The sequence below is a fragment of the Pseudarthrobacter xylosi genome (assembly GCF_055412765.1).
The window spans coordinates 56,943-112,024 of record NZ_JBVAYT010000011.1; the positions used below are offsets into that span (position 1 = coordinate 56,943).

General features: G+C 66.1%; 59 protein-coding genes (1 of these 59 only partly in view). 25 read left to right on the forward strand and 34 right to left on the reverse strand.

Going from position 1 to position 55,082, the window contains the following annotated elements; all coding sequences use genetic code 11:
- The 3 genes from ACZY1F_RS19275 to ACZY1F_RS19285 form a co-directional block, all read right to left on the reverse strand.
- Positions 1–35, reverse strand: partial view of an alpha-ketoacid dehydrogenase subunit beta gene (locus ACZY1F_RS19275; protein WP_463944035.1) — the beginning only. Its footprint begins 946 nt before the window's first position; only the first 35 of its 981 coding nucleotides appear in the window; its start codon is at positions 33–35; its stop codon lies off the left edge, out of view.
- The gene (locus ACZY1F_RS19280) at positions 35–1,318 is read right to left on the reverse strand and encodes a thiamine pyrophosphate-dependent dehydrogenase E1 component subunit alpha (RefSeq protein WP_463944037.1); all 1,284 of its coding nucleotides are present in this window, start codon (positions 1,316–1,318) and stop codon (positions 35–37) included. The genes ACZY1F_RS19275 and ACZY1F_RS19280 overlap by 1 nt, the downstream gene beginning before the upstream one ends.
- A 149-nt stretch (positions 1,319–1,467) precedes the next feature.
- A complete protein-coding gene (locus ACZY1F_RS19285; RefSeq protein WP_463944039.1) occupies positions 1,468–2,586 on the reverse strand; it encodes a histidinol-phosphate transaminase in 1,119 nt (372 codons plus the stop codon).
- Positions 2,587–2,668: 82 nt separating this feature from the next.
- On the opposite strand from ACZY1F_RS19285, the gene ACZY1F_RS19290 reads away from it, so the two are divergent.
- Positions 2,669–3,097 carry a phage holin family protein gene (locus tag ACZY1F_RS19290; protein WP_463944041.1) on the forward strand — a complete coding sequence of 143 codons (429 nt, stop codon included), beginning with the start codon at positions 2,669–2,671 and terminating at the stop codon, positions 3,095–3,097.
- Between the two features lie 87 nt (positions 3,098–3,184).
- Here ACZY1F_RS19290 and ACZY1F_RS19295 read toward each other — a convergent pair whose 3' ends face one another.
- Both ACZY1F_RS19295 and ACZY1F_RS19300 read right to left on the reverse strand, forming a co-directional pair.
- The gene (locus ACZY1F_RS19295; protein ID WP_463944043.1) at positions 3,185–4,654 is read right to left on the reverse strand and encodes a hypothetical protein; all 1,470 of its coding nucleotides are present in this window, start codon (positions 4,652–4,654) and stop codon (positions 3,185–3,187) included.
- 29 nt (positions 4,655–4,683) lie between these two features.
- The gene (locus ACZY1F_RS19300; RefSeq protein WP_463944045.1) at positions 4,684–5,001 is read right to left on the reverse strand and encodes a hypothetical protein; all 318 of its coding nucleotides are present in this window, start codon (positions 4,999–5,001) and stop codon (positions 4,684–4,686) included.
- 165 nt (positions 5,002–5,166) lie between these two features.
- On the opposite strand from ACZY1F_RS19300, the gene purB reads away from it, so the two are divergent.
- From purB to ACZY1F_RS19325, 5 genes are all read left to right on the forward strand, one after another.
- Entirely contained in the window at positions 5,167–6,609 is a 1,443-nt protein-coding gene (purB, locus tag ACZY1F_RS19305; RefSeq protein ID WP_463944047.1) for an adenylosuccinate lyase, read from the forward strand.
- A gap of 124 nt (positions 6,610–6,733) precedes the next feature.
- A complete protein-coding gene (locus ACZY1F_RS19310) occupies positions 6,734–7,405 on the forward strand; it encodes a histidine phosphatase family protein (RefSeq protein ID WP_463944049.1) in 672 nt (223 codons plus the stop codon).
- Positions 7,406–7,502: 97 nt separating this feature from the next.
- The gene (locus ACZY1F_RS19315; protein WP_463944051.1) at positions 7,503–8,006 is read left to right on the forward strand and encodes a GNAT family N-acetyltransferase; all 504 of its coding nucleotides are present in this window, start codon (positions 7,503–7,505) and stop codon (positions 8,004–8,006) included.
- Positions 8,007–8,082: 76 nt separating this feature from the next.
- Positions 8,083–8,517, forward strand: coding sequence for an acyl-CoA thioesterase (locus ACZY1F_RS19320; RefSeq protein ID WP_463944053.1), 435 nt, complete (start codon positions 8,083–8,085; stop codon positions 8,515–8,517).
- A 111-nt stretch (positions 8,518–8,628) separates the two neighbouring features.
- Positions 8,629–9,255: a thymidine kinase gene (locus ACZY1F_RS19325; RefSeq protein ID WP_463944055.1), complete on the forward strand. Its 627-nt coding sequence runs from the start codon at positions 8,629–8,631 to the stop codon at positions 9,253–9,255.
- Between the two features lie 25 nt (positions 9,256–9,280).
- Here ACZY1F_RS19325 and ACZY1F_RS19330 read toward each other — a convergent pair whose 3' ends face one another.
- On the reverse strand, positions 9,281–10,333 hold the full coding sequence (locus tag ACZY1F_RS19330) for an FUSC family protein (RefSeq protein ID WP_463944057.1): 1,053 nt from the start codon (positions 10,331–10,333) through the stop codon (positions 9,281–9,283).
- Positions 10,334–10,481: 148 nt separating this feature from the next.
- Here ACZY1F_RS19330 and ACZY1F_RS19335 point away from each other — a divergent pair, with 148 nt between their 5' ends.
- From ACZY1F_RS19335 to ACZY1F_RS19360, 6 genes are all read left to right on the forward strand, one after another.
- The gene (locus ACZY1F_RS19335) at positions 10,482–11,321 is read left to right on the forward strand and encodes an ACT domain-containing protein (protein WP_463944059.1); all 840 of its coding nucleotides are present in this window, start codon (positions 10,482–10,484) and stop codon (positions 11,319–11,321) included.
- Positions 11,322–11,645: 324 nt separating this feature from the next.
- The gene (locus ACZY1F_RS19340) at positions 11,646–13,004 is read left to right on the forward strand and encodes an MFS transporter (protein ID WP_463944061.1); all 1,359 of its coding nucleotides are present in this window, start codon (positions 11,646–11,648) and stop codon (positions 13,002–13,004) included.
- Positions 13,005–13,113: 109 nt separating this feature from the next.
- Positions 13,114–13,797 carry a GntR family transcriptional regulator gene (locus tag ACZY1F_RS19345; RefSeq protein ID WP_463944062.1) on the forward strand — a complete coding sequence of 228 codons (684 nt, stop codon included), beginning with the start codon at positions 13,114–13,116 and terminating at the stop codon, positions 13,795–13,797.
- On the forward strand, positions 13,794–14,576 hold the full coding sequence (locus ACZY1F_RS19350) for an aspartate/glutamate racemase family protein (protein ID WP_463944064.1): 783 nt from the start codon (positions 13,794–13,796) through the stop codon (positions 14,574–14,576). Before ACZY1F_RS19345 ends, ACZY1F_RS19350 begins: the two co-directional genes overlap by 4 nt.
- Before the next feature lie 7 nt (positions 14,577–14,583).
- On the forward strand, positions 14,584–16,026 hold the full coding sequence (locus ACZY1F_RS19355) for an amidohydrolase family protein (RefSeq protein ID WP_463944065.1): 1,443 nt from the start codon (positions 14,584–14,586) through the stop codon (positions 16,024–16,026).
- 8 nt (positions 16,027–16,034) lie between these two features.
- On the forward strand, positions 16,035–16,763 hold the full coding sequence (locus tag ACZY1F_RS19360) for a maleate cis-trans isomerase family protein (RefSeq protein WP_463944067.1): 729 nt from the start codon (positions 16,035–16,037) through the stop codon (positions 16,761–16,763).
- Positions 16,764–16,898: 135 nt separating this feature from the next.
- Here ACZY1F_RS19360 and ACZY1F_RS19365 read toward each other — a convergent pair whose 3' ends face one another.
- From ACZY1F_RS19365 to ACZY1F_RS19445, 17 genes are all read right to left on the reverse strand, one after another.
- Positions 16,899–17,816: a diacylglycerol/lipid kinase family protein gene (locus ACZY1F_RS19365; RefSeq protein ID WP_463944069.1), complete on the reverse strand. Its 918-nt coding sequence runs from the start codon at positions 17,814–17,816 to the stop codon at positions 16,899–16,901.
- 65 nt (positions 17,817–17,881) lie between these two features.
- Positions 17,882–18,145, reverse strand: coding sequence for a hypothetical protein (locus ACZY1F_RS19370; RefSeq protein WP_463944071.1), 264 nt, complete (start codon positions 18,143–18,145; stop codon positions 17,882–17,884).
- 64 nt (positions 18,146–18,209) lie between these two features.
- A complete protein-coding gene (locus ACZY1F_RS19375) occupies positions 18,210–19,583 on the reverse strand; it encodes an NAD(P)(+) transhydrogenase (Re/Si-specific) subunit beta (protein WP_463944073.1) in 1,374 nt (457 codons plus the stop codon).
- Entirely contained in the window at positions 19,580–19,900 is a 321-nt protein-coding gene (locus tag ACZY1F_RS19380; protein WP_463944075.1) for an NAD(P) transhydrogenase subunit alpha part 2, read from the reverse strand. The genes ACZY1F_RS19375 and ACZY1F_RS19380 overlap by 4 nt, the downstream gene beginning before the upstream one ends.
- Positions 19,900–21,123 carry a Re/Si-specific NAD(P)(+) transhydrogenase subunit alpha gene (locus ACZY1F_RS19385; protein WP_463944077.1) on the reverse strand — a complete coding sequence of 408 codons (1,224 nt, stop codon included), beginning with the start codon at positions 21,121–21,123 and terminating at the stop codon, positions 19,900–19,902. Before ACZY1F_RS19385 ends, ACZY1F_RS19380 begins: the two co-directional genes overlap by 1 nt.
- 125 nt (positions 21,124–21,248) lie before the next feature.
- On the reverse strand, positions 21,249–22,061 hold the full coding sequence (locus ACZY1F_RS19390) for an IclR family transcriptional regulator domain-containing protein (RefSeq protein WP_463944079.1): 813 nt from the start codon (positions 22,059–22,061) through the stop codon (positions 21,249–21,251).
- 125 nt (positions 22,062–22,186) lie between these two features.
- Positions 22,187–22,867: a 3-oxoacid CoA-transferase subunit B gene (locus ACZY1F_RS19395; RefSeq protein ID WP_463944081.1), complete on the reverse strand. Its 681-nt coding sequence runs from the start codon at positions 22,865–22,867 to the stop codon at positions 22,187–22,189.
- Positions 22,868–22,869: 2 nt separating this feature from the next.
- On the reverse strand, positions 22,870–23,529 hold the full coding sequence (locus ACZY1F_RS19400; protein WP_463944082.1) for a 3-oxoacid CoA-transferase subunit A: 660 nt from the start codon (positions 23,527–23,529) through the stop codon (positions 22,870–22,872).
- Positions 23,530–23,532: 3 nt separating this feature from the next.
- On the reverse strand, positions 23,533–24,747 hold the full coding sequence (locus tag ACZY1F_RS19405) for a thiolase family protein (protein WP_463944083.1): 1,215 nt from the start codon (positions 24,745–24,747) through the stop codon (positions 23,533–23,535).
- On the reverse strand, positions 24,744–25,181 hold the full coding sequence (gene pcaC / locus ACZY1F_RS19410) for a 4-carboxymuconolactone decarboxylase (RefSeq protein ID WP_463944084.1): 438 nt from the start codon (positions 25,179–25,181) through the stop codon (positions 24,744–24,746). Before pcaC ends, ACZY1F_RS19405 begins: the two co-directional genes overlap by 4 nt.
- On the reverse strand, positions 25,178–25,996 hold the full coding sequence (locus ACZY1F_RS19415; protein WP_463944085.1) for an alpha/beta fold hydrolase: 819 nt from the start codon (positions 25,994–25,996) through the stop codon (positions 25,178–25,180). Before ACZY1F_RS19415 ends, pcaC begins: the two co-directional genes overlap by 4 nt.
- A complete protein-coding gene (locus tag ACZY1F_RS19420) occupies positions 25,989–27,506 on the reverse strand; it encodes a lyase family protein (protein ID WP_463944086.1) in 1,518 nt (505 codons plus the stop codon). Before ACZY1F_RS19420 ends, ACZY1F_RS19415 begins: the two co-directional genes overlap by 8 nt.
- Positions 27,503–28,081: a protocatechuate 3,4-dioxygenase subunit alpha gene (gene pcaG / locus ACZY1F_RS19425; protein WP_463944087.1), complete on the reverse strand. Its 579-nt coding sequence runs from the start codon at positions 28,079–28,081 to the stop codon at positions 27,503–27,505. Before pcaG ends, ACZY1F_RS19420 begins: the two co-directional genes overlap by 4 nt.
- Before the next feature lies 1 nt (position 28,082).
- Positions 28,083–28,976: a protocatechuate 3,4-dioxygenase subunit beta gene (pcaH, locus tag ACZY1F_RS19430; RefSeq protein WP_463944088.1), complete on the reverse strand. Its 894-nt coding sequence runs from the start codon at positions 28,974–28,976 to the stop codon at positions 28,083–28,085.
- Positions 28,942–30,864 (reverse strand): bifunctional sugar phosphate isomerase/epimerase/4-hydroxyphenylpyruvate dioxygenase family protein, encoded by a 1,923-nt coding sequence (locus tag ACZY1F_RS19435; RefSeq protein ID WP_463944089.1) that lies wholly within the window; start codon positions 30,862–30,864, stop codon positions 28,942–28,944. The genes pcaH and ACZY1F_RS19435 overlap by 35 nt, the downstream gene beginning before the upstream one ends.
- On the reverse strand, positions 30,864–31,745 hold the full coding sequence (locus ACZY1F_RS19440; protein ID WP_463944090.1) for a shikimate dehydrogenase: 882 nt from the start codon (positions 31,743–31,745) through the stop codon (positions 30,864–30,866). Before ACZY1F_RS19440 ends, ACZY1F_RS19435 begins: the two co-directional genes overlap by 1 nt.
- 139 nt (positions 31,746–31,884) lie before the next feature.
- On the reverse strand, positions 31,885–32,700 hold the full coding sequence (locus ACZY1F_RS19445; RefSeq protein ID WP_463944091.1) for an IclR family transcriptional regulator: 816 nt from the start codon (positions 32,698–32,700) through the stop codon (positions 31,885–31,887).
- A gap of 231 nt (positions 32,701–32,931) precedes the next feature.
- On the opposite strand from ACZY1F_RS19445, the gene ACZY1F_RS19450 reads away from it, so the two are divergent.
- Positions 32,932–34,251 carry an MFS transporter gene (locus ACZY1F_RS19450; RefSeq protein ID WP_463944092.1) on the forward strand — a complete coding sequence of 440 codons (1,320 nt, stop codon included), beginning with the start codon at positions 32,932–32,934 and terminating at the stop codon, positions 34,249–34,251.
- A gap of 136 nt (positions 34,252–34,387) precedes the next feature.
- Here ACZY1F_RS19450 and ACZY1F_RS19455 read toward each other — a convergent pair whose 3' ends face one another.
- Positions 34,388–35,476: an ATP-dependent DNA ligase gene (locus ACZY1F_RS19455; RefSeq protein WP_463944093.1), complete on the reverse strand. Its 1,089-nt coding sequence runs from the start codon at positions 35,474–35,476 to the stop codon at positions 34,388–34,390.
- A gap of 123 nt (positions 35,477–35,599) precedes the next feature.
- On the opposite strand from ACZY1F_RS19455, the gene ACZY1F_RS19460 reads away from it, so the two are divergent.
- Both ACZY1F_RS19460 and ACZY1F_RS19465 read left to right on the forward strand, forming a co-directional pair.
- Complete coding sequence (locus ACZY1F_RS19460; protein ID WP_463944094.1) at positions 35,600–36,826, forward strand: pyridoxal phosphate-dependent aminotransferase; 1,227 nt, start codon at positions 35,600–35,602, stop codon at positions 36,824–36,826.
- A gap of 149 nt (positions 36,827–36,975) precedes the next feature.
- Positions 36,976–37,212 carry a hypothetical protein gene (locus ACZY1F_RS19465; RefSeq protein ID WP_463919106.1) on the forward strand — a complete coding sequence of 79 codons (237 nt, stop codon included), beginning with the start codon at positions 36,976–36,978 and terminating at the stop codon, positions 37,210–37,212.
- 167 nt (positions 37,213–37,379) lie between these two features.
- Here the strand turns inward: ACZY1F_RS19465 and ACZY1F_RS19470 are convergent, their stop codons facing one another.
- The 3 genes from ACZY1F_RS19470 to ACZY1F_RS19480 all read right to left on the reverse strand — a co-directional run bounded on the left by ACZY1F_RS19470 (position 37,380) and on the right by ACZY1F_RS19480 (position 39,115).
- Positions 37,380–37,667: a MoaD/ThiS family protein gene (locus tag ACZY1F_RS19470; protein ID WP_463944095.1), complete on the reverse strand. Its 288-nt coding sequence runs from the start codon at positions 37,665–37,667 to the stop codon at positions 37,380–37,382.
- Complete coding sequence (locus ACZY1F_RS19475; protein WP_463944096.1) at positions 37,660–38,805, reverse strand: WD40/YVTN/BNR-like repeat-containing protein; 1,146 nt, start codon at positions 38,803–38,805, stop codon at positions 37,660–37,662. Before ACZY1F_RS19475 ends, ACZY1F_RS19470 begins: the two co-directional genes overlap by 8 nt.
- A gap of 109 nt (positions 38,806–38,914) precedes the next feature.
- A complete protein-coding gene (locus tag ACZY1F_RS19480; RefSeq protein WP_463919178.1) occupies positions 38,915–39,115 on the reverse strand; it encodes a hypothetical protein in 201 nt (66 codons plus the stop codon).
- A 275-nt stretch (positions 39,116–39,390) separates the two neighbouring features.
- On the opposite strand from ACZY1F_RS19480, the gene ACZY1F_RS19485 reads away from it, so the two are divergent.
- The 6 genes from ACZY1F_RS19485 (at position 39,391) to ACZY1F_RS19510 (ending at position 44,866) form a co-directional block, all read left to right on the forward strand.
- Positions 39,391–40,062, forward strand: coding sequence for a hypothetical protein (locus tag ACZY1F_RS19485; RefSeq protein WP_463944097.1), 672 nt, complete (start codon positions 39,391–39,393; stop codon positions 40,060–40,062).
- A 102-nt stretch (positions 40,063–40,164) separates the two neighbouring features.
- Entirely contained in the window at positions 40,165–40,908 is a 744-nt protein-coding gene (locus ACZY1F_RS19490; protein WP_463944098.1) for a class F sortase, read from the forward strand.
- A 65-nt stretch (positions 40,909–40,973) separates the two neighbouring features.
- A complete protein-coding gene (locus ACZY1F_RS19495; protein ID WP_463944099.1) occupies positions 40,974–41,492 on the forward strand; it encodes a universal stress protein in 519 nt (172 codons plus the stop codon).
- A 327-nt stretch (positions 41,493–41,819) separates the two neighbouring features.
- Positions 41,820–42,167 carry a metal-sensitive transcriptional regulator gene (locus tag ACZY1F_RS19500; protein ID WP_463944100.1) on the forward strand — a complete coding sequence of 116 codons (348 nt, stop codon included), beginning with the start codon at positions 41,820–41,822 and terminating at the stop codon, positions 42,165–42,167.
- Positions 42,168–42,230: 63 nt separating this feature from the next.
- Positions 42,231–42,461, forward strand: coding sequence for a heavy-metal-associated domain-containing protein (locus ACZY1F_RS19505; RefSeq protein WP_185261998.1), 231 nt, complete (start codon positions 42,231–42,233; stop codon positions 42,459–42,461).
- Between the two features lie 23 nt (positions 42,462–42,484).
- Positions 42,485–44,866 (forward strand): heavy metal translocating P-type ATPase, encoded by a 2,382-nt coding sequence (locus tag ACZY1F_RS19510; RefSeq protein WP_463944101.1) that lies wholly within the window; start codon positions 42,485–42,487, stop codon positions 44,864–44,866.
- Positions 44,867–44,886: 20 nt separating this feature from the next.
- Here the strand turns inward: ACZY1F_RS19510 and ACZY1F_RS19515 are convergent, their stop codons facing one another.
- Entirely contained in the window at positions 44,887–45,159 is a 273-nt protein-coding gene (locus tag ACZY1F_RS19515) for a DUF2277 domain-containing protein (RefSeq protein WP_463944102.1), read from the reverse strand.
- 289 nt (positions 45,160–45,448) lie between these two features.
- On the opposite strand from ACZY1F_RS19515, the gene ACZY1F_RS19520 reads away from it, so the two are divergent.
- Positions 45,449–45,712 carry a WXG100 family type VII secretion target gene (locus ACZY1F_RS19520; protein WP_111908407.1) on the forward strand — a complete coding sequence of 88 codons (264 nt, stop codon included), beginning with the start codon at positions 45,449–45,451 and terminating at the stop codon, positions 45,710–45,712.
- A 155-nt stretch (positions 45,713–45,867) separates the two neighbouring features.
- Here the strand turns inward: ACZY1F_RS19520 and ACZY1F_RS19525 are convergent, their stop codons facing one another.
- A complete protein-coding gene (locus ACZY1F_RS19525) occupies positions 45,868–46,872 on the reverse strand; it encodes an EamA family transporter (protein ID WP_463944103.1) in 1,005 nt (334 codons plus the stop codon).
- Between the two features lie 71 nt (positions 46,873–46,943).
- Here ACZY1F_RS19525 and ACZY1F_RS19530 point away from each other — a divergent pair, with 71 nt between their 5' ends.
- Entirely contained in the window at positions 46,944–47,489 is a 546-nt protein-coding gene (locus tag ACZY1F_RS19530; protein WP_463944104.1) for a CGNR zinc finger domain-containing protein, read from the forward strand.
- Between the two features lie 77 nt (positions 47,490–47,566).
- Here ACZY1F_RS19530 and ACZY1F_RS19535 read toward each other — a convergent pair whose 3' ends face one another.
- The 3 genes from ACZY1F_RS19535 to ACZY1F_RS19545 all read right to left on the reverse strand — a co-directional run bounded on the left by ACZY1F_RS19535 (position 47,567) and on the right by ACZY1F_RS19545 (position 50,009).
- A complete protein-coding gene (locus tag ACZY1F_RS19535; RefSeq protein ID WP_463944105.1) occupies positions 47,567–47,938 on the reverse strand; it encodes a hypothetical protein in 372 nt (123 codons plus the stop codon).
- A 105-nt stretch (positions 47,939–48,043) separates the two neighbouring features.
- On the reverse strand, positions 48,044–48,634 hold the full coding sequence (locus ACZY1F_RS19540; RefSeq protein ID WP_463944106.1) for a hypothetical protein: 591 nt from the start codon (positions 48,632–48,634) through the stop codon (positions 48,044–48,046).
- 25 nt (positions 48,635–48,659) lie between these two features.
- Positions 48,660–50,009 carry an MATE family efflux transporter gene (locus ACZY1F_RS19545; RefSeq protein ID WP_463944107.1) on the reverse strand — a complete coding sequence of 450 codons (1,350 nt, stop codon included), beginning with the start codon at positions 50,007–50,009 and terminating at the stop codon, positions 48,660–48,662.
- Between the two features lie 128 nt (positions 50,010–50,137).
- Here ACZY1F_RS19545 and ACZY1F_RS19550 point away from each other — a divergent pair, with 128 nt between their 5' ends.
- The gene (locus ACZY1F_RS19550; RefSeq protein WP_463944108.1) at positions 50,138–50,572 is read left to right on the forward strand and encodes a DoxX family protein; all 435 of its coding nucleotides are present in this window, start codon (positions 50,138–50,140) and stop codon (positions 50,570–50,572) included.
- Positions 50,573–50,662: 90 nt separating this feature from the next.
- On the opposite strand, the gene aztD is transcribed toward ACZY1F_RS19550, so the two are convergent.
- Positions 50,663–52,012, reverse strand: coding sequence for a zinc metallochaperone AztD (gene aztD, locus ACZY1F_RS19555; protein ID WP_463944109.1), 1,350 nt, complete (start codon positions 52,010–52,012; stop codon positions 50,663–50,665).
- 604 nt (positions 52,013–52,616) lie between these two features.
- Here aztD and ACZY1F_RS19560 point away from each other — a divergent pair.
- On the forward strand, positions 52,617–53,585 hold the full coding sequence (locus ACZY1F_RS19560) for an acyl-CoA thioesterase (protein ID WP_463944110.1): 969 nt from the start codon (positions 52,617–52,619) through the stop codon (positions 53,583–53,585).
- 59 nt (positions 53,586–53,644) lie between these two features.
- Here ACZY1F_RS19560 and dnaB read toward each other — a convergent pair whose 3' ends face one another.
- Positions 53,645–55,027, reverse strand: coding sequence for a replicative DNA helicase (gene dnaB, locus ACZY1F_RS19565; RefSeq protein ID WP_058930676.1), 1,383 nt, complete (start codon positions 55,025–55,027; stop codon positions 53,645–53,647).
- Positions 55,028–55,082 lie beyond the last annotated feature (55 nt).

Sequence of the window (55,082 nt, forward strand, 5' to 3'; positions counted from 1 at the left end):
TCGTTTATGGCCTTGGCTATGGTCATGGTGGTCATCAGCGGGCCACTCCTGTCGCTGCATCATCCGGGTCCGGGCTGCCAGGTTTGGCGCTGTTGTGCTCCGGCGTTTCAGCGAACCCTGCGCTGTATTCCTCAAACCAGGCGAGTTCCTCAGCCACCAGGGGGTGGGCCTCAACGTAGGTGTTGGCGAAGGCGGTCCTGATGTCCGGGGTCTCGAGGTCGTAGGTGGTCTTGCGGACGTAGGCGGCGAGTTCGTCGCCGTCGGCCTTGACCTTGTCAAAGAAGGCGTCATCTGCCAGCCCCTGGGCCCGCAGGTACTTTTCAAGTCGGTCAAGCGGATCCTTGGCCCGCCACAGGGTTTCCTCGGCGGATTCCCGGTACTTTGTGGGGTCATCAGCAGTGGTGTGCGCACCGACGCGGTAGGTGAAGGCCTCGATCAGCACTGGCCCCTTGCCCTCGCGGGCATGTTCGAGGGCCCACTCGGTCACCGCGTGGACGGCTATCGCATCGTTGCCGTCCACCCGGATGCCAGGGAAACCGTAACCCTTGGCGCGGTTGGACAGCGGAATGCGGGTCTGCACCGAGCTGGGAACGGAGATGGCCCAGTGGTTGTTCTGGCAGAAGAACACCACCGGAGCGTTGTAGGAGGCGGCGAACACCATGGATTCGTGGACGTCGCCCTCGGAACTGGCACCGTCACCGAAGTAGACCATCACCGCAGCTTTGGGCTCGGTCGGCCGGTCGGCCGCACCGTCCGACGCGACTGCAGCGGCCGCGATCTTCTGGTCCCGCTGGATCCCCATGGCGTAGCCGACGGCGTGCGGCGTCTGCGCGGCCAGGACCAGGGTGTAGAGATGGAAGTTGGTGTCCTTCGGGTTCCAACCGCCGTTCGAGACGCCGCGGAACTGGCGCAGGAGCTCAGCGAGGTCCACATTGCGGGTCAGCGCCACGCCGTGCTCGCGGTAGGTGGGGAAGATGTAGTCCTGCGGCTGGCTGGCCCGGCCGGAGCCGATCTGCGCGGCCTCCTGGCCGGTCAGCGGGACCCACAGGGCCAGCTGGCCTTGGCGCTGGAGTGCGGTTGCCTCCACGTCAAAGCGGCGGATCTTAGCCATGTCAGCGTAGAAGCCACGCAGCTTTTCACCGTCCAGTCGGTCCGCATACGCGGAGAAGACCGGGTCTGTCCCCAGGGTCCCGTCAGGCGCCAGCAGCTGCACCATAGGCTCGGCCGGGCTGCCCAGTTGGGCCTCGGCCTCAGCCTCGAGCTGGTCGTCTGCCGCTGTCTGATCGAACTCGGTGGAGGGCAGATGTGTGGCGCCCATACCGTCTCCTTGCTTGCCGCATGCGGATGCATTGCAATGTCGCTGGGATATATGCCGCTGGAGGAATGCATTCCGTTGATGGCATATATATTGGCTTACTGGTCCTTACTTTATCTTCAGTAGGTACCGCTCCTGACGCATGTTAAGCGCTAGGAACGTCGCGGCGCCTTTGTATAGTTTGCACAGAGCTCGAGGAACCGGCTGTTGGCCTCCACCTCGCCGATGCTGACCCGCACGCCTTCACTGCCGAACGCGCGCACCGAAAGCGCCTGCGTGCCCGCCAGTTCGGCAAATTCCGAGCTGTTCCCGCCCAGGTTCAACCAGATGAAGTTGCCCTCTGCCTCGGGCACAAACCAGCCGAGCTCACGCAGCCCGCGGGTTACGCGGGTTCGTTCGTCCACGATGCTTTGTACCCTCTCTACAACCAGCGGGTAATTCTGCAACGAGACGATGGCTGCTTTCTCAGCGATCTGTGACACAGCGAAGGGAGTGGCCGCCACACGCAGGTACTGCGTCAGCCCGGGGTTCGAGATGCTGTAGCCCACGCGCAGGCCCGCCAGTCCGTGTGCCTTGGAGAACGTCCGGAGCACCACAACATTCGGGTATTTTCGGTACATCGCGATGCCGTCCACGGCGTCCTTGTCGCGGACGAACTCCTGGTAAGCCTCATCGATAACCACCACAACGTCGGCCGGGACTGTCTGGATGAACCGCTCCGTTTCGGCGGTGCTCAGGATGGGGCCGGTGGGGTTGTTCGGGGTGCAGAGCAGGATGACCCTGGTGCGGACCGTGACGGCTGCAGCCATGGCGTCAAGGTCGTGGCGTCCGTCTGCCGTCAGCGGGATGCGGACGCTTTCAGCGCCCACCAGACCCACGCTGATGGGGTAGGCCTCGAAGGACCGCCACGCGTAGATTACTTCGTCCGCTTTGCCGTCTTCGTTCTGGCCCGCAAACGTGGACAGCAACTGGTTCAAGGCACCAAGGCTTCCGGCTCCGGTGACAATATCCTCGGCCGGCACCGCCAGGAACTCGGCGAGCGCAGCACGAAGCTTGCTGCTGAGGGGGTCGGGGTAGCGGTTGAAATCCGTCTGGTTGGAAATCGCCTCCAGCACCGCCGGAAGCGGGGGCAGGGGGTTCTCGTTGGAGGAGAGCTTGTAGCTGGCCAGCCCGTCAACGGCGACGGGCGGCTTTCCTGCGGCGTAGCGGGGAAGCCGGCCAACCACGGGGCGCGGCCGGATTTCGCCAGGCAGGATCTCTGATGAAGTCATGCAAACTAGCCTACTTCGCCTGAACGGCACGGGTTGGGCGGGCGCACAGGGGGGCTCAGGGGCAGTGTGACAGCATGGGCGTATGCGCTCTTTTATAGTTCGAGTCCTCATCAACGGGCTGGCCCTCTGGATTGCCAGCTGGATACTGCCGGGCCTGGATATCTCTACTTCGGCCACGACCGCGGCGGTGGCCAATACGGGCGTAACGCAGGGAACGGAGACCGTCGGCATCATTCTCGCGTACCTGTTCATCGGGTTGATCTTCGGTGTGGTGAATGCGTTTGTCCGCCCCTTGGTCAGCTTCCTGTCCTTGCCCATCACCATCCTCACGCTTGGGCTGTTCACCATCGTTATTAATGCCGCCATGCTGTACCTGACGTCCTGGCTCAGCGGCTACACGCCGGTGCATTTCACCATCGACTCGTTCTTCTGGACGGCAGTCCTCGCGGCCATCATCATCACGCTCATTTCTCTGGTTGCGGGCCGGGTGACAGGAGCCGGCAAGCGCTGACCGGCGATCCGTTCCGGCCGGATCGTCTCGCATAGTCACTTGGCGCCGTGTTGGTTGCGGCGACTAGCGCCGTGTTGGTTGCGGCGACTAGCGCTGTGTCGGCTGCGGCGACGGCCCCGGACTGTTATCTCGCACCGGCTGGGGCGAGGACTGTTGCGCTGTGGATTGCGGCGGCTGCGGTGACACCTGCGCCATAGGCGTCGGCACCGGCCCACGGCCCATCGCGGTCTCGGGAGGCTTCGAACGGGTCAGCGCGAAGCGGGTGGCCATTGCCGTGCCGCCTGCCCCCAGGACGCCGCTCAGGACGGCGGTTGAGGCCATCAGGGAGGGATCGTCGCTTGCCGCGACCAGCCGGGCGCCTTCCTGATAGTTACTGAGCTTGTGACCGGGGCCCAATCCAGGGTCCTCGCCCACTGGCGTCCACACTGGATTATTCAGCGTGACCGTAACCCTGTTCCGAACGTCGGGACCTGGTGCGCCGTCACTTCCCGGAACCCAGTCTTCGCGATGCTCCAGGTGAAGGCTGCTGACGCCCGCGTCCGGAGTGATCCCGCCAACCGGGGAACCAGCGGTCAGCACATATTTCATGTCGTATTTGGACTTAAAGAGTTCATCAGCAGCGAGATTCATGGCATGCACGCCACCCTGGCTATAGCCAACGGCAACCACAGGAGAGCCTTCTGGTGCTCCTGCAGCCTGAAGGCTCTGCAGGACGCCGGCACTGACTTCAGCCGAACCATAGCCGAGCCCCTCGGCGATCCCCGCAATATCAAATGGGTTATCGCCTCCAGTTTCAGCGCCCGCCTGTGTCCCGGGGATCACCACCACGTACGCCTTCCGACCGGCACTATCCACTTCGATTACTTCCACATAGCCGTCCCCTCTTTCGTCGACGATCCGCGCACGGTCCAGCAGGCCGGCAAGGGAAGCATCCAGCTGGATCGGCACGCTCTCACGCTGTTCAACAGTGAGGGGACGAGGTTTCAGCATCGGCCTGGATCCGTCGGCGAGACTTCGAATCAGGGGACCAACCGCCGATATGTGCCTGCCGGCCGCCATGTCAGCCGCTAATGCGACCGCCAGGTGGGCCGGCGAGAGACCCAACAGCGCACTCAGGGAGAGCGCCACGTTCCCGGTCAACAATTCCATGGCATTCCTGTTAGGCAGGCCAGTTATTTGTTGGTCCGTGCATGAGTACAAGAAGTCTTTGACGCTGGGGATGCCTAGTCCCCGCGCAACGCCAGCCGCCAGCTCAGCGAGTTCGTAGTCGTTTTTGCTGGCCCGCACCTGGCCGCTAATCCCCTGCAGGTCTGCGCGGACCGCCTGCACGCTTCGCTGGGCCTCGCCCAAGGAGATTTCGGCGTCCGTCCCGAAGGCCTGGGCCTGGGACAGACGCAAACAGCCCTGGATCCGGCTCACTTCGGCCTCTACCGCTGCCAGCTCGCTGGCTAGGTCATCGAGCTTTTCCGCCCCGCCCATGAGTTCCTCGAACTGGAAGGTGATGCCGCCAATTCCGCCCCTAATTTCCAGGCCACCATCGACAGCAGGTCCGCTCACCTGGATGGGCCCACCGCTGCCAGATGACCTCACCTCGGCCAACGGTACTGCCCAACCAGGCTGCCGCCGGAGGGCGGCCCCACTTCCTGCGCATGGCGGTTCACTGCCAGCCGTGCGTCTTCGAGCCGTGCGAGCGCTCTTCCGAGCGCGACCTCCTGCAGAGACACCGAGACCCGGTACGCCCGGCCGGCCGGTGACTGCCAGTCCAGCATCTGGATCTCCCTGAACCTGGCAAGAACCGTATCCACGCGTCCTTCGCACACGGCAACCCGCCCCGCCAGGTGCTCAACCTCGTTACCCCTAGCTATGAGCGCCGCCAAGTCTGGTGCTATCGAGTCGCTGCTCATTCCCTCTCCCCCTTGCCACCACACGTCACCTTCTGAACCCCGACGCTACGAAAGGCCACCCACCCAACGGAAGCACCGGCGTCCGCTATGTGGATAAGTCACGACGATGTCCACATAGGACGGCCCGCTTAAGCGGCAGTGAAGAGTTCATGAAACAATCAGCACATGCCTGAAACTGCCGCCAAAGCTGATACCCGCACGCCCTCTGGACGCCTGGCCCTGGCCGCGTCACCGGACCAGATCGCCCTGGGCCCGCTGGACGGCCGTTACCAGTCCGCCGTCGCACCCCTCGTTGACTACCTGTCCGAGGCAGCCCTGAACCGTGACCGTGTGGCCGTGGAAGTCGAGTGGCTCATCCACCTGACCAGCAAGAACGTCCTCCCCGGCGCAGGCCAGCTCACCCCGGAACAGCAGGAAAAGCTCCGCGCGATCGTCACGGAGTTCGACTCCTCGTCCGTCTCTGAGCTGGCCGACATCGAAGCGGTCACGGTCCACGACGTGAAGGCCGTGGAGTACTACATCGGCCGCCGCCTGCCCGCCGTCGGCATCGAGAACCTGACCGCCATGGTCCACTTCGGCTGCACGTCCGAGGACATCAACAACCTCTCCTACGCCCTGGGCGTCAAGGGTGCTGTGGAGGACGTGTGGCTGCCCGCCGCACGCGCCCTCGTGGCCCAGATCAGCAAGATGGCCGAGGACAACCGTGCGGTCCCCATGCTGTCCCGCACGCACGGCCAGCCCGCCACGCCCACCACGCTGGGCAAGGAACTGGCAGTCATCGCGCACCGCCTGAGCCGCCAGCTGGACCGGATCGCCAAGACTGAATACCTGGGCAAGATCAACGGCGCCACCGGAACCTACGCCGCCCACGTCGCGTCCGTTCCGGGCGCCGACTGGCAGCACGTCGCCAAGTCCTTCGTCGAGGGCCTGGGCCTGACCTGGAACCCGCTGACCACCCAGATCGAAAGCCACGACTGGCAGGCCGAGCTTTACGCCGACGTCGCCCGGTTCAACCGGATCCTGCACAACGTCTGCACGGACATGTGGAGCTATATCTCCATCGGCTACTTCGCCCAGATCCCGGTGGCCGGCGCCACCGGCTCTTCCACCATGCCGCACAAGGTCAACCCCATCCGGTTCGAGAACGCCGAGGCCAACCTGGAAATCTCCTCCGGCCTCCTGGACGTGCTGGGCTCCACGCTGGTGACCTCCCGCTGGCAGCGCGACCTCACCGACTCGTCCAGCCAGCGCAACATCGGTGTGGCATTCGGCCACTCCCTGCTGGCGATCTCCAACGTGGCCAAGGGCCTGGACCGCCTCGACGTTGCCGAAGACGTCCTCGCCGGTGACCTGGACACCAACTGGGAAGTCCTGGGTGAGGCGATCCAGATGGTCATGCGCGCCGAGGCGATTGCCGGCGTCGAAGGCATGGAAAACCCGTACGAGCGGCTCAAGGACCTCACCCGTGGCCAGCGTGTGGATGCGGCCCGGATGCAGGAATTCGTGCAGAGCCTGGGACTGTCCCCCGAGGCCGAGGCCCGGCTGCTCGCCCTTACGCCGGGCAAATACACCGGCATCGCGGACCAGTTGGTGGACCACCTCAAGTAAGCAGCCCGGTGGTTGAGTGTTCAGTAACCACCAGTCATAAACGTACGACGGCGGCGCCGGGTCCTTTGAGGGCCCGGCGCTTTCGTGTGGGTTGGGCTGCCGAAACGGATGCGAAACTGGAGTCATGAAGCTGATCCTCATCCGCCACGGACAGACCCCCGGCAACGTACTCGGCCAACTGGACACCGCGCACCCCGGGCCCGGGCTGACCGAACTGGGCGACCGCCAGGCAGAGGCCATGGCACGGTCCCTGGCCAACGAGCAGATAGGTGCCCTGTACGCATCAACGCTTCTGCGGACCCAGGTTACGGCCGCCCCGCTGTCCCGTCTCCACGGGCTTGAGGTTGAAGTCCTGGATGGCCTGCACGAAATCGAGGCAGGAGCACTGGAGAAACTGACCGACCATGAATCGCACATGCGGTACATGGGCACGGTGTTTGCGTGGGCAGCCGGTGACCTGGACCGCAGGATGCCTGCCGGCCCGAACGGCCACGACTTTTTCGAACGGTTCGACGCCGCCATCAACCACATTGCCGAGCGCGCTGCCAGCAATGGGGGCCCCGCCGTCGCGGCCGTAGTGAGTCATGGCGCGGCCATCCGCACGTGGACAGGGCTCCGCGCCGCGGGCGCCGACCATGAGTTCGCGGCCCGGCATGTCCTGTCCAACACCGGCATCGTGGCCCTGGAAGGCGACGCCAGCGCCGGCTGGAAGCTGATCCACTGGGATGGGAGCCCGGTGGGCGGCCTCGCTCTTACGGATCCGACCGCCGAGGACCCCACCGGTACCCAGAGGTAGCGGGCAAGTTCTCCAGCCCCTTACGCGCAGGAAACACGGCGTTAATGGTGGGCTCGTAGGCTTGATCTGCATCACCCTTCGGCGAAACGAGGCAGTCATGCAGACCAATCCGCGGCTCAACATCCGTTCGGTCACCTGGTCCAACCCCGTGGGCGCCGATCTGCGCAGGGCCCAGCAGGCGGAACTGGACGCCCGCTTCGGTACCCCTGACCACGAACCGGGGACCCCGCCGTCGGGCGCCGACTGTGCCGTGTTCCTCGTGGCGTACGACAAAGGCTCGGGACAGCCCGTGGGCTGCGGCGGACTCAGGCTCCTGGACAGTGCCACGGCCGAAATCAAGCGACTCTATGTGCTCCCCTATACGCGCGGTTCAGGCGTGGCTAGCTCCATCCTGGCGGCCCTCGAAGCGGAGGCGCACAAGCAGGGCATCACGCGCATCAAGGCCGAAGCAGGCTCGGCGCAGCCGGACGGCCGGAACTTTTACGAGAACTCCGGCTTCGAATCCGTCCCCAACTTTGGCGCTTACGTGGGCGTGGAGCATTCGTACTGCTACGCCAAGTCGATTGACTCGCACAGCGCCGCCCACACTGCCATGGCCTGAGCCAAATCCGGGCGGCGGCCCGTTACACAACAACCGACACGGCGTAACGTGCGCCGCGGCACGCTAACCTCGCCATATGGAATCCACTGACATCACCTTCCGCACCCGCAAATGGATCCGGCCGGAGGACCTGAACGCCAACGGAACCCTTTTCGGCGGAAGCCTGCTGAAATGGATCGACGAGGAAGCCGCGATCTACGCCATCCTCCAGCTTGGAAACGGCCGCGCCGTCACGAAGTACATCTCGGAGATCAACTTCGTGAGCTCCGCCGTGCAGGGCGACCTGGTGGAAATGGGCCTGACGGCAACGCGCTTCGGCCGCACGTCGCTGACCATGCGCGCAGAAGTCCGCAACATGATCACGCGGCAGAGCATCCTCACCATCGAAGAGATCGTCTTTGTGAACCTCAGCCCGGCCGGCCTGCCCGAGCCCCACGGCTACACAGAAATCACCTATGAGCGGGACCGGATTCCCACACATCACCTGACTGAAACGCTTATTCAGGACTGAGGACGGCGGGACGCGCCTTAAGCCGTCCGGCCGCGTTGCATGGGTCACCGCCATGGGTCCCCGGGGGCGTACGGCATAGGATCGATAGCCGAACCCCTTGAAAGGACTCTCTTGGCCAAGCTCTACTTCCGCTACGGCGCCATGAACTCCGGAAAGTCCACCGGGCTCCTGCAGGCCGCCTTCAACTACGAGGAGCGCGGACAGCGCGTCCTGCTGGCCAAGCCCGGCGTGGACACCAAAGGCGATACGGACATTGTGTCCCGGCTGGGCATGACACGGTCCGTGGACTTCCTGCTGGCCGCCACCACCCCCGTGCGCGAACTCTTCGCCGCCCATGCGGCCGGAGATGACCCGGATGCTCTGCTGGAGCACATGGACCAGAAGCCGGTGGCCTGCTTTCTGGTGGACGAGGCACAGTTCCTGACGCCGGACCAGGTGGATGACCTGTTCCGCATCGCCGTCCTGGACAACGTCCCGGTACTGGCCTACGGCATCAGGACCGACTTCCTGACCCATGCGTTCCCGGGATCACGCCGGCTTCTGGAGGTGGCCCACACGCTGGAAGAGCTCAAAACCATTTGCCGGTGCGGGCGCAAGGCCATCTTCAACACGAGGCGCGTTGGCAGCAAGGTGGTGTTCGACGGCGACCAGGTGGCCATCGACGGCCAGGACGTCTGGTACGAATCCCTCTGCGGTTCCTGCTACCTCGAGGAATCCGGCGGCCGCCTGGGCTCTTGAAACCTGTGGCACACCCGCCGGCGACTCACTCCCGCCGCGCCCGGCGCCAAAGGACCGGTGCCAGCACCACGGCAATCCCGACGGCGGCACCGATCACCGTCTCGACGATCCGGTCCCGGAGCAGGCTGGTGGGCGAGGCCGGCGCCACCAGAAGCGTGGAGATCAGGGCCAGCGGCGTCACGAAGACCTGCGCCAGCAAGTACTGGCGGGCAATGAACAACTCGGCGCCGAACTGACACAGGGCCATCACCAGGACGGTCTGCCAGGGTGCCAGGCCCAGCAACAGGATCCCCGCCAGCACCACGAGCCCAAGGACGGTGCCGATGATCCTCTGCACGCCGCGGCGGACGCGGTGCACAGTGGTGTGGCCTACCAGCGGCACCACCGCCGCCACCATGGCCCAGTAGTTGTGGCCAAAACCCAGGCGTTGCCCCACCAGAGTCGCCAACGAACCGGCCAGCCCGGCTGCCACGAAATAGCCCAGGCCCTCCAGCCAGGCTGCCCGCCGCTCATCCCGAGTCCGGCGGAGCGGGCGCGGCCACGCCCAGGGTGTGCGGTGGCTGGGCAGCACGCGCGAAGAGAAGCCGATCAGCAGGCAGAAAGCGGTGGTGAGGACGGCCACCAGCATCCCTTCCCAGAGCGGCGGCTGGTTGGGGATCGAGGCAATTGCCGCGAAAGCGAAGATGTGGAACAGGGACCCGGCAGGCCGCAGCCGAAGCCAGGAGATGGCCACGGAACAGCCGCCGGCCACCACGGTGGTCGCCAGGACCAGCAGCCACGTGGTGCTGGCCCCGTCCAGGCCCCATGCCCCGCCGGCGCGTGCCGCGAGAGAGGCCAGGAGAATGACCAACAGCATCAGCAGGCCGCCGCGGAGCTGAAGGAAGAAGCGTGAACCGTGCGGCTCGCCGCGGCCGTAGATCCCGGTGAATGCGCCGAACGAGGCGAAGATCGCCAGGTCCAGCCGGCCTGTCAGTACCAGGGTGAGGAGCGGAACAAACACTCCCACAGCACAGCGGAGGGCCGGGTGATGGTCCTTGTTTGCGGGAGCGATACTGAACATCTCAACGAGGATCTTCACGTGCTGATGGCGCCTTCCTGCAGTCCAACCTGTACATCACTGGCGGGCGGCCGCGCCGACGTCCACATCGATCCTACGCCGCAGCCTGTTCCCACGAACGGAACGGCAGGGCAACGCCACCGAAACACCGCCCTGTGATCCTTGACGCATGAAGCCCACTGCAAGGAACCCTGCCGCGGCTGATTTGAGCTGTGAAGTCTGCGGCCTCATGCCGGAACCCACCAAGACCCGCCTGACCGTGGCCAACGTGGCCGTTATGCTCCCGATCGAACTGCTGGTCCATGCCCTCGTGGTGGAAACGCACCTGCCATATTTTGCCAAGGTCCTGGTCCTCACTCTCACCGCCACCGTGCTGGTGATCTGGGTAGCGGAGCCCTCCGCCGCCCGGATCCTCCGCGGCTGGCTGCACGCGCCGGCGCTCCGGCACCACCGGAAGCTGGGCAGCGCACCGGCGTTGTGGCGGGCGCGCACGGTGCTCCAGGACCACCCGGGTTCCCTGCAGAAAATCACCCGGGCGCTGGCCCGCCTGGATACCAACATCCTCAGCATCCACGTCCACCCCACTGCCGGCGGCGTGTTGGATGAGTTTGTGCTCTCGGCGCCGGGGAACCTCAGTGAACGGCATCTGTTGGAGGCACTGCACGACGGCGGCGGCTCACGTTCACGGGTCTGGCCCACCACCGCGCTGGCCATGGCGGACGGCCAGACGAAGGCCCTGAGCCTGGCGGCCAGGATCGCCGATGCCCCGGACGAACTGCCGCTGGCAGTCGCCGAACTGCTTCATGCCCGCATCCTCACACCTGCGGAGGCGGTCCTGGAAAAGCACGACGCCGGCACCCGCCTGAAGATCCCCACCGCCTGGCACGGACCCATCACGTTCTCCCGTCCCGGCGAACCGTTCACACCCGCCGAGTCAGCCCGCGCGCACCGGCTCGCCGAGCTCGCCGAAATCCTGGCCCACCGGCCGGCCGCCAGCGGCCAGCACTAGCGCACGGCATGGGGCCGCCGTCGACCTGAACCGGCAAACGGAAGGCCAAACCAGACGCTCCATGCCGGGGCCCGGCCGGTCACAATCCGTATTTAGGCCCCGCACCGGCGCAATTGGCGAAAAGCCTTGACAGTGGCATGGGTCACTTCTATCTTTAATTTTGGGATCCCAAAACGGGATCCCAAAAATGCAGAATACTTTCCGGCGCTCCCCAACGCGCCATCCGAAGCCTCGCACTTCAATCCCCGCCCACCCCGCGGGCCTTATTTCCAATACCGGATCTCTCCATTCCCCCATCCGTAACTTCCCTGTGAAGGAGAAGCTGTGTCCATTCCGAACACCGAAACAGCACCCGCTGACGGCACCTTGAATCCCGCGACCAGCGACGAACAGCAGAAGGACGGCGTGCAACGGCGCACCAACGTCCGCTGGAAGCTGTTCCTGCTATTGCTGGTCCTCGTCGCCGTCAACTACATCGATCGCGGCTCCATCTCCGTGGCACTGCCCATCATTCAAAAGGAATTCAACCTGGCCCCGGAGCTCGTGGGACTCCTGCTATCCGCCTTTTTCTGGACCTACGCCCTGATGCAGATCCCGGTGGGCTGGCTCATCGACAAGTTCGGTCCGCGCAAGGTCATGACGGCATCGTGCATCGGCTGGGGCGCCGCAACCGCTGCCTCGGGCCTTGCCGGCAGCTTCCTGAGCATGTTCATCGCCCGCCTCGGCATCGGCGTCACGGAAGCTGGCGTTATGCCCGCCGGCGGCAAGCTCAACGCCATCTGGATGCATAAATCGGAGCGTGGCCGCGGCGCCACCATCCTGGACGCCGGAGCCCCGCTTGGCGCCGGCCTGGGCGGCATCCTTATCGCCGGGCTCATCGCGTCCACCGGCAGCTGGCGCACGGCGTTCATCATCGCCGGCGCCGCCACCGTGCTCATGGGCCTCGCAGTATGGTGGTACGTCCGCGACAATCCCCGCCAGCACCGCGGCGTCAACGCTGCCGAGGCCGAGTACATCGAAGCTTCCCATGCCGCCGAGGACGCCGAGGCCGAACTCGACGGCAGCAAGGGCAAACGTGCCCTGCTTCCGTACCTGAAATTCCGTTCCTTCTGGGCCATGTGCTTCGGCTGGCTGGGCTTCAACGGCGTGTTCTACGGCCTGCTCACCTGGGGCCCGCTCTACCTCGCCCAGGCCAAGGGCTTTGACCTGAAGACCATCGGCTGGTCCACGTTCGTGATCTTCGGCGCAGGTTTCGTCGGTGAAATCCTCGGTGGCAACATCGCCGACAAGTGGCGTAACTCCGGAGCCTCGGCCAACCTGGTCATGCGCACCCTGCTGGGCATCTCCAGCGCGGTGGTGATCGGCGGCCTGGTAGGCGTCACGGTGGTGGCCGATCCGACCACCGCGGTGGTCCTGCTCTCCGTGGTTATGTTCTTCCTCCGCTGGGTGGGTCTGTTCTGGAGCATCCCCTCCATCCTCGGCGGCCGGACCAACGCCGGCGTCCTGGGCGGGGCCATGAACTTCAGCGGCAACATTTCCGGCTTTGTCACGCCGATCGTCGTCGGCCTGATCGTCGGTGCGACGGGCTCCTACACGTGGGCACTGCTGTACTTCGTGGGATCCGCCATCATCATGGGCGTGTCCGTCCTGACCCTGGACTACAACAAGCGGCTCCCTGTCTAGGCCGACTGGTCAGGACAACCGTCCACGCCGGCCCGCCCTAAGCTAGGCCACAGCACCATCTCCCGGCCGCCGGGAGCGCAACGTCACCGAAGAATCCGAATGGAGCAGCATGCTTACCGCCGAAGAGACCCAGGACAAGGAACGCCCCCTCCGCGAGACTGTCCGGGACACACTCCGCACCAGGATCTTTGAAGGGCATTACGCTCCCGGCACACGGCTGGTGGAACGCGACCTGGCAGCCGAGTTCAATGTCTCCCGGCTGCCGGTCCGCGAGGCGCTCCGGATGCTGCGCCAGGAGGGCCTCCTCAGCGACCGGGGAGCCCGCGGAGCCGAGGTCAGCTCACTCAGCCCCAAGGACGTGGAGGATCTCTTCGACGTCCGCCAGTCGCTGGAGGTGCTGGCCTGCCGGCTTGCCGCAGTCCGCGCAACACCAGAGGACTTGGGTTACCTTGACGGCCTGCTGGCGGAGGCCGAACGCTGCCTCGCCAAGGGCGCCATCATGGAAGCCCACCGGGCAAACAGCGAATTCCACGACGCCATCACCCGAATCGCGGACAACGGCTTCCTCAAGTCCGCACTGGAACCGCTGCAGGGCCGCATGCACTGGCTGTTCCGGCACGTCAGTGACCTGCCCGAACTGATCCAGGAGCACCGGGAACTGTACGGCGCCATCGCCAGCGGCGATCCGGACCGTGCCGCGGCCCAGTCGGCGTCGCACATCGGCAAGTACCGCGAACAGTTCCCCGACGACTTCCAGAAAACAGAACCCGCTCTTCACCGGAAGAAAAAATGAAACTCCTTGTCATCAACCCCAACATCAGTGACGACGTTACGGCCCTGATTGAATCCGAAGCCCTCCGCTCGGCCGCGCCGGGCACCGATCTCGTAGTCCGCACGGCGGGGTACGGCGTCGAATACATCGAAACCCGCTTTGAGTCCCTGATCGCCGCCGGCGCAGTGGCAGAGGTCATCGCCGGACACACCCGGCCCGGCTCCGACCCCGTGGACGGCGTCGTCGTCGCGGCCTTCGGTGATCCGGGCATGCCTGCCCTGAAGGAACTCACGGATGTCCCCGTCATCGGCATCACGGAGGCGGCCCTGTGCGCCGCCGCCCTGCAGGGCCACCGCTTCTCCATCATCGCCATCTCGGACCGGATTAAACCCTGGTACCTGGACTGTGTGGAACGCTTCGGCCTCGGCGGCCGGCTGGCCTCCATCCGTTCCATCAACGAAAGCCTCAACGGCATCGGTTCCGTGCAGCAGGACTTCAAGGAAACGCTGCTGGCACTTAGCCGGCAGGCCGTCACAGAGGACGGGGCCGACGTCGTGATCCTCGCCGGGGCACCCCTCGCCGGGCTGGCCCGCGAACTTCGTGGTCAAATCCCGGTTCCGGTGGTGGACGGTATCTCAGCGGGCATCCGCATGGCGGAGGCCGTAGTCGGGCTTCAGTCCGGCCCGCACCGGGCCGGTGCCTTCGCGCCGCCGCCGGTCAAGGCCCGCAACGGCCTCTCCGCAAACCTCGACGCCGCACTGGCCGCCGCCCAGTCCGCACCCGCCGCTTCAAAGAACTAGGAGGACAATGATGTCCCGCCAGCCCGACCTTGTCATCGCCAACGCCACCGTAGTTAACAGCTTTGGCCGCCAAAACGCCCACATCGTGATCCAGGATGGCCTGATCACCCAACTCGTGGAGGCCTCGGAGGCTGTACCCGCAGCCAGCCGCACCATCGACGCAGCCGGCCACCTTGTGATCCCCGGCGGCGTGGACGGCCACTGCCATGTGGCCCAGGTGACCGGACGCTTCCGCACCCTCGACGACTACCGCACCACGTCGACCGCGGCGCTGTGGGGCGGCACCACCACGATCATCGACTTTGGCATCCCCCGGGACGCCCAGGAAACCCCGCTGGCCGCCGTCCGGCACAAGAAGGAACTCGCCGTTGAGTCCCGCTGCGACGTTGCCCTGCACGGTGCGGTGGTGAGCTGGGACGAAACAGTGCCGTGGCAGCTGGAGCAGCTCGCCGCCGAGGGCGTGCGCTCCGTCAAGATGTACACCACCAACCGCGGCTCCACCATGGCGGACGGGGACACCATCCTGAAGGTCATGCGCGAGATGGTCCGGCTGGACGGCCTCACCTACATCCACGCCGAACACGATCCGATCATCAGCGACTGCACACAGCAGCACGCCGACGACGGCCGGATCGGCATCGAACACCTGCACCGCACACGCCCGGAGCTCGCCGAGGAAATCTCGGTTATGGAAACGCTGGCCATGGCCGAATACACCCGGGCCCCCGTGTACTTCGTGCACCAGTCCACGCCGGGTGCCGTGGATCTGGTCACCGAGGCACGTGCCCGCGGCCAGGAAGCGTATTCCGAGACGTGCCCGCACTACCTCACGCTCGACGACACGGTGTATGGGTCAGCTTTCCCGGAGTGGTACGCCTGCTGCCCGCCCATGCGCAGCCCCGAAACTGTGGCCGCGCTCAACGAACGGCTGGCTGGCGGCGCCATCCACACCGTCTCCTCGGACCACTCCTGCTACGACCTGTCCCAGAAGCGCGAGCGCACGGACGACGTCCGCGCCATGCCGCACGGCCTGCCCGGCGTGGAAACCCGGATGCCCGTCACCTTCACGGCCATGGCTTCCGCCGGCAGCTCGGTGGAAGAATTCGTGGAGGTCTTCGCCGCCGGCCCGGCCCGCATCAACGCGGTCCCCGGCAAAGGCAGCATCGCCGAAGGCTTCGACGCCGACCTGGTGATCTTTGACCCCGCCGAGGAACGGATGGTGGACGGCGGGGCGCTGCACATGGGCACTGATTTCTCGCCGTTCGACGGCCGGACGCTCACGGGGTGGCCTGCCGTCGTCGTGTCCGCCGGGCGTGTGGTGCTCGACGGCGGCGGCTTCCACGATCCCGGCGCCGTGGGCCGTTTCGTGGCCCGCAACGGCTTCCACGAACACCTCTCGTCCGGCGCGGCGCCCGTCACCACCCCCGCAACCCTTTCTGCAGCAAAGTAGGAGCAGCCATGCCATCCGCAGCACGCAAGACCCGCATCGGCATGATCGTGCCGTCCTCCAATACCTGCCTGGAGCCGCAGAGCTACCGTATCCTGGGCGACCGGGACGACGTTACTATCCACTTCACCCGGATCCCCGTCACCCGGATCGCCCTGGACGACTCCTCGGACAAGCAGTTTGATCCCGCGGTCATGCGCACCGCCGCCGAGCTGCTGGCAACGGCCGACGTGGACGTCATCGCCTGGAACGGCACGTCGGGCTCGTGGCTCGGCGCGGCCCACGACCGGGAACTGGTCCGCGAAATCACGGATGCGACGGGCATCCCGGCCACCACGTCCACGCTCGCCTATCTGGAGGCTTTCGGGTCCTTCGGTACGGAGCGGATAGGGCTTTTCACACCATACACGGAGGACGTCAACCGCGCGATCATGGAGTCCTACCAGCGGGACGGCATCAAAACCATCGGCCACCGCGCCCTGGGGCTGAGCGACAACGAGTCGTTCGCCCGGGTCACGGAGAACGAGATGCGGCCGGGGTCGCTGGAGTTGGCCGCTGCCCGTCCGGATGCCCTGGTCTACCTCTGCACCAACCTGTACGGCGCCAACATCGCGACGGAGGTGGAGGCAGAAACCGGCGTTCCGGTGCTGGACTCCGTGGCCGTGACGCTGTGGCACTGCCTCAAACTTGCCGGGTCCCCTTTGCTCGCACCGAGGTGGGGCAGGCTGCTGGCCGGCTAACGCCAGCAGCAGGTCAGTGGCCTGCAGTTCCAGCAGCCCAGGTAAGAACCGACGGCGGCCCGCCCACTGGGAGCGGGCCGCCGTCGAACCCCTAACGTATGCGCTCACGCTGCCGAAGTTCCAGCAGCCGTTGGGCTACATGCGGATGGTCAGCGCGCCGGGCTCGACGGTCATCAGGACGTGTTTGCCGTCGCCCTCGTGGTCGCCGTCAAGCTGGTAGTCATCGTTGTGCTCGAGCGTGATTTCCACGGACTTGCCCTGGTAGTACTCCACGGACGTGTCCTTGCCCTTCCCCTTGCCGATCATGCCGGCGATCACGGAGAACCAGCCCAGCTTCCCCCTCGGGGCCAGCACCGCCACGTCCAGCAGGCCGTCGTCCATCTTGGCGTCCGGGAAGATCTCGAGTCCACCCTGGACCTTGCCGCAGTTGCCCACCATCACGCTGCGGACGCCGCGGTGCACCACATCCTTGCCGTCGATCACAATGGTGGCCTTCACCGGTTTGCCCGGCAGGTTCCGGATCCCGGCATCCACGTAGGCCAGCCAGCCCACCTTGTCCTTGAGGCCCTCATTGGTGTCGGCCATGATGGTGGCGTCGTAGCCCACGCCCGCCATCACCAGGAAGACCTGCTCCTTGTCCGGGCTGTTGCGGACGGCCCGGATCACGTCGATCTTCCGCTCCGTGCCAGCCAGGGCCCCGGCCATGGCCCCGTCAAAGTCCGTGACGTCCATGCCCATGTTTCGGGCCAGGAGGTTTCCCGTGCCGAACGGAAGCAACCCCATGGGCACGTCCCCGCCGGAAAGGACCTCGGCCACGCACCGCACGGTACCGTCGCCGCCGGCCGCAATAACGACGTCGGCCCCTTGCTTGAGTGCCTCCTTGGCCTGGCCGACGCCGGGGTCCTCCTTGGTGGTCTCCAGCCAGATGGGCTCGCCCCAGCCGTTCTCCGAGCAGTGCTTGGCTGCCAGGGCACGCACGTCGATGTCCACCGGCTTGGCGGGATTGATGATGATGGCCGGACGCTTGAGATCGTCAGAGCTATTGGCAGTCATGATGTCCTTCGGGTAAATGTGCCTATGAAGAAAAGGGTACTTGCCATTTCCGCTGTGGCAACGGATCAGCCTCGCGGACGGCTTGGGATTTCCTGCGCCCGGGCTTCCTGGCTCCGGGCGTTGATCCGGGCCGACCGGACGATGGTGAAGACGCCGAGGGTATCAACCACTGCGATGACGGCGATCATCCAGTACAGGCCCTGCCCTGCCACGAGGACCATGCCAATCACGCCGGTGGCAACGGTCATGATGACCGGCAACAGCCAGACCGGACGTGCCGGCCGGGGAGCTGTTGCGGATGCGTCGGGCGGCGTCTGCGGGTTGCTCAAGGGTATGCCTCCTCGTGAATATTTCAGGGCGTGAAGCGTCTGGGTTGATCCTACGGCCCGCACGTTACAGCGCCTTCACTGCGCCCAGCACCTTGGCCAGGGAATCCTTGGCATCGCCGAACAGGAGGGAAGTCTGGGGCTCGTACAGGAGCTCGTTCTCGATTCCGGCGAATCCTGGCCGCATGGAGCGCTTCAGGAAGACCACCTGGCGGGCGTCCGCCACTTCCAGGATGGGCATGCCGTAGATCGGCGAGCCAGAGGACGTCTTCGCGGCGGGGTTCACGACGTCGTTGGCGCCCACCACCAGAGCGACGTCGGCCATCCGGAACTCGGAATTGATCTCGCCCATCTCCTTGAGTGATTCGTACGGCACGTTCGCCTCGGCCAGCAGCACATTCATGTGCCCCGGCATCCGGCCGGCCACGGGATGGATGGCGAAGTCCACCTCGATCCCGCGGGCTTCGAGGGCCAGGGCCAGCTCTGCCGCTGTGTGCTGGCCCTGCGCCACCGCCAGGCCGTAGCCGGGGACAATGATCACCCGCTGTGCGTAGCCCAGGAGCACGGCGACGTCCTCCGGGCTGGAGGACCTGACGGGACGTTCGCTCACGGCGGTGGATCCCGCCGTCGAGCCTCCCTTGAACGCGCCGAACAGGATGCCGGCCACGCTGCGGCCCATCGCGGCGGCCATGGCCCGGGTGAGGATGGTACCGGAGGCGCCCACCAGCGTGCCGGCCACCACCAGCAGCACGTTGCCCAGCACCACGCCCGACGCCGCCACAGCCAGGCCGGTGAACGCGTTCAGGAGCGAGATGACGATGGGCACGTCCGCGCCGCCCACCGGCAGCACCAGCAGCGCGCCGGCTGCCAGGCCCATCACCATCAGCAGCACCGCAAGCGCCAGGGAACCGGTCAGGACGACGGCGACGGCGGTGCCCACCGCTGCGAGCAGCACCGCGGCCATCACCACGGGGAGGCCTGGGAAAACGACCGGGCGGGTGGTCATCAGCTCCTGAAGTTTGGCGAAGGTGACCCCGGAGCCCGCGAAGGAGACAGCCCCCACCAGCAGGGTAAACACGATGGCGAGGCGCACCCAGGGGTCTGTTGTGTGGCTCAGTTCCAGCAGGGCCACCAGGGCTGCGGCGCCGCCGCCAACGCCATTGAACAGCGCGACGAGCTGGGGCATCTGGGTCATCTGCACGCGCCGGGCCACCGGTGCGGCCACAGCGGTCCCCACCGCGATGGCACCGATGATCCACGGGATGTTGTCCAGCCGGGCGGAAAGGAAGACCGTGACGACGGCGAGCAGCGCACCGAAGGCACCGATCAGGTTGCCACGCCGGGCAGTCCGGGGCGAGCTGAGGCCGCGCAGGGCAAGGATGAAGAACACGGCGGCTACGAGGTAGAGGAGCGAGGTCCAGACGGGATCGAGGAGGGTCACTTTGCGTCCTCCTTGCCGGTGGCTTCCTGGCGGACGGCGTCCTTCCGGGCACGGAACATGTGCAGCATCCGGTCCGTTACTACAAAGCCGCCCACCAGGTTAGCGGTGGCCAGCACCACGGCGAGCAGCGCCACGGCCAGGATCCACGGGTCCGCGGCCTGGCCGGCCACGATGATGGCGCCCACCAGGATGATGCCGTGGATCGCGTTTGCTCCGGACATCAGCGGGGTGTGCAGGGTGCTGGAGACCTTCGAAACCACTTCGAAGCCCACAAACACCGCCAGCACGGTGACCGTCAGCAGGCTCATGCCGTCCATCAGATTCCCCCCTCGTTCTGGACACTGTCCTTACGGATCCCGTCGTTTTGGACCCGGGGCTCATAGTCGGGCAGGGCAGGCACAAGTGCCGCCAGAGCCTCGGCCGTGGGCGGATGCCGCACCGCGCCGTCGTGCGTGAGGCACGCCCCCGCGATCACCTCGTCGTCAAAATCGAGGGCAACGGCGCCGTCCCGGACCATCAGGGCAAGCAGGTTGGCCACGTTCTTGGCATACAGACGGGACGCGTCCTGCGCCATCGCGGACGGCGCGTCCTTCAGCCCCACCAGCGTGACGTGGCCCTGGCCGTCGGCGGTGGGCACCAGGATATCCTCGCCGGGAACGGCGCCCTCCACGTTGCCGCCGGACTCTGCGGCGAGGTCGACGACGACAGAACCGGGGCGCATGCCCTGCACCATTTGGCGGCTGACGAGGAGCGGTGCGCGCCTTCCGGGGACGGCCGCCGTCGTAATCAGGACATCCGCAGCGGCGACGTGCGGGGCGAGGAGCTCACGCTGGAGGGCGCCACGGTCGGCGCTGAGTTCGCGTGCGTAACCGCCCGAGGCCTCAGCGGTTTCCAGATCCAGTTTGATGAAGGTGCCGCCCATCGATGCGACCTCGTCGGCGGAGGCGGGCCGGATGTCGTTGGCGGAGACGCGGGCGCCAAGCCGTTTCGCGGTGCCGATGGCCTGCAGCCCGGCAACGCCTGCGCCGAGTACCAGCACCCGCGCGGGCGGGACGGTGCCGGCGGCGGTCATGTAGAGCGGGAAGAAGCGCGGCAGCCGGATGGCGGCTTCCAGCACGCACCGGTAGCCAGCCACCAAGGCCTGGGAGCTGAGCGCATCCATGGACTGGGCCCTGGAGATGCGGGGCACCAGTTCCAGGGCGAAGGCGGTCACGCCGGCCTCCACCAGCGCCTGTACGGTGGCGAGTTCGGACGACGGCGAGGTCAGGCCAACGGTGACGGCGCCCCTTTTCAGGGCGGCCGCCGTCGGAGGTTCCAGCGGGCGGACGTGGACCAGGACGTCCAGGTCGCCGGGGTCCAGGTCCTGGACGATGCGGGCGCCCGCCTCGGCGTAGTCGTGGTTCGAGTGGCCGGCGGCGGTCCCTGCTCCTGCTTCGATCAGGACGTCCAGGCCCAGCCCTGCCAGCTGCTTGGCCGTTTCCGGCGTGGCGGCCACACGCTGCTCACCCTCATGACGTTCCCGCGGTATGCCCAGTTTCAAACCGCCAACTCCCTTACGGACGTAGTTGGCTCGAGTCTATGGCGCCTTGCGCGAACTGGCAGCTAATTCACTCAGATTCGCGTTTTGGGGGCATGTGCTGCCTGGTCGCGGCCATGCTGCCGTGGTCAGCGCCGCGCGGTCAAGTCCGCTGAAACAAGCTTCGCTGTCGACACGATTTCGCGGGCCACGGCAGAGAGATACGCTTCCGGGTCCGGTTGGGCCGCCACCGACTGGGCCTGGAGGGACACGTTCACCGCGGCCACCACCTTGGTTGGCCCGTCGTACACGGGAGCGGCAACGGACATCAGCCCGAGTTCAAGCTCCTGGTCCAGCAGGCACCAGCCCTGGGCGCGGACCGTGTCCAGCTCCGCCAGCAGCTCGGGGACCGTGTCCAGCCCGCGCGGCGTCAGCGGTTTGATGTCCGCCGCCGCCAGGTAGTCCTTAAGCCCGCCGGGCGACAGGGCGGCGAGCAGCACCCTGCCCATGGACGTGGCGTAAGCCGGGAAGCGGGTGCCCACCGTGATGCCCACGTTCATGATGCGGCGGGTGGTCACCCGGGCGATGTAGGCGATGTCCGTGCCGTCCAGCACCGCCGCGGACGTGGACTCGCCCAGCTTGAGAGACAGCTCCTCCAGGTGGGGTTGGGCCAGCTGCGGCAGGGACAGACCGCTGAGGTAGGCGTAGCCGAGCTGCAGCACCTTGGCCGTGAGGGCAAACGTTTTGCCGTCGGTCCGGACGTAGTCCAGCTCAACGAGGGTGTGGAGGAAGCGCCGGGCTGTGGCCCTGGTCAGGTCCGTCCGGGCGGCCACCTCGGTGAGGGTCATGACCGGGTGGTCGGTATCAAAGGCGCGGATCACGGCCAGCCCGCGCGCCAGCGACTGCACGTACTGGTCACTCGCCTGCGGGGCGGCCCGTGAGTCTGCTGCTGCGTTGGTCATGGTTACCAATCCTATTTGGCGCGAACGTACACTTGTGGACCTTCCCAGACGCGCGAACGTACACTTGTGGCCCCAAAACCGCGGCTCGCAGGGGCCCCAAGTGTACGTTCGCGCAGAAGAAGGGTTTAGGGGGCGACGGCGACGGCGGCCTTGAGCGGGACCGGCACCAGTTCCTGGAGCTCCTCCAGGGTGCAGCCGAACGTCTCGCGGACTGTGACGCCGTGGGGCCCGGTGAGGAAGACGGCCTTGTCCGTGTACACGCGCGTCACACAGCCCACGCCGGTGAGCGGGTACGTGCACGCATCCACGATCTTCGACGCTCCCTCGCGGGTCAGGAGCGTCATCATCACAAACACGTCCTTCGCGCCGGTGGCCAGGTCCATCGCGCCGCCCACGGCCGGGATGGCGTCAGGGGCGCCAGTGTGCCAATTGGCGAGGTCTCCCGTGGCCGAGACCTGGAACGCGCCGAGCACGCAGATGTCCAGGTGTCCCCCGCGCATGATCGCGAACGAGTCCGCGTGGTGGAAGTAGGACGCCCCGGGCAATTCCGTGACCGGGATCTTGCCGGCATTGATGAGGTCGCCGTCGATGTCGTCCCCTTCAGCCGCGGGGCCCATGCCCAGCATGCCGTTCTCCGTGTGGAGCGTGATGTTCTGCTCCGCCTTGAGGTAGTTGGAGACCAGGGTGGGCTGGCCGATGCCGAGGTTCACGAACGAGCCCGGCGCGATGTCCCGGGCCACAAGTTCAGCGAGGTCGTCGCGGCCCAGGGCCTTGTCGGACGTCTGAATGCTGGTTGCGGTGCTCATTCTCAGGCCACCTTCACGATGCTGTTGACGTAGATTCCCGGGGTGACCACGTTCTCCGGGTCCAGCCCGCCGGTGGGGACAATCTCGGACACCTGGACCACCGTGTGCTTCGCGGCGGCGGCCATAATGGGACCGAAGTTCCGTGCGGTCTTGCGGTACACAAGGTTCCCCACGCCGTCGGCCTTCAGGGCCTTGATCAGCGCCACGTCGGCGTGGATGGGGGTCTCGAACACCTGGCCACGGCCGTCGATGATGCGGGTTTCCTTGCCCTCGGCCAGCATCGTGCCGTAGCCGGTAGGCGTGAAGAACCCGCCGATCCCGGCACCGGCCGCGCGGATCCGCTCGGCCAGGTTACCCTGCGGCACCAGCTCCAGCTCGATCTCCCCGGCGTGGAACTTGGCGTCGAAGTGCCACGAATCGGACTGCCGCGGGAAGGAGCAGATCATCTTCTTGACCCGGCCCTCCTTGATCAGCAGCGCGAGGCCCTGGTCGCCCTGGCCGGCGTTGTTGTTCACCACGGTCAGGTCCTTGGCGCCGCAGTCCATCAGCGCGTCGATCAGTTCGAATGGCTGCCCGGCATTGCCGAACCCGCCGATCATCACGGTGGAGCCGTCCTTGATGCCGGCAACGGCGTCGGCAACGGTATCTACAAAAGTCAGCATGTCTTAGCCCTTCACTGGGTGTGCCGACGGGGCGGCGGTGACGTTTTCGAGCACCACGGCCAGGCCTTGGCCCACGCCGATGCAGATCGCGGCGACGCCCCAGCGTTCACCCGAGGCCTGCAGGGACCGGGCAAGGGTGCCCAGGATCCGGGTGCCGGACGCGCCCAAAGGGTGGCCCATGGCAAGCGCGCCGCCGTGCCGGTTCACGATCGAGGGGTCGATGCCCCAAGCGCTGATGCACGCCAGGGACTGCGCGGCGAACGCTTCGTTAAGTTCGACGGCGCCCACCTGGTCCCAGCCGATGCCCGCCTTCGCGAGTGCCTTGTTCGCCGCCTCCACGGGGGCGTAGCCGAAGAACTGCGGGTCGTTGCCGTGTGCGCCGCGGCCGGCGATGCGGGCCAGCGGCTCGAGCCCCAGCAGCCCGGCGGCCGCTTCGGATCCGATCCAGGCTGCGGAGGCGCCGTCGGACAACGGAGATGCGTTCCCGGCAGTGACGGTGCCGTTCTCCGTGCGGAATACGGTCTTCAGCCCGGCGAGCTTCTCGGCTGAGGAGCCGGCGCGGATCCCTTCGTCGCGGACCAGGTCCGTGCCCGGAACCGGGGCCACGAGGTTGTCGTAGAAGCCCTCGTCCCAGGCAGCGGCGGAGAGGTTGTGCGAGTTCGCGGCGAACTCGTCCTGGGCCTCGCGGGTCACGCCGTACTTCTCGCGCAGCCGCTCGGTGGCCTCGCCCAGGGAGATGGTCCACTCCTGCGGCATGGCCTTGTTCACCAGGCGCCAGCCCAGCGTGGTGGAGGCCAGGGTCATGTCCCCGGCCGGGTAGGGCTTCTCCGTCTTGGGCAGGACCCAGGGGGCGCGGGACATCGATTCGGCGCCGCCCACAAGCATCAGCTCGGCGTCTCCGGCGTTGATCTGGCGCGAGGCGATGATCGCCGCATCCAGGGAAGAGCCACAGAGCCGGTTCACCGTCGTTCCCGGGATCGACACCGGCAGGCCCGCGAGCAGCGTGCCCATCCGGGCGATGTTGCGGTTTTCCTCGCCGGCGCCGTTGGCGTTGCCTAAGACGACCTCATCGATGCGCTCGGGGTCCAGCGCGGGTGCGCGCTTCACGGATTCCTTGATCACGTGCGCCGCCAAGTCATCCGGGCGGACTCCCGCGAGGCCCGAGCCGAACTTACCGAACGGCGTACGAACGGCGTCGTACACAAAAGCCTGGTTCATGGGGTTATATCCATCTCTCTGAAGACCTGCTGGGCGGTCTTGAAGGCCGTGTTGGCGGAGGGAACTCCGCAGTAGATCGCGGTCTGGAGCAGGATTTCCTTGATTTCGTCCCTGCTCAGGCCGTTGGTGATGGCCGCGCGGATATGCATGGCCAGCTCCTCCCAGTGCCCGTGCGCCACCATGGCGGTGATGGTCACGGCAGAGCGCATCTGCCGGGTGAGGCCGGGGCGGGTCCAGATGCCACCCCACGCGATCCGCGTGATCATGTCCTGGAAATCCTCGGTGAACTCGTCCTTGTTGGCGTTAGCTCGGTCCACATGCGCGGCCCCCAGCACTTCGCGGCGGACCACCATGCCGCCGTCGTAAATCTCCTGGCTGGTGGCCGTCGGCTGGACGACGCCGTTCCGTGCACTTGGAAGCTCAGTGCCGCTCATTTGGCTGCCCCCTGGGATTCGGTCCACGAGATGAGGTTCCGGAGCAGGTCGGCCACGTGCCCGGGCGCTTCGAACGGGGCCAGATGGGCCACGCCGCCCAGCGTTACAGCGTTGGCGGTGCCCCCGCCGGCGGTGATCCCGGCTGCCACTTCCTCCGCGAACGACGGCGGGGCAACAGTATCCTCCGCACCAGCCAGCGCCTGCGTGGGGACGCTGATGCGGCCGAGGTCCCCGCGGACATCAAAGGATGCCAGGGCCTCGCAGCAGAAGGCGTAGCTGAAGCGGTCGGCGTCGCGGAGGGCGTGCAGGAGGCGGCTGCTCCGCGCCGGTTCCCGGTCCATAAAGCCCGGCGCAAACCAGCGCTGCGCCGAGCCCTGGATCATCACGGGGGTGCCCTTGCTGCGGACGGTTTCGGCCCGTTCCAGCCAACTCTCCGGGGTGCCGAGCTTGGCGCCGCTGCACTGGACGGACAGGCTCTTGAGCCGTTCGCCGTGCTTGATCCCCAGCTGCAGGCCGGTGGCGCCGCCAAGGGAAACGCCCGCGTAGTGGAAGCCGGCGCCGGGCGCGATGGTGTCCACGAGGTCCACTACGGCGTCCGCGAGGTCGGCCACGTCAAAGCTTTCGGTGGCTGCCGGTGAGACGCCGTGGCCGGGCAGGTCCCAGGCCACCACGTCGTAGTCGGTGCCGAGCAGTGTTGCCGCCTCGGTCCACAGAAGGGTGGACGTGCCGAGGGACGGTCCGGCTACGAGCAGGGGCCGGTCCCCCAGCGGGCGCTGGGGCGACAGCAGCACTGCCTTCAGGGTCGGTTTAGCCACGGTTGGCTCCGTTCGCGTCGTTGTGTGCTGAATTGGTGACTGCCGAAGAATCCGATGCGGCCAGCGCAAAGTCCGGAAACGCGGCGAGGATGCGGCGGGAAATCTCGGCGGCCTGGCCCAGGTAACTGGCCGGGTCAAGGAGTTCCGCCAGTTGCCCATCGGAAAGCGTCTGCATCGGGACGGCTTCGCGGAGCAGCCGGCGGTAAGTGGCGCCCTGTTCAACGGAGGGCGCCTGGAGGGTCCGATCCACCACGTCCTGGAGCTGCTCCTTGCCGGTGCGGCCGTCCAGTTCGGACAGCAGCGGGGCGACGGCGGCGCCCACCCCCTCGGCCAGGAGCAGAGGTCCGGCACGGTCCAGGTTGCGGCGCATGGCGTCGGGGAAAACCTGCAGACCTTCGGCGAGCTCCCGAAGGTGCCCGGCCGCGCCGAGTGCCAGGCGGAGGAGCTGGCGCAGGGCCGGCCATTCCGTGTGCCAGGCGGCATCGGGGCGTTCATCGTTGAAGTTGGCAGCGGCCAGGTGGAGCTGGGCCACCAGCTGCGGCGCCTGCAGCGCGGCGCTACGGATGAGGACCGAGAGCACCGGGTTCTGCTTCTGCGGCATCGCAGAGGAGACGCCGCGGCCGGCGGCCCGCGGTTCGGCGAGTTCGGCCACCTCGGGACGGCTGAGGAACAGGACGTCTGCGGCGATCTTGCCGTGCGCATCCAGCACGCAGGCCAGCGCGCTGCCCAAGGCTGTGACGGCGAGCCGGTTCGTGTGCCACGGTGCGGGCGCCGCGGCCAGGCCCAGCTGGGCGGCCAGCGAATCCGCCAGGTCAAACGGGTTGGTCGCCGAGGTGGCGGTGAGCACGGTCCCGGCGGCCTGCGTTCCGGCCGCCCCGCCGAACTGCACCGGGAACTGCACATTGCCCAGCTGCCGACCTGCGGCGGCCAGCCCATGGAACCACTGCGCCGCCCGCAGCCCAAAGGTAAAGGGGAGGGAGTGCTGGGTCAGGCTCCTGCCCACGCCCAGCGTGTCCGCATGCTGTTCCACCAAGGCAGCGAGCGCCGCCGTCGTGCATTTCAGATCCGCCAGCAACGCTTCGACGGTGTTCCGCGCGAGCAGCATCAGGGCCGTGTCCAGCACGTCCTGGCTGGTCAGCGAGGTGTGGACCGCCTGCACGGCGCCGATGCGGGCGCCGTCCAGCTCGGCGACATGCTTCCGCAGGTCTGCCAGCAGCGGGATGACGGGGTTGCCGCCGCCCTGGGCCCGGAGCGCGATGTCTGCTGCGTCGTAGCGTCCCGCCTCGGCGGCGGAGGTCACGACGGCGGCGGCACCGGCAGGCGCCAGGTCCGCCTTCTCCAGCACGGCGGCCCAGCCGGACTCGACGGCGAGGATGGCCGCCAGCACGGCGCGGTCACCGGTCAGCGCTGTCACCAGGGGCGACGCCGAGACAGGGCTCAGCAGGCCGACGTCGCCGTCGGCCGCGCTTCCGAAACGGACGGTACCTCCCGTGCCGGGGATCTCCGTCACTGGAAATCCAGGAAGACTGTTTCGCCCTCGCCCTGCAGGCGGATGTCCCACGTGAGTCCGCCGTCGGGATCGCGGCGGGCAATGAGCGTCTTGCGGCGCTGCGGGTCCAGGGAGCTGAGCAGCGGGTCCTTGGCGAGGGCTTCCTCGTTCTCCGGCAGGTACAGGCGGGTGAACAGGCGGTTCATGAGGCCGCGGGCAAACACAGCCACGGAAATGAAGGGTACGGCCGCAGGTTTTCCGGGCACCTGCTCCGTGGGGCCCGGGTTTACGGTGGTGAAGGTGTACACGCCGGAGTGGCCGACGGCGGCGCGGCCCCAGCCAGTGAAGGTGTAGCCGTCGCGGACCAGGGAACCGGTCTGCTGCACGATCCTGCCGTCGGCGTCGGGCTGCCAGATCTCCAGGATGGCGTCCGGGATGGTTTCCCCGGCGCCGTCGTACACGGTGCCCTGGAGGCGGATGGAGCCGGGCGAGCCGGGCGCCAGGAGTTCGTTGTCCTTCTCGAACGGCAGCGCGTAACCGTAGAACGGGCCGACGGTCTGCGCGGGGGTGGGAACAAGCTTGGCGGTTGTGCTCACGTTATTCCTCGTCTCCTGCTGCGCCGAGCGCTTCGTTTTCGGTCCAGGTCCGCTTGGAGCCGGTCAGGACAATGTCCCAGTTGTAGCCCAGCGCCCACTCGGGCTCGGTGAGATCGTGGTCGTAGCTGGCCACCAGCCGGTCGCGGGCGTCCTGGTCCACGATGGACTGGTAGATCGGGTCCAGCGGGAATAGCTGGTCACCCGGGAAATACATCTGGGTGACGATCCGCTGGGTGAACTCCGTGCCGAACATGGAGAAGTGGATGTGGGCCGGGCGCCAGGCGTTGACGTGGTTCTTCCACGGGTAGGCGCCGGGCTTGATGGTGGTGAACCGATACGAGCCGTCGGGGCCGGTGATACAGCGGCCCACACCGGTGAAGTTGGGGTCCAGCGGCGCGGGGTGCTGGTCACGCTTATGGATGTAGCGGCCGGACGCGTTGGCCTGCCAGATTTCCACGAGCTGCCCGGCCACGGGGCGGCCGTCACCGTCCAGGACCTTGCCGGCCACAATGATGCGCTCACCCTGGGGTTCGCCGTTGTGCTGGATGGTCAGGTCCGCTTCCAGCGCGTGCACGTCCTGGTGACCGAACGCCGGCGAGTACAGCTCGATGGTTTCCGGGTCTGCGTGGTGCAGGCTTTTCGTGGGGTGCCGCAGGATGCTGCTGCGGTAGGGCGCATAGTCCAGCCGGGGCTGGGTTTCGGCCGGGGCGCCGTCATTGAGCGCCCGGTCATAGGCATCGCCCATGGCGTTGATCTCTGCACTGAGATCCTGCTGTGTCTCCACTGCGGCCTCCTTTTCTCTGGTTGTTGCAGCTGGGTGGTTGTTGCAGCTGGGTGGTGTGCGTGCTGGTTGTGCTGTCTTACCGGTGCTGCAGGTGGTCGTACTGGACTGCATGCCGCACGGGGGCGTTGGGGGCGCCGTAGCCGTCGTAGGCGCCGCGGCGTTCCACCATTTCGAAGAACACACTGCCCACGGTGGCCGTATAGAAGTGGAGGAATTCGCCGTCGGCGTCCCGGTCATACAGGAGATTCAGGTCCTGCAGCGTGGCCAGGAAGTCAGGTGCCAGGCCGAAGCGTGCGTCCAGGTCCTCGTAGTAGTTCGCCGGGATCTGCAGGAACTCCAGGCCGCGGTCCCTGCAGTCCCTCGCGGTGGCCACCAGGTCATCCACCGCGAAGGCGATGTGTTCCTGATAGGTCTTGCGCTGCTGGTTGAGCGGCGCCAGATTCAGCACGAGCCGTACGGTGCGGTCCCCGGTGGCCATGACCTGCGAGCGGACCAGGCCCGTGGGGCTGGGAACCTCCGCGAACGGCTGGGGCTCCAGGGCGAGGGCGCTGGTGTAGAAGAGGACGGCCTCGTCAAAATGCTGCCAAGGCTGGGCCAGGTTGACGTGGTCAATCACGGCGGTGGGGCCGGCGGCGGGCTTTTGGAGCCCCTCGCCGAATTCACTGGTCCAGGCCGCGGTGCCGTCCGATGTGCCCTGGCACAGGAAGATCTCGGTGGAGTCCGGGGCGGCGAAGCCCTGGAATACCTCCTCGTTGGCCTGACTCTTGCGCGGGACCGCGGGGGCCTTGAGCTGCTGGGCCCGGGCGGAGGCAATGACCGGGGAGTCGACGTCGAAGCCAAGGGCAGCAATGGCAGGAGCGATGGCGGGCGACGCATCCCCCGCTGACGCGTCTCCCTCAACGTGTGCAGCCTCGTTGATGATCACCCGGGCGTGGCCCATGCTCCAGAGCTGCACGTCCTTGGTGCGGTGCCGGCCGTTGAACTCGAAGCCGAGCTGGCCTAGGACCGTTTCCAGGCCCTTGGTGTCCGCGGCCCTGACCTCGGCGAAGTTGTATCCTGCCGGTTCGGCTACCTGCGGGAGCGTGGCCAGTTCCATCGGATAACGACGGCGGCGAGGGTCCGCAGGACCACCAGCAACAGTGCCACCAGCACCACCGCCGACGCCACTGTCGGAAGCAGCCTCCAGCCACTTGGCGCTCTGTTCCTCGAGCCAGATGAGCGAGCGCATGGCGTCAACCGCTGTGCGCTCCACGTCCGACTGGCGGAAGACGTCGTTGAAGATTTCCAACGACACCGGGCCGCTATACCCCGCCCGGACCACGTGGCCCATGAACTTGGCGAGCTCGAACTGGCCCTCGCCCGGGAAGACCCGGTAGTGACGGCTCCAGGAGAGGACGTCCATGGAGAGCTTGGGGGCGTCTGCCACCTGGACGAAGAAGATCTTTTCCGGGTTGAAGGCCTCGATGGGGGCGGTGTCCCAGTTGCGGGACAGGATGTGGAAGGAGTCCAGGCAGGTGCCCAGGTGGGGGTGGTCCACGGCTTCCACCAGCTTGTGGGCGTGCTCGTAGTCGCTGACGTACTTGCCCCAGGCCAGGGCCTCGTAGGCGACCTTGACGCCGTGGTCCCCCGCCAGCGCAGCCAGCTTGCCGAGCTGTTCCACCCGTAGGTCGTCGCTGTCGATGCTGGCGGTGGCCACGTTGGAGCAGACCAAAATGGTGTCCATGCCCAGCCGCGCCATGAGTTTGAACTTGGCGTCGGCGCGCCGGAGGTTGGCGGCCAGGAGGTCTTCGGACACGCTGTCGAAGTCGCGGAACGGCTGGTAAAGGTCCAGCGTGAGGCCAAGGTCGGCCGCCATCTTGCGGACGTCCTCGGGCGTGTGCGGTGACGTGACCAGGTCCTGCTCGAAGATTTCGATCCCGTCAAAGCCGGCGATGGCGCAGGCCTGCATCTTTTCGTTCAGGGTGCCGGAGAGGCAGACCGTGGCGATTCCGGTGCGCATCAGGCAGCCACCTCTTCCTTGGCCACGAGTTCCAGGAAATGGCTGCGCATGCGTTCCGCGTCGGCTTCCAGCCCGGTGAAGATCCGGAAGGAATCCGCCGCCTGCCCTACGGCCATGCGGCCACCGTCCAGGACCTCGCAGCCTTGGGCGCGGGCGCCGCGGACCAGTTCGGTATCGATCGGGCGGTAGACGATGTCCGCCACCCAGTGCCGCGTTTCCAGCAGATCCAGGTCCAGCGGGACGCCCGGGTGGGCCGCCATGCCTACGGGGGTGCAGTGCACCAGACCGTCGGCCAGCGGCATCAGCTGCGGCAGCTCCGCCGTCGTACGCGCCGTGACGGTGCTGCCTGGGAAAAAACCGGCCAGCTCTGAGGCGCGTGCCGCGCAGCGGACGGGGTCCACGTCCACCAGGTCCAGGGCCTTCACGCCAGCGGTGAGCAGGGCGTAGGCGACGGCGGAACCGGCCCCTCCCGCGCCCAGCTGGACAACGCGGTCCAGCCGCGCGCCCGGAAGGCCGGAGGCAAGCGCGGCGGCGAAGCCGGAGAAGTCGGTGTTGTGGCCAATGAAGCGGCCGTCGTCGATGACCACGGTGTTGACGGCGCCGAGCCTGAGGGCATCCGGTGAGACCTCGTCCAGGTGCGCCAGCACAAGCTGCTTGCACGGATGGGTGATGTTCAGGCCGTTGAAGCCCAGGCTGCGGGCACTCTTAAGCAGATCCCCCACGGAATCGCCGGAAAGTCCGAGGTCCAGCAGGTCGATGGGGCGGTAGAGGTAGCGCAGGCCCAGCACATCGCCTTCGCGTTCGTGCATGGGGGGAGTGAGTGACGGCATAACGCCGTCGCCGACCAGTCCCACAAGGTAGGACTCAGTTCGATTGCTCATCCGGGCAGCTCCTTTGATACGGCACCCGGCGGGCGGCGGCGCTCGGGGCGTCCGCGGCGGGTCGGGTGATTGGGATTACAGTACAACACTTGTTCACTTCTCGCACGCTTGTTCTACATACGAACAATCGCGGAGTGGTTTACCTCTGGGGCAACCGCGCAGCCAGCTCTGCTGCGGCATCCTGCAGCAGGGGCACATGGGCCTGCAGGGCTTCCATGCTGAGGCGGAAGACGGGAACGGCGGTGGCCAGCGAGGCGAAGGCATGGCCCTGGGAATTGAACAGCGGCACGGCCACGGCGCGCATGCCGTTCTCGTTCTCCTCGTCCATGACGGCATATCCCTGCCGGCGCACCTTCTCGATCTCGGCACGGAAGGCGCCCCGGTCCGTGATGGTGTGCTCGGTGAGGGGTTCCAGATCGAGCTCCTCGAGCAGCGCTTCACGCTCCGCATCCTCGGCAAAAGCCACCAGCGCTTTGCCCACGGCCGTAGCGTGCAGGGCGCCCAGATGCCCGGGATCACTGGTGACGCGGAAGGTCTGCGGGCCGTCCACCTTGTTGACCGTCAGGTGGTGGTGGCCGTCGCGGACGCTGAGGATGGTGGCCTCCCCGGTCTGCTCGGTCACGCGGCGAAGGACCGGCAGTGCCGTGCCGGCAAATCCGTGATGGTTGGAGACCCGCTGCCCCAACTGGAAGATCCGCAGGCCCAGGTGGTAGCGGCGGCCGTCCGGCTCGTAGTCCACAAATCCGTCCCGCGTCAGGGATCCCAGCAGGCGGTAGGTGGTGCTGAAGGGGAGATCGGCGCGGCGCGAGATCTCCGCGGCGCTGGCCCCACGCGGTTCGTCGCCCAGGAGGACCAGCAGGCCCAGGGCCTTGCCCACCATGTCCGTACGGTCACCCTTGGGCGTCTTTGGCTCAGCGGCGACATCATCGGGCGCTGTGGTTTGATTCACACTCATACGTCGATGTTGCCACATCGTGGAAACTATTTCTAGATGGTGATTATTTTCTTGACAAGTGACTGCGCTCACAGCCATCATTGCTGTATCGCACAAGTAGCTCCCACCATGTGGCTACTGGTCCGGGTCTTTCCACGGACTCCAGCCGCACCGCACCAGCTCCACTCAGGCCGCTGCGGCTGCGACCCTCCAGATCCATCCGCGACAACGTCGTCACATCTAAGGAACTCCATGAGCCAGACACTTCCGTCCGCCGGGCAGGGCACCGTTGCCTCAGCCGGGACGCCAAAGAAGGCAGCCCTTGCCAGCTTCCTGGGCAGCGCCGTCGAATACTACGACTTTTTCATCTTCGGTTCCGCTGCCGCCCTGATCTTCCCCACTGTGTTCTTCCCGGACGCCGGAGCAAACGCTGCAATCATGTCCTTCGCCACCTTCGGTTTCGCCTATGTGGCCCGGCCGGTGGGCGCCGTCATCCTGGGCCACTTCGGTGACCGCGTAGGGCGGCGGAAGGTCCTGATGTTCACGCTGCTGCTGATGGGGGCTTCAACGTTCCTGATCGGCTGCCTGCCCGACTTCAACACCGTGGGCTGGTGGGCTCCGGCCCTGCTGGTGCTGGCTCGGCTTTGCCAGGGCCTCTCCGCCGCCGGCGAGCAGGCCGGCGCATCATCCATGACGCTGGAACACGCACCGGACAACCGCCGCTCCTTCTTCACCTCCTGGACCCTCACCGGCACCCAGGGCGGCCAGATCCTCGCCGCCCTGGTCTTCATCCCCGTCCTGGCTCTTCCGGACGAGATCAAGTACGGCATCGGCTGGCGTATCCCGTTCTGGCTCAGCGCCGTCGTAGTGATTGTTGCGTTCTTTATCCGGCGCACACTGCACGAGCCCCCGGCGTTCGAGGAAGCCCAGAAGTCCGCCCAGATCTCCAAGCTGCCTGTCGCTGACCTCCTCAAGGACCACTGGCGCGACGTGCTTCGCGTGGTCTGCTGTGCCTTCATCGCCGCCGTCTCCACCGTGTTCGGCACGCTCGCCATCAGCTACGCCAAGACCGTCGCCGGCGTTGACGGCACCACCACACTCTGGCTGGTGGTCGGCGCCAACCTGGTCGCTTTGGGCACCCAGCCGCTGTTCGGCAAGCTCGCGGACCGGATCGGCCGCAAGCCGGTCTTCATCTACGGCGCCGTGGCCAGCGCCATCCTGACGCCGGTGTTCCTGCTCAGCCTGGAATCCGGCAGCATCCCGCTGATGTTCCTCGCGGCCATCGGCTTCTTCTCCTTCGGCTACGCGGCCTCCAACGCGGTCTGGCCGTCCTTCTACGCCGAGATGTTCAGCACCAAGGTCCGCTTCTCTGGCCTGGCGATCGGCACCCAGCTGGGCTTCCTGATGGCAGGTTTCGCCCCGGCCATCGTGGCGGCGATGGGTGGCATCAGGCCCGGCGGCTGGGTCCAGATCAGCATCTTCACCGCCGTCATCTGCGTCATCGCGGCCATCTCCGCACTGACGGCCAAGGAAACCTTCAAGATCCCCACGAAGCAGCTCGGCCTGAAGTAACGCCCTGGCCCATTTTTGAGACCGGAAGGCCCGCCATTCCTCGGAGTGGCGGGCTTTCCCCGTCGAAAAATGGGCCATTCGGGCAGCGAAAGTACGACGGCGCGCGCCAGCTTGGTGCCTACGGTTAGCCGGGCGCCTACGGCCGGCCGGCGTCCAGCACCGAGGCAAGGTCGAAGCTGACCGGTTCCTCCAGCTGTTCGTACGTGCAGGATTCGGGGTCCCGGTCGGGCCGCCAGCGGTTGAACTGCGCGGTATGCCGGAAGCGATCACCTTCCATGTGGTCGTACCTGACCTCCACCACCAGCTCGGGCCGGAGCGGCACAAAGGACAGGTCCTTGCCGGCGCTCCACCGGCTGCCTTCCGCGTTGCGCGGGGTCCGTTCGCCTTCCCCCTGCTTGGCCCAGGCCCAGGGGTGTCCGTCGAAGTCGGTGACCAGCGCCTGGAGTTCCGCGAACAGCTCCTGCCGGCGCTTCATGGGGAAGGCGCCGATCACGCCCACGCTGGCCAGACCGCCGTCGTCCTTGTACAGGCCCAGCAGCAGCGAGCCGATCGCGTCCGGTCCGCTCTTGTGCACGCGGTAGCCGGCCACCACACAATCAGCTGTGCGTTCGTGTTTGACCTTGAACATCACGCGCTTGTCCAGCTGGTAGCTGCCGTCCAGCGGCTTGGCCACAATCCCGTCAAGGCCCGCGCCTTCGAACCGCTGGAACCACTGTTCAGCGACGGTTTTGTCTTGGGTCGCAGCGGTGACGTGGACGGGAGCCTTGCTGCCTTCGAGAGCCTTTTCCAGCGCTGCCCGACGCTCGGCGAAGGGCCGGCCGGTGTAGTCGTCGTCGCCCAGGGCCAGCAGGTCAAAGGCCACGAACTTGGCCGGGGTCTGTTCTGCGAGAAGCTTCACGCGGCTGGCGGCGGGATGGATGCGCTGCTGCAGGGCGTCAAAATCCAGCCGGTCACCGGCTGCCCCCACCAGGACAATCTCACCATCCAGCACACAGCGGGGCGGCAGATTCTCCTTGAGGGCCTCCACAAGCTCAGGAAAATACCTGGTCATGGGCTTTTCGTTGCGGCTGCCGATCTCCAGTTCATCGCCGTCGCGGAAAATAATGGACCGGAACCCGTCCCACTTGGGCTCATAGCTCAAGGCACCCCTTTCCGGGATACCACCAATCCCGCTGACGGCTTTGGCGAGCATGGGCGGGACGGGAGGCATCACGGGAAGTTGCATAGTGCCCATTCTTGCCCGGCAGCAGCGCAGGCGGTAGGCCTGAACGCGTATAGCCCCAGCTAGGAGCCGACTTCACACTGGACCATCCGTGCGGTGAACCATCCTGCTGTGAAATGATCAACCATGCGCGCCATGCAACACTCCAGCAAACTCCAGAACGTCCGGTATGAGCTCCGCGGGCCCATCCTCCAGGCCGCCAAGAACATGGAGGCGGAGGGGCACCGCATCCTCAAGATGAATCTGGGGGACACCGCCCCCTTCGGACTGGAGACGCCGGAGTCCGTGGTTGTGGACATGATCCACCACCTGAGGGGTGCCCAGGGCTACAGCGATTCCAAGGGGATCTTCTCCGCCCGGACGGCCATCTCGCAGTACTACCAGACCCGCGGCCTGATGCAGATCGGTGTGGAGGATGTCTTCATCGGCAACGGCGTCAGCGAGCTCATCTCCATGTGTCTGCAGGCCTTTATGGAAAACGGCGACGAAATCCTGGTCCCGGCGCCTGACTATCCCCTGTGGACGGCGGCCGTCACCCTGACCGGCGGCAAACCAGTGCACTACCTCTGCGACGAAGCCGAGGAATGGTGGCCGGACATGGCCGACGTCGAAGCCAAGATCACCCGCCGCACCAAAGGCATCGTGATCATCAACCCGAACAACCCCACAGGTGCCGTGTACCCCCGGCATATCCTGGAGCAGTTCGCGGCCCTGGCCCGGAAACACAACCTGGTCCTGTTCTCCGACGAGATCTACGAAAAAGTGCTCTACGAGGAAGCCCAGCACATCCACACGGCCTCCGTGGCAGAAGACGTGTGCTGCCTGACTTTCAGCGGCCTGTCCAAGGCCTACCGCATGCCCGGGTACCGGTCGGGCTGGGTGGCCATCACCGGGCCGCTGGCCGCCACCGCCGGCTACCGGGAGGGACTGGAACTGCTCGCCTCCCTGCGCCTGTGCCCCAACGTGCCCGCCCAACACGCGATCCAGACCTGCCTGGGCGGCTATCAGAGCATCGAGGCCCTGGTGAAGCCCGGCGGCAGGCTGCGCGAGCAGCGCGACCTCGCATGCAGGCTCCTGACGGCGATTCCCGGCGTAACGTGTGTGCCCGCCGCCGGGGCCATGTACCTGTTCCCCCGCCTGGACCCGGAACTTTACCCGATCACGAGCGACGAACAGTTTGTCCTGGACCTCCTTCAGGACCAGAAGATCCTGGTCTCCCACGGCACCGCCTTCAACTGGCCGGCACCGGATCATTTCCGTTTTGTGATCCTTCCATCGGTCCTGGACATCGAAGAAGCCGTGCGCAGGATCGCTGCGTTCCTGGCCACGTACCGCAGCAGTGTTGCGGCCTGACCTTCCGGCGGGGTATTGCCGGCACCGGAAACGAATCGATCGCGGAGAACTAACCGGCTCCTAACGTTGAGGAAACGCCGGCGCAACATTGCCCCGCCACACTGGAAGTGCCGGCATTCGCAGGCACCAGCTCCAGCCAGGAGGCCCCCATGTTGAAGGAAGCCAAAGCCCATGTAACAAGAATCCGCGCCCTGGACCAGCTCCACCGCGGTGATGAAATCGAAGCCCGCCTTTCCGTAGGCCCCAGCTACGACGACGTGGTCATCCGCCGCGGCCTTGTCCAGGAGACAGCACCGGGAATCGGCGTTGTCTGGATCATGGACCATCACACCGGCTCGCGGAAAGCGATCAATACGGACGAATGCAGCGTCTGGCGGATTGCCTGACCCGGATCCGGGCCTCTGAGGGAGTACCTCCTTGCGGTACCTGCCCCAGGAACCTTGCACGGCCGAGCTTGCACCGCGGAATCTTGCACCGCGGCGCGGGCGCAGTCAGTCAGGACTGCCCGCCGCGCGGCTCAGCCGGACCGGATCGCTCACGAGACGCTTCGGCCTTAACCTCCGGCCACCGACTGGATGATCAGCACCTCTTGCCCGGGCGACACCTCGGTTTGCAGGCCCTGGAGCCGGCGCACTTCGTCGCCGGAAACGTAAATATTCACGTACCGGCGAAGCGCTCCCGTTTCGTCCCGCAGCCTTCTGGCCAGCACCGGGTAACCCCCAGTCACCGTATCCAGCAGGCTTCCCACAGTCACCGTCGCGTCGGCGGGCGCAGTCAGGATGGACTGCCCGCCGGCCAGCGGCTGGAGAATGCTAGGTAGTACCACGCTGATGTCAGGCACCGCGGGCCTCCACCGTGTCCGGAACCGCCAGTCCAGCCCCGGCGACCACGGCGGCGCGGACACACAGGACATCGGGGAGATGACTGACAACTTCAGCAAACGTCTCTCCTTCATCCGCACTGGCGTACACCGTGCCGCCGCGGGTGCCAAAGTAGAGGCCGGCCGGCTCGGATGAATCCACGCCCGCGGCGTCACGGAGCACGCTGTTGTACTCGCCCTCGGGCAGGCCTGTATCTAGGCGCTTCCAGCTGGCCCCGGCATCGTCCGTTCGGTGCACGGCAAGCTTTCCATCCGGCGGGATCCGCTCGCCGTCGGCTTTGAGCGGCACAACCCAGGCGGTGCCCTCCCGCCGGGGGTGCGTCAGCATCACAAACCCGAAGTCGGCCGGAAGGCCGTCGGCGATGGAGTCCCAGTTTTCGCCGTTGTCATCCGTGCGGTAGACGCCATGATGGTTCTGCGCGTACAGCCGTCCTTCCACAGCAGCGTCCGCCGCGATCTTGTGGACGCACTGGCCGAATTCAGGATTGGGGTCCGGCATGAAGTAGGCCGAAATACCCTTGTTGCGGGGCTCCCACGACGCACCGCCGTCGAGCGAGCGGTACACACCGCCGGTGCTCATGGCGACGTGGACGTTGTCCCCCGCCTGATTCACCACGATGGAGTGCGCGGCGGCGCCGCCGTAACCCGCACCCCAGTCGCTGCGATGCGGGTGATCCCAGAGCCCGCGGTTGAGCTCGAAATGCTCGCCGCCATCAGTGGATTTCCAGACCGAGATCGGTTCGGCACCTGCCCACACCACCCCTGGCCGCGACTCTGCGTCCGGGTAGATCTGCCAGATGCGCTCCACTGCCGCGCCGGTGTCCTCGGGAAACGTGATGGCGCCCTGTTCGGGTTCGGTCCAGGTGGCGCCAAGGTCGTCGGAGTGGGCCACGGTGGGTCCCCAGTGCTCGGACCTGACGCCCACCATGATCCGGGTTCGGCCGTCCCGCGTGTCGATCCCGATGCTGGGGATTTCGCTCATCAGGAAATGCGGGCCGGAGAAGGACCATTGCTTCCGGTCCTGGCTGGTGGCCAGCCAGAGGCCTTTTTTGGTCCCGATCGCTAAGACAAAGTTCTCTGCGGTTGCCATGCACCCCATGCAACCACCCCGGCCGGAGGGCCGCAACGCTTTTCTTCGCTATGTGGACTGGCTCGGGTGTATTGGTCCTGCGTGGACTGGACGCTTGGGCCGTGCCGGCGGCGCCCTGTCAGTCCACGAATTCGGACTGCGTTTCGATGAAATCCCAGTCGGCTTCGGTTAGGACAGCCACCGGGGTACCCGGGTGCGGGCCGCCGGCTTCGGCGATGCCCTGCAACACCGGTAACGGCAGTTCCAGCGCACGGAGGTTTTCCCGCAGCCATTCCTTGGTTTGCAGGTTCAGATCCAGCCACCACATGTAGATTTCCATGCCGGTCACGCACCTTTCGTATGCTTCAACGTTAGGCGCCGCCCTGTCCACGTTCAAGGGTGGCAACACTCCAGTAGCGGACTCCCACTTTCGCGTACAGGCAGGTATCGCCGCAGGTCAACGTGGCCAAAAGACGAGTACCCGCTACCCGCGACCGCACCTGTCCGCCGCCCCTAGCCTGAACAGACAAGCAAGCTGACCGTGCTGCTGGGGCACTCAGAGTCACCGCTACGCCCCCCATCATGGTCCGTTTCAGACAATCTGGGGAGAAAACAATGAAACGCACCTTAGCAACACTGGGGCTCATGGGGCTGGCATTGCTCACCGTCTCGGCCCCGGCCAGCGCGGCAGACAAAGTCACTCTCTGCCACAACGGTCATGACATCAGTATCGACATCCACGGGGTGAACGGCCTGGTTGCCCATAGCGGACACTCCCACGACATCATCCCGCCCAACGCGCTGCTGCCTGCCGGCTTGAACTGGGACGCCCAAGGGATGGCGGACTTTGCCAATGGCTGTGAGCCGGTGGCGCTTCCACCCGTTGTGGTGGTTCCACCGGTTGTAGTGCCGCCCGTGGTTGTTCCGCCAGTGGTGGTGCCGCCCGTCGTCGTCCCGCCTGCAGAAGAGCCCGTGGTGGTGCCGCCGGTCGTCGTCCCGCCTGCAGAAGAGCCCGTGGTGGTCCCGCCGGCCGTGGTGGAGACGCCTGTGGTGGAGTCGGCAGTCGTTGTCCAGACGCCGGTCACCACGGTTACCCCCTCCGTACAGACCCCCGCCGGCACCGGGGCAGCGGCTGTCAGCCAGGGCACCAACCAGGGCTTCAACGCGCAGACCTCAGTGGGCGGAGCCGAGAGCGCTCCTACCTGGCTCGCGGGCTTGGGCCTGATGCTCGGCGCCGGCGCACTGGTGGCCGTACGCCGCAGGTCCCTGGAACCAAAGGCAGACTAGCCCGCAGCTCGAACTGGGCCGAGCTGACACGAAGGGCGCCCCGCCAACTCAAGGCGGGGCGCCCTTCCTGTAAGCACACTTTCCAACGGCGTGAGGAGCATCGTGGCAAAGCAAACCGGACGGCACGAAGTGCCGAAGCGGCACCGCGGCCTGAACCGCGGAGACATCGCCATCCTGGCCTGCGGCGTCCTTGGCTTCCTGTCCCTCACGTTCGGTGGGCCGCTGCTGGACCAGCAGGGGGCCGCAACACCGGGAACAAGCACTGCAGGCTACTCTTCCGGAACCTCGTCGATCCAGCTGCCGTTGCCCCTGGCCGTTTCAGGCCTTCCATCGGCACCGTCTGCATCTGTGCCGGTTGCATCCTTACCATCCGCAGCGGCACCCGTGGCCGCCAGCCCGGTCCTCCCGGAGGCCTCGGCCCCGCAGCGGATCGTCTATCCGAAAGCAGCGATGGACACGGCCGTGCATCCGCTGGCGCCGGACAGCACCGCCGTCGAAAGCCAGACGATCGTGCCGCCCACCACCATGGACGGGTATTGGCTGACACCGTTCGGGACTCCCGGCAACGGGTCGGGCAACACGACGTACATCATCGGGCACAGCTGGGAGGGCCGGGACGCCCCGTTCAACCACCTCAGCTCCGCCGCCGCCGTCGGCGACACGTTCGAGGTCGTCACGGAAACCGGGATCATCCGCTACCGCGTGGACAGCGTCACCACCTACCTCAAGGACAGTCTTAAAGACAGCCCCATCTGGGACATGGTGCCCAGCCGCGTGGTCCTGATCAGCTGCTACACGGAAGACCCGTGGGGCAAGAACGTGGTGGTCTCGGCGTCGCCCGTCTGAGGCGTCCGTTTCCGTCGGCCCCCGCAGCCCTGTTCAAGCGTTCCGTGCGGGCACAGAATGGCCTTATGAGTCCAGAACGTTTCAGTGGCCCGCCTCCACTCCTGGTCGGCGTGTTGCCCGATCAGCATCCCGAGGTGCTGAAGACCGCCACATCCCTCGCGGCCCGCCTGTCAGCGCCGTTGCTGTTCGCCTATGTTGACGAGGCCAGCTACCTGGTGGAATGGGATCCAACCAGATCCGCGCACCGACTGTCGCTGCACCCGGACAAGGACGACGACAATATCCGCTCCGTCACCACGGAACTCAGGACGGTGATCACCGAAGCCGTGGCCGATGCCGCTTCGTCGGGCACCCCCGTGGACTGGACGCTGCGGACCCTCGCCGGCGATCCGGGCCGCGCCCTCGCCCGGCTCGCCGCTGAAAGCAACTCCCCCATGATCATTGTTGGAACATCGGAGCGCGGCCTGACCCACCGGATCTCCGAACTGCTCAACGGATCGGTGGGACTGTGGCTGACGCATCATCAAAGCCGCCCCGTGCTGGTGGTTCCCTACCGGAAGCCTGCCCATCAGGACGATGCCTAAGCCGGGAGCCTGAAGCGACACCCGTTGCCCCGCCCCATTCGGGGAGGTTTTCGGGTGGCCGAAATAATAAAGCGAAAGTAGTTATTCGAGGTGGTAGCGGACGGCAGTACTGGCAAGTAAGCTAGTTCAAGCAGAGGGATCCGGCCGCAACGGCTGGTGACTCTGCCCAAATGCTGCTCCGGAGTGCGTATCCCCCAATAACGCACTCCGGAGCTTTTTTGTGCCCTTCCACAGCTGCGCCGGCCCCGGACTCGTGGCGCGCACTTCCGAACAAAATACCCCCAGGGGGTACTTGCAATATACCCCCACCGGGTATAAGTTGGCAGCATGGAACCTTCGCAGGAAACCTTGACCCCCCATTCCGGCATTGACCCGGCGCCTCCGCATGGTTACACCGCAAACAAAGAGGCCTACCTCCGCCGGCTCAAGCGAATCGAGGGCCAGGTCCGCGGCATCGCCCGGATGGTGGATGAGGACAAGTACTGCATCGACATCCTGACCCAGGTCTCCGCGGTCACCAAGGCCCTGCACGCCGTGAGCCTGGGACTCGTGGAAGAGCACATCGGCCACTGCGTGGTGGGCGCCGCAGGCGAACCCGATCCTGCCCTTCGCGCTGAAGCCATAGACGTCAAAGTTAAAGAAGCCACAGAGGCCATCGGCCGCCTCCTGCGCTGACCACCCGCTACCGACCACCCATTCACGGCCGGCCACTGCCGGTCCCCTTTCAAGGAGCCAGCCATGAGCACCACTTCCACCACCGTCAACGTGTCCGGCATGACCTGCGGCCACTGCGTTTCGTCTGTCAGCGAGGAACTTGAATCGCTCGCCGGGGTTGAAACGGTCGACGTCGAACTCAACGCCGGCGGCATTTCCACCGTAACCATCACCTCAAGCCAGCAGCTGTCGCCGTCCGAGATCGGCGAAGCGGTAGCCGAAGCCGGCTACCTGGTTGTTGCCAACAACGCGTAACGCTGTCTGATCGGGGATCCACCATGAGCACAGACCATCTCCACCACCAACCCCAAAACCGGGTGGTTGAACTGGACATTGAGGGCATGACCTGCGCCTCCTGCGTGAACCGCGTGGAAAAGAAGCTGGGCAAACTCGACGGCGTCGAAGCCTCCGTCAACCTCCCGCTGGAATCCGCCCACGTCACCGTCCCGGCCGGCATCACGGACCAGCAAATTGTGGACACCGTCAATGCAACGGGCTACAAAGCCAAAGTCCGCGAATCCCCCACCCATAGTCACCACGGAGGCACGGAAGACGGGCACAGCGCCGACTCCGGTGGCATGCGGAAGCGTGCGTCTAAGGGAGGAACGACCGAGCACGCGGAGCATGGTGCCGAAGGCGGCGCACAAGGTGACCACATGCAACACGGCGGAACCGCGGCCCAACTACGCCCGCGCCTGATCGTGGCCGCGCTACTGACTCTCCCCGTTCTCGCAATTTCGATGGTCCCGGCACTGCAGTTTCCCAACTGGGGTTGGGTAGCCGGGGCCTTGGCACTTCCGGTGGTCAGCTGGGCGGCCTGGCCCTTCCACCGCGCTGCGGCCGTGAATGCGCGCCATCTGGCGTCCACCATGGACACGCTTGTCTCGATTGGCGTCGCAGCGGCCTACCTGTTCAGTGTGTGGCAGCTCGCCACGGATCCCGGCTTGACCGCCCAGCCGGCCATGGATGGGATGGAGTCCGCGGGCCTCTACTTCGAAGTGGCCGCCGTGGTCACCACCTTCCTGCTCCTTGGCAGGTTCCTCGAAGCCAACGCCAAGCAGAAGGCCGGCGACGCCCTCAAGGCGTTGCTGAACCTCGGCGCCAAGGACGCCACCATCCTTCACGAGGGCTCCGAACATAAAGTCCCCGCCGATCAGCTCCGCGTGGGAGACGTTGTGGTGGTGCGTCCCGGCGAAAAGATCGCCACGGACGGAGAGGTGATCGACGGTATTTCAGCTGTTGACGCGTCCCTGCTGACCGGCGAATCCGTCCCGGTGGAGGTAGCGCCAGGGAGCAAAGTCACCGGCGCCACCATCAACACGTCCGGACGGCTGCTGGTCCGGGCCACCCGGGTGGGCTCCGAAACCACGCTGGCACAAATGGCCCGGCTGGTCTCGCAGGCGCAAACCGGGAAGGCCCCCATCGCGCGCCTCGCCGACCGGATCAGCGCCGTGTTCGTCCCCATCGTTCTTGCCCTCGCCGTGCTCACGTTTGGGCTGTGGCTCGCGTTCAACGGACCGGTGATTGAGCCTGCCGAGCTCAGGGCAGCTTTTACCGCCGCAGTTACTGTTTTGGTCATCGCTTGCCCGTGCGCCCTGGGGCTGGCCACTCCCGTGGGGCTGCTCACCGGAACCGGCCGCGGCGCCCAGCTGGGCATCCTGATCAAGGGCCCGCAGGTCCTGGAAGACACCCGCACGGTGGACACCATCCTGCTCGATAAGACCGGCACCGTTACCACCGGAAAACTCGCCGTGGGCCATACCCTCGCGTTTGACGGCTACCAGAGCAGGGAGGTGCTGCGGCTCGCCGGCGCCGTCGAAGCGGCATCGGAGCACCCGATCGCCCACGCCATCGCGGCCGCGGCTGCGGAGGCACAAACCCGGCACGACGACGGCGCGCGGCTCCCCGCCGTCGAACACTTCCGTTCGGCACCCGGCGGCGGAGTGGTGGGAACCATTGAAGGGCGCGTAATCCTGGCAGGCCGCACCGGCTGGCTCACAGAGAACGGCGTCCGCCCCTCCGGCGCGCAGATGGAGGCGCTGGCCGACGCGGAAGCCACGGGTGCCACGGCCATCTGGGTGGCGGTGGACGGCGCCCCGGCCGGAATCATCAGTCTCCGGGACAGCGTGAAGCCGGGCTCCGCCGAAGCCGTGGCAAAGCTGAAGAAGCTCGGGCTGCGCCCCATTCTGCTGACCGGGGACAACGCCGCTGTGGCCGCACAGGTCGCTGCCGCCGTCGGGATTTCCCCTGGCGATGTCCATGCCGGTGTCCTGCCTGCCGGGAAGGTGGACGCTGTCCGACGGCTCCAGGCGGGCGGGGCCATTGTGGCGATGGCCGGCGACGGCGTGAATGATGCTGCCGCGCTGGCGCAGGCTGACCTCGGCATTGCCATGGGATCCGGTACGGATGTGGCCATCGAGGCGGCGGACCTCACCGTCATGGGCAACGATCTGGGTCAGGTGGCACAGGCGATCGAATTGTCGCGGCGGACGCTGGCCACCATCAAGACCAACCTGTTCTGGGCGTTCTTCTATAACGCCATCGGCATTCCCGTGGCCGCCCTGGGCCTGTTGAACCCGATGATTGCCGGTGCCGCGATGGCGGCGAGTTCCGTGCTGGTGGTGGCCAACTCGCTCCGGCTGCGCAGCTTCGGCAAGTAGGTCCTCAGGCGGCTCGGTCCTCAGGCGGTGCCGAAGCGCACGGCCGCGCGGGCCCTTGCTTTAGCGGCCTCTTCGTCCCGGTGCTTGGCAGGAGCGTGGGTGACCAGCGACTCGAGCAGGTGTTGGGTGATGTGGGCGATCTCGTGCACCGCCGCTTCGAAGGCGTCCTCGTTCGCCTTGGATGGCTTGGTGCTGCCGCTGACCTTGCGCACATACTGCAGCGCGGCGGCATGCACTTCCTCAGAGGTGGCTTGCGGTTCAAAGTTGTGGAGGGTTCGTATATTCCGGCACATATGCCCATGCTAGGCTCTGGAACGCCTCGGATCGACCCCCAGCCCTGCGGTGCTCGAGCCTGGGGCCACGACCGCCGGGTTCCCTGCCCGAGCTTGCGAGGGTGAGGGGGCGGTTGGGGAGCGAGATTGGACAGGCTCAACCACCGATATGTTGTCCAGCATGGGCAGCGGTGCCCATCGACAGTATTTTTGGGCCGGGATAGGTTCTAGGTAATGGATCTTCCGGATCAGCCGGAGGCCACTGGGGATGCCGATCTGGATCGGATCCAAGACAACGAGGAGAAAACTAATGGCCATTTGGGGCGCAGATGTAGAACAGCTCAGGACTCTTGGCAGCAAGCTGCAGGCCGGTGCCGGCGAGATTGAGCAGCAGCGATCCAACCTCTCCCGCGTGCTGGACAGCACCAACTGGGAAGGCCCGGACGCCACCCACTTCCGTGGCGAATGGTCAGGCACGCACACCGCGGCACTGAACCAGGTCATCCAGGCGCTGAAGGATGCCGGCCAGAAGGCCACCAAGAACGCCAACGAGCAGGACCAGGCTTCACGCTAACCGCAGAAGCTCTGCCGCGGGTGCCCGGACACATCACAGTGTCCGGGCCCCCGCGGCATTTAACAACGCGCCGCCGGGCACTGCCGCCGTTCGTGGGGCAGGTTCTTCAGGGCAAGTTCTTCAAGACTGGACGGTCAGGACTGGGCAACCGGCACTCAGGGCACAGGTTCAACGTCGTTCGCGTGGTCGAGCGGGGCGGGCGTCCCGACAACAACTGCGGCCGTTCCGGAGCGTAGTTCGTCCAGCCGGACCAGAACCACCCCGCCCACAATGAGGACGCCGCCCAGGAGTTGGATGGCACCGGGAAGCTCACCCAGGAGCAGCCAGGCCCAGACCACGGCGAAAAGCACCTCGGTAAGGGAGACGAAGGAGGCTACCTTGGAGCCGAGGGCACGGGCAGCGACGATGCCGGAAACATACGCCAGGACTGTTGCCATGACGATCAGGCCGCCCAGGGAGACCCACCAGGGCGCTATCCAAGGGCCCAGCTTGGTATCCGCGGTGCTGAAGGCCATGGGAAGCAGCCCGGTGGCGGCCGCCAGCCACATAACGGCCGCCCCCACCAGCAGCCCGACGGACGCCAGGACGATGGGAGGCAGGGAATCATTTTCCTTGGCCGTGATGAAGAAGTAGATGGCAAGGCATACGGCAGCGGCCATCCCCCACAGGACTCCGACGATGTCGATCTTGACCGTTCCGGTGAGGTCCAGCACCAGGATCAGGCCGCCGAGCGAGAGCAACGTTCCGCCGAAGGTCAACGCCCGTGGGCGCTTTTTGCTCGCTCCCCACAGCCAAAGCACGATGAGCACGGGAGCCAGGTATTCAAGCAACAGCGCTACGCCCACGGAGAGACGGGCTACGGCGTTGAAGTAGAACAGCTGGCACGCGGCCACGCCGATCAGGCCGAATAGACCGATGGTGACCCAGTTGTCGCGCAGCTGGTACCACCGTCCGCGTAAGGCCAGAATCGCAGGAATTGCGAGAATCAGCGCGGCGCCGGTCAGGCGGGCTGTCACGGCAGCGCCCGGGGACCAGCCGGTCTCCAGGAGCGCCTTGGCAAAGGAGCCGGAGAGCCCGAAGACGGCAGAAGAGAACAACGCGATTCCAAGGCCGGAGCCAAGGAATCCGCCCGCGGCTGCGGGGTTAGGGGCGGCAGTCACCGACGCCTCCTGTCAGGAGTAAAGTGGGGTAATGGTCCTGACATTACGCCCGCTCCCAGTAAGGAGTCAAGATGGTCTTTGCCCCTGACACCGAAATAGCCCTGCGCACCGTGGTCAACCTGATCAACACGGCCGCCAACGGACGCGAATTACTCGCCACGGTGGCGGAGCTGGATGGCTTCCTCCACTCCGAAGGGTTCAGTGGATCCCGCGCCGGCGATGCGGCCGAGCTGTCGAGCATCTACGAACTGCGCGAGCGGCTTGGCGCACTCTGGACTGCAGACGAAGACACTGCCGTGGCGAGCGTCAACCGCCTTTTGCGCGAAGCCAACGCACTCCCCCAGCTGATGAAGCACGATGAGTGGGACTGGCATCTGCACGCCACTGCCAGGGACGCACCGTTGGCTGAGCGAATGGGCACCGAAGCTGCCATGGCCCTGGCGGACGTCATCCGGAGCAAGGAAATGGACCGCATGCTGGTGTGCGAGGCCGAGGACTGCGATGCCGTGGTCCTGGACCTCAGCCGCAACCGGTCGAAACGGTATTGCGACACCGGGAACTGTGCCAACCGAGCGCACGTGGCAGCGTACCGGGCGCGGCAGGCGACGGTCCGCTGAGCCAGCGGCGGGACCTCGGGCAGGACCGGCGCGCGAGAAGCCGCTACGCGGGAATCCCGCCTGCGGAAGGCGGTGCGCTAGGAGTGGCTGGAGCCGGGGCTGTCAGCGTCCGGAGTCTCCGGGGCGCCGCCGGCTTGGCCTGCGCCGTGTCCCCCGAATCCATGCGATGGCTTCCGCGCTGAACTCAGGTTGACGCCCGATCCCTTGCCCAGGTCTTCGGGGTTCTCTTTGTGGCTCATCGCCAGCATGGCCGCGATCACCAGCGTGACGATGAACGCTATGCCGGCGCCTGTGAAGGCGAGGTCGAACCGGGGGGTCTTCGAGCTGCCGCCGGAGGCGAAGATCAGCACCGCGACGAAGGCGAGGACGGCCCAGAACGCAGAGAACATCAGCGGCCCCTTCACCGAGGTCCGCAGATTGCGCGGTTTTCCTGGTTTCTGGTCTGCCAAGGTAGTTCCTCTCCTACAGCCATGCCGAAGGGCGTGCTGGTTCGAATGTGTGCGGGGTTGTTCCGGGCGCGTTTTCTACGCCGGGTAGAACCTTTCGCTTCTAGTTTACGGCTTCGCGGAGGCGGGCCGGGAATCGTGCCTTAGCGACAGCCCGGACAGGACCCAGAGCACACCGGAGATGATGGCTCCGCCGCCGGCGACGCCAAGCAGGGCATGAGCTCCGAGACTGATGAAGAAAGGCAGGACCGCCGCGGTACCAAGCCCGATAATGCCCGAGGCCACCCAGTCGCGGGCCAGCACGCTCCGGCCGCGATACCGGAGTCCACAGTACAGCTCCACCGCTCCGGCCAGGCCAAGTCCCACGGTCGCAACGACGCCGAAGACGCGGTCCCCGTGGAGCAGCGCCAGGGCGACGCCGGCGCCTGCCAGGGCCGCCCCGGCGGCGGAGAGGATTTTGCCGGGCATGCCGTCACGCACGTAGCCGGTCTTCGGGATGGCCCAGAGGACCAGCAGGCCTGTGACCAGCAGATAGAGCCCGCCTGACCAGCCCATGACCTGGACCGATGGTCCGGCCCAGAAAATGGTCACGGCACCGAAGGCCAGTGCGGCCAAGGCCCGGAGCAATACCGGCTTCCACAGGTCTGCCTGCTGGGCGGTGCCGGCGGGAGCATCTGTGGGTGTCAGTGGTTGGTTCACCGGTCCAGTTTAGTGGCCGCCGGCCCTATGGCGAACCCAGCACCATCCAGCGGTCCGACCGGGCACGCAGTCCCAGCGTCAGCGCCCGGGCGGCCATATAGCCCAGCGCAAAGGCGGCCCACAGCCACACGAGGCCCGAAACTGCGGACATGCCCGTGACCGCGACGGCTACGAGCATGGGGATGTAGACGGCGAGGTTGACCACGCCCGCAAGTGCCAGGTACTTGGCGTCCCCGGCACCGATCAGCACTCCGTCCAGGACAAAAACATAGCCGGCAATGGGCTGACCGGCGGCCATGATCCACAGGGCGTACGTCAGTACGGACTGCACGCCGGCGTCGGAAGTGAACAGCGCCCCCGCCCAGGGCGCAGCGACGGCCAGCAGGGCTCCCGTGACCACGCCGAATCCAACACCCCAGCGGATCATGGTCCGGGTCAGTTGCCGCGCCCTGACAGGGTTGGCGGCGCCCAGTTCCTTGCCGATCAGGGCCTGGGCGGCGATGGCAAGGGCATCGAGGGCAAAAGCGAGGAACGAGAAGATGGTCATGGCCAGCTGGTGCGCCGCCAGGTTGACGGCACCTTGCCCCGTGACCACAACAACCGTGGCCAGGATGGCAATGCGCAGGCTCAGGGTGCGGAGCATGAGCCACGAACCGACGCGGGTCATCGCGCGGATACCGTTCCAGTCGGGCCACAGGCTGATGCCATGCCGGGCAGCATTTCGCTGGACCATCAGCAGATAGATGGCCGCCATGGCCCATTGCGCCACGCTGGTGCCTGCCGCCGAGCCGGCAACGGACCAGCCCAAACCGTAGACCAGCCACAGGTTGAGGACAATATTCAGGGCAAAGCCTGCGGTAGCCACGAGCAGCGGTGTCCTGGTGTCCTGCAATCCGCGGAGGACACCCGTGCCCGCAAAGATGAGCAGCATGGCCACCAGGCCGGGCATGGACCACCGCAGATAGTCAACGGCGAATGAACGAACCTCGCCTTCCGCGCCCATCAGGGACACCAGCGGTTCAGCGGCCCAGAAACCGGCCACCGCCAGGACTATGCCCAGCAGAAGAGCCAGCCAGACGCCGTCGCGCCCCGCCGCAAGCGCCTTGCCCAACTGGCCGTGTCCCATCGCGCGGGCCACCGCCGGGGTGGTGGAGTACGCGAGGAAAACCATCAGGCCGACGGCGGTGTGCAGCACCGCGGAGGCAAGCCCCACACCGGCCAGCTGGGCCACGCCTAGGTGGCCCACAATGGCCGAATCCGCGAGCAGGAACAGCGGTTCTGCGATCAGTGCGCCGAACGCCGGCACGGCGAGCCGCAGGATTTCCCGGGTATGGCTGGCGGGACGCTTCACGGTGGGGGCGGATTGATTGGGCACAGTTTCAGACTATCGGCCGGCACCGGCCACCCGGCGGCCCTGGTTCCGTGACGCCGGAAGTCATGACAAAGGACACAATGCCCGACCATTAGTTGACACTTCAACTAATGGTCGGGGAGACTCGATTTATGAATCAGTCACGCCTTATCACCACCGCCATCACCATCCTGCGCGTCATCCTCGGCTTCCTCTTCGCCGCCCACGGCTGGCAGAAGTTCAATGAATGGACCATCGCCGGCACCCAGGCCGCGTTCACCCAGATGGGCGTGCCCGCAGCCAACGTGTCAGCACCCCTGGTTGCTGGCCTGGAGCTCGCCGGCGGCATTGCCCTCATCCTCGGCGTACTCACCCGCGTGGTGGCTGGCCTGCTGGCCGTGAACATGATCGGCGCCCTCTTCCTGGTGCACGCCTCGGCAGGAGTCTTCGCCGACAAGGGCGGGTACGAACTGGTGCTGCTCCTGGGCGCTGCCGCGCTGGCCCTCGCACTCACCGGAGCCGGCCGCGTGTCCGTGGACCGTGTCCTGTTCGGCCGCAAGGGCTCCAAACTGGCAGTCCTCGCTTAAGCGGACTCCCCAAAGCGAGCAACCCCGACGGCGGGCCGGCACCCAGGTGCCGGCCCGCCGTCGGGATTTAACCTCCTTAGCCGCAGAAGGTCAGCCGGTGACCCCGGTGAGTTCATTGGCGGCGCGTTCCAGCACGGCGCTCTTGATCACTTCTCCCGAATTCAGGTCAACGGCGTGGATGCTGGTAGTGGCCGGCTCCGTGACGTAGGCCGTTGAGCCCTGGACAAACAGTGTGGGACGGGGATCCTGCCAGGCATCCGGTTCCGTCCACGCGCCAACCACCGAAATGGCAGCAGTGACCTGGCCCGTCGCGGGATCGATGACGTGGAGAGACCCGTCCGTGCCCAGCACCAGGGCCTCGCCGGCCGGACCGCGGCCCAGGGAGCGGAAGGAATAACTGGTGCCCAGGTCCACGAGCTGCAGCGTGCCGGTGGCAGTGTTGACCAGCGAGACTCGGGTGGGCCTCTCCAGCTCCGCCTCCCTGTCAACCTTGTAGTCACCGAGGATTACCGGGGAGGCGGCGCTTCCGGCCTGGTTGCCCATGCGGCCATAGGGGTCAGGGCTGGCAACCTTGGTGAAGGCCCCGTCACGGTAGACCAGCACGCCGTCCTCACAGCCCACCACCACGGTTTCACTTCCCGCCACGGCCTCGCCATGCACGCCGGGGCACTCCTCGTTGCGGAGCAGTTCACGGCGCCCCTGCCCGCCGTCGCCGGCTGGAGCACTCAGCAGCGCCAGGCCAGTTCGGCTCTCCTTGTTCCCAAGGGTGACCAGAAGCTTCCCATCCTCCAGCGCGATGGCCACGCCGTGGTGGGCTTCGGGTGCGGCGTAGGTGCTGGTCTCGGGCAGGCCGGTTTTGAGCGCGTCAGTCAGCGCGGCCGGATCAAAGACTTCCACCTTCCCTGAACCGTCATTGAACAGTGCTGTCGTCCCGGCGTGGTTGACCACGTGGCCGGCCTTGGTGGCGCTGAAGGCCCGGTCCGTCAGCCGGGGTGCGGCGATATAGGAGTGCCCATGGTCGCCGTGCGCTTCGGTCCACACGCCGGCATCGAAGATACGGAAAGCGTCTCCAGTGGAGACCAGGACGTGCCGGCCGTCGCCTGCCGGGCTGAGGCGGTTGAAGCCTTCCAGCGGCGCATCCCCCACCGGCTTTAGCGTTTTCGCGTCGAGAACTGTAATGCCTGCGTCGTTGGTCAGGACCAGTCGCGGGGACGGCGCCTGGCTTTCCTTCGCCCGCCCGGCTCCCTCAGAGGCGGAAGTGCCGGCTCCGCCGGAGGCAGAGGTGCCGGCTGAGTCAGCGCCCTCACTCTGCGAGGGTCCGGAGCCGCTGCCCGGGGCAGGCCCGCACGCCGTGAGGAGAAGTGCCGAAACCGCGAGAACTGCCGGGAGGGCCCGCTGATAAGAGCGCATAAAGGCGGGATGTGAAGGAGTTTTTGTCATATCGCTAACGATAGTCATTATCGATAGTGCTGCAAAGTCGATGGCCTCGACTGCGTCATGCCGGGACGCTCAAGGCAGGGCATTTTTCGCCCAAAACAACACGCATGACATCAAAAACTCCCAGAAAATCACCAGGAACCCCTGACCTCTATAACGTTGTACTGATAAACCTGTGAGCGATCACATGGGCGGCATGCATCACCGCCCCCAGATCGCAACACCCGAGGCGTCAACCTTCCGTTCCGGCTCCCGCCGCCAGTCCGCTGGGCGGCTCCGTCCGTTCGGCAAGGAAGACCCTCCGCGCAGGAGTCGCCTTTCCACGGGCACCAAAGCAGTCACGGCAGCCGCCGCCTCGGCGGCAATTGCCTTCACCGGGCTCCCGGCCGTCCAGGCAGAGACTTCACTGCCCGTCGTCGGGGTGGGGCATGGAACTGCCCGCGCAGCCGGATATCACCTACACCGGCGCAAAGTAGGCAACAGCGGCCAGCAATCCACAGACGGAACTGCCCTGTCCGCCCCACAAAGGGCGGGCGGGGCAGTTCCTGTTGCGGATATGTGTCAGCCCCGACCCTCCGGTAACACTGCGTCTCAGTAAGATCGCAGCATGACTGAGACCGCAGCCAACTCCGTAACCCTCCGCTTCCTGGCCGCCCCCACGGATGTGGGCCACAGCGGCTCGGTGGATGCGGGGACCGTCCTCGAATGGGTGGACAAGGCCGCGTACGCTGCCGCCGTGGGCTGGGCCAAGGCCTACTGCGTCACCGCCTACGTGGGCAACATCCACTTCGCGGACCCAGTGAACAGCGGCGACATGGTGGAGGTGGAAGCCACCATCGTCTACACAGGACGGTCCTCCATGCACATCCGGACCGTCGTCTCGTCAAGCGATCCCAAGGGCGGACCGGCCACCATGCGTAGCCAGTGCATGGTGATCTTTGTGGCGGTCGGCGACGACGGCAAACCGATACCGGTCAAACAGTTCGAACCGGCCACGGCAGCGGAGATCGAACAACGGGACCACGCGCTGGCGCGAATCAAGGTCCGTGAACGCATTGTCGAAGCCATGAACGCCCAGGAATATACCGATGCCGGGACCGCCGAACGCGTGACGCTGCGGTTCGTGGCCGCACCCACGGACGTGAACTGGGGCGGGAAAGTGCACGGCGGAATCGTGATGAAATGGATCGACGAAGCCGCCTACGTCTGCGCATCCCGATACTGCGGCATGGACACCGTGGCGGTATTCTCCGGCGGCGTGCGCTTCTATCGGCCCCTGCTGATCGGCCATGTAGTGGAGGTCGAGGCCAGGCTGGTTTACACCGGGACCAAAGGCATGCACATCGCCGTACACGTGCGCTCCGGGGATCCGAAGGGCAAGGAACTGAACCTCACCACATATTGCCTCACGGTGATGGTGGCCCGCGACGCCGACGGCAACTCGGTGCCCGTCCCCAGCTGGGTACCGGCCTCTGCAGAAGATACGCGGCTGCATGCCCACGCCCGCGAACTGCTCGAAATCCGTGGCACCGCCCCGGGGAACCGGCTGCCCAACCACCTGCTGGGGCAGGGCTAAGACGGAGGGACCCACCTGCTCAAGCAGGCTAAGTCTCCCAGCCCCTGGCAGGAACTGACCTAGAAGCCGCTGCCGCCGGCGTCGGCCGCCATGTTGGCGAAGCGCGAGTAGTGACCCTGGAATGCCACCACAATGTCCTTGGTGGGGCCGTTACGGTGCTTGGCGATCAGGATGTCCGCCTCGCCCGCACGCGGGGATTCCTTGTCATAGACGTCCTCACGATGCAGCAGGATAACCATGTCCGCGTCCTGCTCGATGGAGCCGGATTCACGGAGGTCAGAGACCATGGGCCGCTTGTCCTGGCGCTGCTCGGAGCCACGGTTGAGCTGCGACAGGGCGATGACGGGGACCTGGAGCTCCTTTGCCAGCAGCTTGAGCGCACGGGAGAACTCGGAGACTTCCTGCTGGCGCGACTCCACTTTCTTGCCGGAGCTCATGAGCTGCAGGTAGTCCAGGATTACGAGCTTTAGGTCATGCTGCTGCTTGAGGCGGCGACACTTGGCCCTGATCTCCATCAGCGACATATTCGGGCTGTCATCGATGAAGAGCGGGGCATCATTCATCCGGCCCATGGTGGTGGCGATCTTGGACCACTGTTCGTCCTTGATGGTGCCCTTGCGCAGGTCCTGCAGGCCGATGGTTGCCTCGGCGGACAACAGGCGCATGGCAATTTCATTCCGGCCCATTTCGAGCGAGAACATAACCGTGGCCAGGTTGTTCTTGATGGCCGCGGAGCGGGCGAAATCCAGGGCGAACGTGGACTTACCAACTGCCGGGCGGGCGGCGATGACGATCATCTGCCCCGGGTGCAACCCGTGGGTGAGTTCGTCGAGTTCGTAGAACCCGGTGGGCACACCGGTCATGCCTTCCCCGCGGTGTCCGGACGCTTCGATCTCGTCCACCGTGGCTTCCATAACGTCCTTGAGAACTACGTAGTCCTCTGCCGTGCGCCGCTCCGCCACAGCGTAGACCTCGGCCTGCGCCTGGTTGACCAGGTCCTCCACCTCGCCGTCCGAACCGTATCCGAGCTGGACGATCTTGGTGCCCGCGTTGACCAGTCGCCGCAGAATGGCACGCTCTGCCACGATCTCGGCGTAGTAGCCGGCATTGGCGGCCGTTGGGACGGTCTGGATGAGCTCGTGCAGGTAGGCGGGTCCGCCGATCCTGTTGATCTCCGCGCGTTTGGTCAGTTCGTCCGAGACGGTGACGGCATCTGCCGGCTCACCGCGGCCGTAGAGGTCGATGATCGCCTCGTAGATGGTCTCGTGCGCAGGCCGGTAGAAGTCCTGGCCCCTAAGGATTTCCACAACGTCCGCGATGGCATCCTTGGACAGCATCATGCCGCCGAGGACCGACTGTTCGGCGGGAATGTCCTGTGGTGGTTTACGGCTGCCTTCTGATCCGCGGGTACCCTCGATCGAGTCCAGGTGCGTTACTGACAAAGCTGCCGTCCTCCATAGTGTGCCGCGTCATAGTGCGGCGAGTAAGTCATTTACC

Bases quoted from the DNA above. Each gene is read 5' to 3' on its own strand.
- ACZY1F_RS19280 (WP_463944037.1), bottom strand. From the start codon at position 1,318: ATGGGCGCCACACATCTGCCCTCCACCGAGTTCGATCAGACAGCGGCA.
- ACZY1F_RS19285 (WP_463944039.1), bottom strand. From the start codon at position 2,586: ATGACTTCATCAGAGATCCTGCCTGGCGAAATCCGGCCGCGCCCCGTG.
- ACZY1F_RS19290 (WP_463944041.1), top strand. From the start codon at position 2,669: ATGCGCTCTTTTATAGTTCGAGTCCTCATCAACGGGCTGGCCCTCTGG.
- ACZY1F_RS19300 (WP_463944045.1), bottom strand. From the start codon at position 5,001: ATGAGCAGCGACTCGATAGCACCAGACTTGGCGGCGCTCATAGCTAGG.
- purB (WP_463944047.1), top strand. From the start codon at position 5,167: ATGCCTGAAACTGCCGCCAAAGCTGATACCCGCACGCCCTCTGGACGC.
- ACZY1F_RS19310 (WP_463944049.1), top strand. From the start codon at position 6,734: ATGAAGCTGATCCTCATCCGCCACGGACAGACCCCCGGCAACGTACTC.
- ACZY1F_RS19315 (WP_463944051.1), top strand. From the start codon at position 7,503: ATGCAGACCAATCCGCGGCTCAACATCCGTTCGGTCACCTGGTCCAAC.
- ACZY1F_RS19320 (WP_463944053.1), top strand. From the start codon at position 8,083: ATGGAATCCACTGACATCACCTTCCGCACCCGCAAATGGATCCGGCCG.
- ACZY1F_RS19335 (WP_463944059.1), top strand. From the start codon at position 10,482: ATGAAGCCCACTGCAAGGAACCCTGCCGCGGCTGATTTGAGCTGTGAA.
- ACZY1F_RS19345 (WP_463944062.1), top strand. From the start codon at position 13,114: ATGCTTACCGCCGAAGAGACCCAGGACAAGGAACGCCCCCTCCGCGAG.
- ACZY1F_RS19350 (WP_463944064.1), top strand. From the start codon at position 13,794: ATGAAACTCCTTGTCATCAACCCCAACATCAGTGACGACGTTACGGCC.
- ACZY1F_RS19355 (WP_463944065.1), top strand. From the start codon at position 14,584: ATGATGTCCCGCCAGCCCGACCTTGTCATCGCCAACGCCACCGTAGTT.
- ACZY1F_RS19360 (WP_463944067.1), top strand. From the start codon at position 16,035: ATGCCATCCGCAGCACGCAAGACCCGCATCGGCATGATCGTGCCGTCC.
- ACZY1F_RS19365 (WP_463944069.1), bottom strand. From the start codon at position 17,816: ATGACTGCCAATAGCTCTGACGATCTCAAGCGTCCGGCCATCATCATC.
- ACZY1F_RS19380 (WP_463944075.1), bottom strand. From the start codon at position 19,900: ATGGACGGCATGAGCCTGCTGACGGTCACCGTGCTGGCGGTGTTTGTG.
- ACZY1F_RS19390 (WP_463944079.1), bottom strand. From the start codon at position 22,061: ATGACCAACGCAGCAGCAGACTCACGGGCCGCCCCGCAGGCGAGTGAC.
- ACZY1F_RS19395 (WP_463944081.1), bottom strand. From the start codon at position 22,867: ATGAGCACCGCAACCAGCATTCAGACGTCCGACAAGGCCCTGGGCCGC.
- ACZY1F_RS19400 (WP_463944082.1), bottom strand. From the start codon at position 23,529: ATGCTGACTTTTGTAGATACCGTTGCCGACGCCGTTGCCGGCATCAAG.
- ACZY1F_RS19405 (WP_463944083.1), bottom strand. From the start codon at position 24,747: ATGAACCAGGCTTTTGTGTACGACGCCGTTCGTACGCCGTTCGGTAAG.
- pcaC (WP_463944084.1), bottom strand. From the start codon at position 25,181: ATGAGCGGCACTGAGCTTCCAAGTGCACGGAACGGCGTCGTCCAGCCG.
- pcaH (WP_463944088.1), bottom strand. From the start codon at position 28,976: ATGCAGTCCAGTACGACCACCTGCAGCACCGGTAAGACAGCACAACCA.
- ACZY1F_RS19435 (WP_463944089.1), bottom strand. From the start codon at position 30,864: ATGCGCACCGGAATCGCCACGGTCTGCCTCTCCGGCACCCTGAACGAA.
- ACZY1F_RS19440 (WP_463944090.1), bottom strand. From the start codon at position 31,745: ATGAGCAATCGAACTGAGTCCTACCTTGTGGGACTGGTCGGCGACGGC.
- ACZY1F_RS19445 (WP_463944091.1), bottom strand. From the start codon at position 32,700: ATGAGTGTGAATCAAACCACAGCGCCCGATGATGTCGCCGCTGAGCCA.
- ACZY1F_RS19450 (WP_463944092.1), top strand. From the start codon at position 32,932: ATGAGCCAGACACTTCCGTCCGCCGGGCAGGGCACCGTTGCCTCAGCC.
- ACZY1F_RS19455 (WP_463944093.1), bottom strand. From the start codon at position 35,476: ATGCAACTTCCCGTGATGCCTCCCGTCCCGCCCATGCTCGCCAAAGCC.
- ACZY1F_RS19460 (WP_463944094.1), top strand. From the start codon at position 35,600: ATGCGCGCCATGCAACACTCCAGCAAACTCCAGAACGTCCGGTATGAG.
- ACZY1F_RS19465 (WP_463919106.1), top strand. From the start codon at position 36,976: ATGTTGAAGGAAGCCAAAGCCCATGTAACAAGAATCCGCGCCCTGGAC.
- ACZY1F_RS19475 (WP_463944096.1), bottom strand. From the start codon at position 38,805: ATGGGGTGCATGGCAACCGCAGAGAACTTTGTCTTAGCGATCGGGACC.
- ACZY1F_RS19480 (WP_463919178.1), bottom strand. From the start codon at position 39,115: ATGGAAATCTACATGTGGTGGCTGGATCTGAACCTGCAAACCAAGGAA.
- ACZY1F_RS19485 (WP_463944097.1), top strand. From the start codon at position 39,391: ATGAAACGCACCTTAGCAACACTGGGGCTCATGGGGCTGGCATTGCTC.
- ACZY1F_RS19495 (WP_463944099.1), top strand. From the start codon at position 40,974: ATGAGTCCAGAACGTTTCAGTGGCCCGCCTCCACTCCTGGTCGGCGTG.
- ACZY1F_RS19500 (WP_463944100.1), top strand. From the start codon at position 41,820: ATGGAACCTTCGCAGGAAACCTTGACCCCCCATTCCGGCATTGACCCG.
- ACZY1F_RS19505 (WP_185261998.1), top strand. From the start codon at position 42,231: ATGAGCACCACTTCCACCACCGTCAACGTGTCCGGCATGACCTGCGGC.
- ACZY1F_RS19510 (WP_463944101.1), top strand. From the start codon at position 42,485: ATGAGCACAGACCATCTCCACCACCAACCCCAAAACCGGGTGGTTGAA.
- ACZY1F_RS19515 (WP_463944102.1), bottom strand. From the start codon at position 45,159: ATGTGCCGGAATATACGAACCCTCCACAACTTTGAACCGCAAGCCACC.
- ACZY1F_RS19520 (WP_111908407.1), top strand. From the start codon at position 45,449: ATGGCCATTTGGGGCGCAGATGTAGAACAGCTCAGGACTCTTGGCAGC.
- ACZY1F_RS19530 (WP_463944104.1), top strand. From the start codon at position 46,944: ATGGTCTTTGCCCCTGACACCGAAATAGCCCTGCGCACCGTGGTCAAC.
- ACZY1F_RS19550 (WP_463944108.1), top strand. From the start codon at position 50,138: ATGAATCAGTCACGCCTTATCACCACCGCCATCACCATCCTGCGCGTC.
- aztD (WP_463944109.1), bottom strand. From the start codon at position 52,012: ATGACAAAAACTCCTTCACATCCCGCCTTTATGCGCTCTTATCAGCGG.
- ACZY1F_RS19560 (WP_463944110.1), top strand. From the start codon at position 52,617: ATGACTGAGACCGCAGCCAACTCCGTAACCCTCCGCTTCCTGGCCGCC.